Raw genomic sequence first — 53,752 nt, 5'->3', positions numbered from 1 at the left:
CATTGACCTTGTGCGAGCCCATGAAGGCGAGATTGCCCATGCGCACGCGGCGGCCGCCATGCTCGTCGATCAGCGAGACCGTCGCCATCAGGCCGTCATCCAGCGCGGGATTGGCGCGGATGCGTTCGAGCTCGGCGGCGTTGAGCAGGTAGATGATCTGCATGTGGCGCGGCAGAAGCCGCTCCAGCAGCGGCACGGGCCAGCTCTCCAGCGCCTCGGGCAGCAGGGTATGATTTGTGTAGGAGAAGGTATGGCGGGTGATCTCCCAGGCGGCGTCCCAGTCAAGCCGGTGCTCGTCCACGAGGATGCGCATCAACTCGGGCACCGCGATGGCGGGGTGCGTGTCGTTGAGCTGGATCGCCACGTGGTCGGCGAGTGTGCGCACGCTCTTGTGCTGTGTGACGTGGCGGCGGACGAGATCCTGAAGCGAGGCGGAGGCGAAGAAGAACTCCTGGCGCAGGCGCAACTCATGCCCGGCAGGGGTCGAATCCGACGGGTAGAGCACCTTGGAGACCGCCTCCAGGCGCACGCGGTCGGCCAGCGCCCCGACATGATCGCCACGGTTGAAGGCATCGAGCCTGAGCGGATCGGACGCCTTGGCCGACCAGAGCCTGAGCGTGTTGACGTGCTTGCCGCGCCAGCCCACCACGGGCGTGTCATAGGCCACCGCATCGACGCTTTCGGCAGGCCGCCAGAGCTGGCGCGTCTCGCCATCGGCGTCTGTCACCGTTTCGACCGAGCCGCCGAAGCCGACCGGGTAGGCGACCTCGGGCCGCTCAAACTCCCAGGGATTGCCGAAGTCCAGCCAGTTTTCCGGGTATTCGAGCTGCCAGCCGTCCTTGATGCGCTGACGGAAGAGGCCGTGGTCGTAACGGATGCCGTAGCCATAGGCGGCGATGGAGAGCGTTGCCATGCTTTCCATGAAGCAGGCTGCCAGCCGGCCAAGGCCGCCATTGCCCAGGGCGGCATCCGGCTCCAGCGCGCGCAGGCGCTCCAGATCGACGCCGAGGCTCGACAAGGCGGAGCGCGCAGTCGCCGTGAGGCCGAGATTGCCGAGCGCATCGCCCAGCAGGCGCCCAATCAGGAATTCGAGCGAGAGGTAGTAAACGCGCTTGCGGCCATCGGTGTAGACCTTGCGCGTTGTCTCCATCCAGCGGTCGACGATGCGGTCGCGGGTGGCGAGCACGGTCGCGATCAGCCAGTCACGGTCTGCGGCGCTCTCGGGGTCCTTGCCCACCTCGTAGGTCAGCTTGGAGAGGATGGCGACGCGGAAGGCCGCCGCTTCCGCGGCTGGCGCATGCGGATTTGAAGGCGGGGTCTGGAGGCTTGTAGCGGGCATGGCAGTTGACATGTGGGGCAGGGGCCTGGGGCTGGTGCGGCGCAAGAGGAGGTGGATCTTAGCGAAGCACGAGCCTTGCCGCGAGACAAACCGTCATGGCGCGCGCGCTGCCCCGACTGGCAGTTTGCGCCGGCCCAGGTTGCCTTTTACCGCAGAGGCACGGATAAAGCTTCCGCATCGTATCCTCCCGAAGGCATTTTCATGAAAAAACTGGCTCTTGCGATCTTCCTTTCCTTCGCCGCCCTCGTCGGCTCGGCACAGGCCCAGCTGCTGGGCAGCTTCTCCGTGAACGGGTCGAACCCGGACGGGTCGAGCTATCGTGGCAGCGTCACCGTGGAGAAAACCGGCTCCGACACCTTCAGGGTCACCTGGGTGGTCGACGGCACGCGTTTCGTCGGCACGGGCATCGGCACTGAAGAAGTGATCGCCATCACCTATCGCGCCGGAAGCGAGACGGGCGTCGCGCTCGTCGCTGCGACCGGCAACGAGGTCGGCGCTGTCTGGACCTATGCCGGCGGCACCAAGGTCGGCAAGGAACTCTGGGTCCGGCGGTGAAGCGCAGGCGCAGCTTTCGACTTGAAAGCGCGCCTGTCTTGCGGCATACGAACGCCGTGGTGCCTCGCAGCGCCGCGACGCTGGAATAGGGGCTTAGCTCAGTCGGTTAGAGCGACGGTCTCCAAAACCGTAGGTCGAGAGTTCGAATCCCTCAGCCCCTGCCAGCAGCTTATCGATGAGCCCGTGCGAGTGGTCCGGTTACGCGACCATGGATTGACGCCGGGCGATTTTCGGGTAAACGGTCTGCCGCATCCTTGGAATGTTGTGACGGCGCGGCTCTCCCCGCGCCGCCGATGTTTTCGGGAGTCGAATCACGAGTTGAACGAGGCCGCTGCGCGGGCATTGCCCAAGGGCGGGGGAACGATGGCCAAGAGCAATCCGTTCGAGTTTCTCCAGCAGGTGCGCAACGAAGCCTCCAAGGTGACGTGGCCGACCCGCAAGGAAACCATGATCACGACCGCCATGGTGCTGGTGATGATCGTGGTTGCGAGCCTGTTCTTCCTGTTCACCGACACGGTGATCCGCTGGATGCTGGCGCTCGTGCTCGGCATCGGGCGCTGAGAGCCACGCCGGAACGATTGAGGACCCCACAGTCATGGCCAAGCGCTGGTACATCGTCCACGCCTACTCGAACTTCGAGAACAAGGTGCGCGACTCGATCCTCGCCCAGGCGAAGGAGCGGAGCCTCACCTCGCTGTTCGACGAGGTGATGGTGCCGACCGAGAAGGTCATGGAAGTGCGCCGTGGCCGCAAATTCGAGACCGACCGCAAGTTCTTCCCCGGTTATGTGCTGGTGAAGTGCGACCTGACCGACGAAGTCTATCACCTCATCAAGAACACCCCGAAGGTCACGGGTTTCCTGGGCGCCGACAAGGCCAAGCCGCAGCCGATCCCGGATGCCGAGGCGGAACGCATCAAGGGCCAGGTTCAGGATGGCGTGGACCGTCCCAAGCCCACGATCATGTTCGAGGTCGGCGAGCAGGTCCGCGTCGCGGACGGCCCCTTCGCCTCGTTCAACGGCGTGGTCGAGGATGTTGACCACCCCCGCGCCCGGGTCAAGGTCGCGGTTTCGATCTTCGGCCGGGCCACTCCGGTCGAACTGGAATACGCTCAGGTGGAGAAGCTCTGAGCGTCAATGGCAGGCGGAACGGGTCCTTTGTCGTTCGGGAAGCATCCCGGTCTGGCGCAAGGCTCCACTCCTGCTTTCACATCGCGGGAGGCATGCCGGTTCGCCGCCGGGTTTCCATGCCGCACCGCGACCTTTCCATAGGCCCATCCTTCCCGTCTGGCGTCGGGAGGGCGGCCTTATCTGGGAGATGAGCCATGGCGAAGAAGATCACCGGCTACATCAAGCTCCAGGTTCCGGCAGGCGCCGCGAACCCGTCACCGCCGATCGGCCCTGCGCTCGGTCAGCGCGGCCTGAACATCATGGAATTCTGCAAGGCCTTCAATGCGAAGACCGCGCAGATCGACAAGGGCACCCCGATCCCGGTGGTCATCACCGCGTTCCAGGACCGTTCCTTCACCTTCGAGATGCGCCAGCCGCCCGTCTCCTTCTTCCTGAAGAAGGCTGCTGGCCTGAAGATCGGCAAGAAGCCTGCCTCCGGCTCCAAGACGCCAGGCAAGGGCGCTCCGGCCGGCAAGGTGACCGAAGCGCAGCTGGTCGAGATCGCCGAGAAGAAGATGGTCGACCTCAACTGTTCCGACATCGCGTCCGCCGTCTCCATGATCCGTGGCTCCGCCCGGGCCATGGGCCTTGAAATCGTCGCTTGAGGAGCACCCAGCCATGAGCAAGCGCATCAACAAGGCCTATGAAGGCATCAGCCGCACCAAGCTCGTCCCGATCGACGAGGCCGTGAAGCTGGTGAAGGAAAGGGCGACCGCCAAGTTCGACGAGACCATCGAGATTTCGATGAACCTCGGCGTCGATCCGCGCCATGCCGACCAGATGGTCCGCGGCGTGTGCAACCTGCCGAACGGCTCGGGCCGCACGCTGCGCGTCGCCGTTTTCGCCCGCGGCGCGAAGGCCGAAGAGGCCAGCAAGGCAGGCGCCGACATCGTGGGCGCCGAGGATCTGTTCGAGATCGTCAACGGCGGCAAGATCGAGTTCGACCGCTGCATTGCGACGCCGGACATGATGCCGCTCGTCGGTCGCCTGGGCAAGGTTCTGGGCCCGCGCGGCCTGATGCCGAACCCGAAGGTCGGAACGGTTTCGATGGACGTCACCGGCGCGGTGAAGGCCGCAAAGGGCGGCTCGGTCGAGTTCCGTGTAGAGAAGGCGGGCATTGTGCATGCCGCCGTCGGCAAGGCTTCTTTTGATGCCGAGAAGCTGGTGACCAACATCAAGGCTTTCGCCGACGCGGTTTCGAAGGCGAAGCCCGCTGGCGCAAAGGGCACCTATATCCAGCGCGTGGCGATTTCCTCCACCATGGGCCCCGGCGTGAAGGTCGATCCGGCAACCGTCTGATCAGCCGGATCAATCGTCATCAATCCCTGACCCCGCATCGCAACATGCGGGGTTTTTCATGAATTTGTCCCGATTGACTGTTTTGTCTCCCGCATTGACGTACTATCCGCGCACAAACAATTAACCCAGTCTTGTTGTCGGGAGCTGATCTTGGCTGCATCACCACAGGCATCCAACCAGGAGGTGACCGGCGCGTTCGTGCTCATGGCGGCGACGGTCGCAGCCCTGATTTTCGCCAACACCGGTCTGGCCGGCGCCTACAAGACGCTGCTCAACACGCCAATCAGTCTCGATGTGGGTGGGTTCGTGCTGGCCGACTCGTTCAAGAACTGGGTCAAGAACCTGTTGATGGCGATCTTCTTCCTGTTCGTTGGCCTCGAGATCAAGGCCGAGTTCACAGAAGGAGCCCTGTCCGACCGCAAGCGTGCCATCCTGCCTTTCGCCGGAGCCGTTGGCGGCATGGCCGTTCCGGCTGCCGTGTTCCTGCTGATGGCGGGCTCCAACCCTGCCTATGTCAATGGTTGGGCCATTCCCTCCGCGACCGACATAGCCTTTGCGGTCGGGGTCGTGGCGCTGCTTGGCAGCCGCGTTCCGCCGGCATTGAAGGCCTTCCTGCTGGCTGTCGCGGTCATCGACGATCTGGGCGCCATCCTGATCATCGCCGTGTTCTACACAGCGGAAATCAGCTTCGGGGCCCTGGGGCTGGCTGTGCTGGCGATGGGTGCGCTCCTCATCCTGAACCTGCGCGATGTCACGCGGCTCTTGCCCTACATGCTGGTGGGGGTGGCCATGTGGCTGTTCATCCTGAAATCCGGCGTCAACCCGACGCTGGCGGGGGTGATCACGGCGCTGTTCGTGCCGATGCGCAACAATGCTGACACCGTGCATCCGCTTCATGACCTGGTTGGCAAACTGAAATTCAGTGTCGCATTCCTGATCATGCCGATCTTTGCCTTCGCCAATGCCGGCGTGCCGCTGACGGGTCTTGGCCTCAATGACATCATCCATCCCGTGACATCCGGCATCGCGCTTGGCCTGGCCATCGGCAAGCCGGTCGGCATCACGCTGCTGGTGTTCCTCGCGGTCCGGTCGGGGCTGGCCAGCCTCCCGTTGCAGTCGAATTGGACGCAGATCGTGGGCGTGGCCTTCATCGCCGGGATCGGCTTCACGATGAGCCTGTTCATCGGGGTCCTTGCCTTTGGCGATGGCGACCTCATGAATCAGGTTCGTCTTGGCGTGCTGCTTGGCTCCACCGTCGCTGCGCTTGGCGGCATCGTGCTGCTCAGCATGGCCGCGCGCGGGAGGACCACAGCGGCGATGGCCAAACCCTGATTGCGGGCGCTTGCATGCCAGACGGCGCGGATGCTCCTGCTGGCGCCGCTAATTCTGATCTGGAGTTGATGATGCTGGTCGATGTGGTCCTGCCCCTTCCCGGGTGGGGCTCATCCTGCTCTCGCCCGGCAACATCCTCGGTTCGAACATCTACAATACCCTCGGCATCGGCGGCGTCACGGCCCTCATCGCGCCGACCGGCGTGCCGCGCGAGATCGCGACGTTCGACAACTTCGTGGTGGTGGCGATTTCCATCATCCTCCTGGTCATGGCCCGGCCGGGCTGGAGGATCTGGCCCAGCCGATGGTTCGCATAATGAGTCAGGAGGGCAGCCCAAGTCCTTGCAATTCTTCCATGATCAACCCGTTCAGATGCCCTTCTAGCGCAAGGATGGCCTCGACGACGTGGGCGCCATCCATGACCCGATGATCGAAGGCGATGGTCACATCGACGAAGCCATCGGGCTGAAACGGGCCGTAGCTGACAAAGCTCGTGAGCGGTGAAACCGGCGAGACGATTTCGGCGCTGCTCTGCCCGAGCACCGAGATCCCGAAAGTGCCGAAATAGGTCGGCCTCAAGGCGCCGATGTTGAAGGCGATCCACCACAGGAAGCGCCGGATCGGTCCAGGCCAGGCGCAGATCCGGTCGATCACCAGAAAATGACGGATGCTGGGGATGGGAGCGTTGCGGCTGCGTGCGAGATCGGCGGCAAGATCAGTCAGCGTGCGTTCCGCCGGTCGATTGAGCTTTGCCGGAAACAGCGCCCGCTCACCATGCCAGGCGCGCTCGATCATGATCAGCGCCACGCTGGCCTCCGCCTCGGCGAGTTGCGGCCACGGCAACTTGCAGTACGCCTGCCGCAGGACGGGCCGATCACGGGCAGCCAGCGCCCAGGCCTTGCAGAACAGCACGGTCCATGGAACGGGCGCCGCCGCCGCTGCGCGCGCCCTGAGGACATCTCCGATGTTGATCCGCCGCTTGATCACGCCAAGAGGCACGCCGAGCGTGATATGGCAAAGATCGGCCATGAAGCGGCGCGGGCGATTGAGCGGCAGGGAGCGCGTGCGCATGGCAGGGCCTTGAAGAACATTAAGCGTCAACGTGTAGATATCCTGCCATCGGCACCAGAAGATATTTACGAGTTTCAGTGCATCAGGCTGCGTGATCGACAAGACCAAGAGGCCGCGCCTTATAGGCAATGATTGCTGTGCAACCAAGTCTTCGGGCACGGGCCGCAACAGGAAATGGAGCGCAGATGGCGGAGGTAATTCAGGCTCGTCGGGATGTGACGGTGGTGACCGGCGCCTCCTCCGGCATCGGGCGGGAACTGGCTCTGCTGGCCGCGCGGCAGGGCGAGGTGCTGCTGGTTGCGCGCGGCGAGCAAGGGCTGCGGGCGCTGGCCACGCAGATCGTTGCAGAGGGCGGCCGCGCCACCTGGCTGACCTGCGACGGCGAAGAGCGGGATGCCGCGGCGCAGATCACGCGCCATCTGGCAGCCAACGGCATGAGTTGCCTGCAATTGGTGAACAATGCTGGCCACGGCATTGTCGGGCTGGCGCATCGGTCTGATTGCGCGGCTCAGATCGGCAGCATCGATCTCAACGTGCGCTTCCTCACGGATCTTGCGCTGGCGGTCCTGCCGGGCATGGTGGAGCGCGGCAAGGGCGGCATTCTGAATGTCGCGTCGGTGGCGAGCTTTCTGCCCGGACCGGGCATGGCGGTGTATTATGCCGGGAAAGCCTATGTGCAGACCCTCTCGGAATCACTGTGGGAAGAGGTCAGGGGAAGCGGAGTGCGCATCACCTCGCTGTGCCCTGGGCCGGTCGACACCGGCTTTCTGGGGCGCGCGACCGGCGGAGCCAAGCCGCGCGAGACGAGCATTTTCCATGTGCCGGCATCGGAGGTGGCGCGCACCGGATGGGAAGCCTTCCAGCGCGGGCAACGGACCATCATACCAGGGTTTGCCAACAAGATGGCTGCGATTTTGCTGCCGTTTCTGCCACGTCCGATTCTGCTGAAGATGGTGATGCGGCGCCAGAGCGGACGGCAGGACGGCCACTGAAGGCCTTGCGCCGATCACAGAGCCGTGCCGGGCTGACATTATGCGATTAGTCACTTGGCAAAGCGTCGCGACTTCGTTAAGCAGCACCATTCCAATCAGGCGCTCCCATTGTGAGATGGCGTGCCGGATGCGGCCGGGTGACTGGCTGCTGACAGGGTCAACGGGCGAAAGGGTGACCTTTCGAACGGTGGCCTATTGTCCTGTCCGAGACTGCTGGCGCCGCGCAAGCGGCTTAATCGGTCAAGGCCTCCCTGAGGCCCTCTGGCCAGCATAGACGGGTGAGAACAGATTTTTCGGGGTGCTTACCCCTTGTGTCGGTTCGAACCATCGCCTGGGCGCGCATTGCGGGTTCAGGGGGCAGGGCGTTGAGCGTCGTCCGATGCGGGCGTCGCGGTCAATCGCCGCGATGTGTGTATGGGGCGGCTAACTTGAGCCGGCGGGGAGACCCGCCAAACCGGAGAGAGCCCACGTGGATCGTTCGCAAAAACGCGAAGCCGTGGCGGAGCTGAACGAGGTCTTCAAGGCCAACTCAGTTGTCGTCGTGGCCCACTATGCAGGCCTGACCGTTGCCGACATGCAGAAGCTCCGTCGCGAGATGGGCAAGGCTGGCGGCACCGTGAAGGTCGCGAAGAACCGCCTGGCCAAGATCGCTCTCGAAGGCACGGATGCAGCCTCGATCGGCGCCCTTCTCAAGGGCCCCACCTTGCTGGCCTACAGCAAGGACCCGGTCGCTGCGCCGAAGGTCGCCGTCAACTTCGCCAAGACGAATGACAAGCTTGTCATTCTCGGCGGAGCCATGGGCGCGACCTCCCTGAATGCGGACAGTGTCAAGGCGCTTGCCACGATGCCGTCCCTCGACGAACTGCGTGCGAAGCTTCTGGGGCTGCTTGTTGCGCCCGCCACGAAGATCGCCCAGCTCTCGACCGCACCGGCTGCCAAGCTGGCGCGCGTGTTCGGGGCCTATGCCAAACGAGACGAAGCGGCCTGATGGCCACCTGAACCTGAACCCAACGTTCGCACTGACACTGCAAGGAAATGTGACATGGCTGATCTGGCGAAAATCGTCGAAGAGCTGTCGAGCCTTACCGTCCTCGAGGCGGCTGATCTCGCAAAGATGCTGGAAGAAAAGTGGGGCGTGTCCGCCGCTGCGGCCGTCGCCGTGGCTGCCGGTCCCGCCGCTGGCGGCGGCGCGGCCGCTCCGGCTGCCGAAGAACAGACCGAATTCACGGTCATGCTGGCTGCTGCCGGCGACAAGAAGATTGAAGTCATCAAGGAAGTCCGCGCCATCACCGGCCTGGGCCTGAAGGAAGCCAAGGACCTGGTCGAGGCCGCTCCCAAGGCCGTCAAGGAAGCCGTTGGCAAGGACGAGGCCGAGAAGATCAAGAAGACCCTCGAAGCCGTCGGCGCGAAGGTCGAGCTCAAGTGAGCTTGTCCGGCGCGATGCCGGACATCTGACGACATCACAAAACGGCCCTGGGGCGAAACCCCCGGGGCCTTTCGGGCGTCGAGCGTCCCTTTGATCCGTTTCTAGACCACATTACGGCGCGCGGCGCGCCGGGCGACTGACCTGAGAGCTTCGCGGATCGTCGATCCCGCCGGGGCCTTCAGGTCAGCCGTCAGCGAAAAGCGAGGAACCACATGGCCAACACGCTCCAGGGTCGCAGGCGCATCCGCAAGTTCTTCGGCAAGATAAGGGAAGTCATCCAGATGCCGAACCTCATCGAGGTTCAGAAGGCGTCCTATGACCAGTTCCTGCTTGTCGACGAGCCCAAGGGTGGCCGACCCGACGAGGGTCTGCAGTCCGTCTTCAGGTCGGTCTTCCCGATCTCGGATTTCTCCGGCGCCTCGATGCTGGAATTTGTGAAGTACACCTTCGAAGCGCCGAAGTACGATGTCGATGAGTGCCGCCAGCGTGGCATCACCTTCGCGGCCCCGCTGAAGGTGACGCTGCGCCTGATCGTGTTCGACATCGATCCGGACACCCAGGCCAAGTCGATCAAAGACATCAAGGAGCAGGAAGTCTACATGGGCGACATGCCGCTCATGACCGACAACGGCACCTTTATCGTCAACGGCACCGAGCGCGTCATCGTCAGCCAGATGCACCGTTCGCCGGGCGTGTTCTTCGATCACGACAAGGGCAAGACGCACTCCTCGGGCAAGTTGCTTTTCGCCGCCCGCATCATCCCGTATCGTGGCTCCTGGCTCGACATCGAGTTCGACGCCAAGGACATCGTGCACGCCCGCATCGACCGGAAGCGCAAGCTGCCGGTCACGTCGCTGTTCTATGCGCTCGGCATGGACGGCGAGGAGATCCTCAACCGCTTCTATGACCGCATCGTCTTCGAGCGCCACAAGGATGCCTGGCGCATCCCGTTCGAAGCCGAGCGGATGAAGGGCTACAAGGCGACCGTCGACCTGATCAACGCCGACACGGGCGAGGTCATCGTCGAGGTCGGCAAGAAACTCGTCGCGCGTCAGGCCCGCCAACTCGCCGAGAAGGGCCTGAAGTTCCTGCGCGCCACCGATGAGGACCTCATCAGCCAATATGTGGCCGAGGACATGGTCAACGCGCAGACCGGCGAAATCTATGCCGAGGCCGGCGACGAGATTTCCGAGAAGCTGCTCAAGGCGCTGACGGATGCAGGCTTCGACGAGATCTCCGTGCTCGACATCGACCACATGACGATCGGACCGTACATCCGCAACACCCTCAACGTGGACAAGAATTCGTCCCGCGAGGAGGCGCTGTTCGACATCTACCGCGTGATGCGCCCCGGCGAGCCGCCGACGCTCGAATCCGCGCAGAACATGTTCCAGTCGCTGTTCTTCGACTCAGAGCGCTATGACCTGTCTGCGGTCGGCCGTGTGAAGATGAACATGCGCCTTGACCTCGATGCCGAGGACACGGTCCGCATCCTGCGCAAGGAAGACATACTGGCGGTCGCCAAGGCCCTCGTGGACCTGCGCGACGGCAAGGGCGAGATCGACGACATCGACCATCTGGGCAACCGCCGCGTCCGTTCCGTGGGCGAGCTGATGGAGAACCAGTACCGCCTCGGCCTGCTGCGCATGGAGCGCGCCATCAAGGAGCGCATGTCGAGCGTCGACATCGACACCGTGATGCCGCAGGACCTGATCAACGCCAAGCCCGCCGCGGCCGCTGTTCGCGAGTTCTTCGGTTCTTCCCAGCTCTCGCAGTTCATGGATCAGACAAACCCGCTTTCGGAAGTGACGCACAAGCGTCGCCTTTCGGCGCTCGGACCAGGCGGCCTGACGCGCGAACGCGCCGGCTTCGAGGTGCGCGACGTGCACCCGACGCATTATGGCCGCATCTGCCCCATCGAGACGCCCGAAGGCCCGAACATCGGCCTCATCAACAGCCTCGCGACCTTCGCGCGGGTCAACAAATACGGCTTCATCGAGACCCCGTTCCGCAAGGTGCGCGACGGTCAGGTCACCAGCGAGGTCGTGTACCTGTCGGCCATGGAGGAGGCGAAGCACAATGTCGCCCAGGCCGACGCCGACATGGACAAGAACGGCAAGCTGACCGAAGACCTCATCGTCTGCCGCCATGCGGGCGAAGTCATCGTCGTGCCGGTCGACAAGGTCGACCTCATGGAAGTGTCGCCCAAGCAGCTCGTTTCGGTCGCGGCTGCGCTCATCCCGTTCCTTGAGAACGATGACGCGAACCGCGCGCTGATGGGCTCGAACATGCAGCGTCAAGCCGTGCCGCTGGTCCGCGCCGACGCGCCTTTCGTGGGCACCGGCATGGAAAGCGTCGTGGCGCGCGATTCCGGCGCCGCGATCGCGGCCCGCCGCTCGGGCATCATCGACCAGATCGATGCGACCCGCATCGTGGTCCGTGCGACCGAAGAGACCGACCCGACCAAGCCGGGCGTCGACATCTACCGCATGATGAAGTTCCAGCGCTCGAACCAGTCCACCTGCATCAATCAGCGCCCGCTTGTGCGTGTCGGGGACGTGGTCAGGAAGGGCGACATCATCGCGGACGGCCCGTCCACCGATCTGGGCGAGCTCGCGCTCGGCCGGAACGTGCTGGTCGCATTCATGCCGTGGAATGGCTACAACTTCGAAGATTCGATCCTGCTGAGCGAGAAGATCGTCTCGGAAGACGTGTTCACCTCGATACATATCGAGGAATTCGAGGTGATGGCCCGCGACACCAAGCTCGGCCCCGAGGAAATCACGCGGGACATCCCGAACGTCGCCGAGGAGGCGCTCAAGAACCTCGACGAAGCCGGCATCGTCTACATCGGCGCGGAAGTCGCCGCCGGCGACATCCTGGTCGGGAAGATCACACCCAAGGGCGAAAGCCCGATGACGCCGGAAGAAAAGCTCCTGCGCGCCATTTTCGGTGAGAAGGCCTCCGACGTCCGCGACACATCGCTTCGCGTTCCTCCGGGCGTGCAGGGCACGATCGTCGAGGTGCGTGTGTTCAATCGCCATGGCGTCGACAAGGACGAGCGCGCCCAGGCGATCGAGCGCGAAGAGATCGAACGCCTCGCCAAGGACCGCGACGACGAGCAGGCGATCCTCGACCGCAACACCTATGCGCGTCTGGCCGACGTTCTCGACGGCAAGGTCGGGCTTGCGGGACCGAAGGGCTTCAAGAAGGACACGGTGCTCAGCAAGGACGCGATCGCGCAGTATCCGCGCTCGCAGTGGTGGATGTTCGCCGTGGCGGACGATTCGCAGATGTCCGAGATGGAGGCCATGCGCAAGCAGTACGACGAATCCAAGAAGCGCCTTGAACAGCGTTTCCTGGACAAGGTCGAGAAGCTGCAACGCGGCGACGAGCTGCCGCCCGGCGTGATGAAGATGGTCAAGGTCTTCGTTGCGGTGAAGCGCAAGATCCAGCCCGGCGACAAGATGGCTGGCCGCCACGGCAACAAGGGCGTCGTGTCGAAGATCGTTCCGGTCGAGGACATGCCGTTCCTCGCTGACGGCACCCATGCGGACATCGTGCTCAACCCGCTCGGCGTGCCGAGCCGCATGAATGTGGGGCAGATCCTCGAGACCCATCTGGGATGGGCTGCGGCGGGTCTGGGCAAGCAGGTGGCGGCAGCGGTCGATGCCTACATGAAGGCCGGCGAAGCGTCAGGCATGCGCAAGACCTTCGACCAGATCTACGGATCGGACCACGCGGAAATCAGCGCGATGACCGATCATGAACTGGCCGAGATGGGCAACAACCTTCGCCGGGGCGTTCCCATCGCCACGCCGGTGTTCGATGGGGCCAACGAGGCCGACATTGAGCGTCTGCTGGCCGATGCCGGTCTCGACGCCTCGGGTCAGGTGACGCTCTACGACGGGCGCACGGGCGATGCCTTCGATCGCAAGGTCACTGTGGGCTACATCTATATGCTCAAGCTCCACCACCTTGTTGACGACAAGATCCATGCGCGTTCGATCGGCCCCTACAGCCTCGTGACCCAGCAGCCGCTGGGCGGCAAGGCGCAGTTCGGCGGCCAGCGCTTCGGTGAAATGGAGGTCTGGGCGCTTGAGGCTTACGGCGCCGCCTACACGCTGCAGGAAATGCTGACCGTGAAGTCGGACGACGTGGCCGGCCGCACCAAGGTCTATGAGAGCATCGTTCGCGGCGAGGACAACTTCGAGGCCGGCATTCCGGAGAGCTTCAACGTGCTCGTCAAGGAAATGCGTTCGCTGGGCCTCAACGTCGAGCTGCGGAACAACAAGAAGCCGCCGGCGGAACTGCCTCCGTCAGAGGCTGCTGAATAAGCGTACGGGTTCGGCGGCCGCGTTCATGCCGGCCGCCGCACTACCTCACCGCCGGGGGCAGGGCTTCCGGCAACCAGTTTCTAGGAACGGGATTGTGGTCCGCACAGGCAGGCCTCCCCAGTTCAGGAGATGACGATGAATCAAGAGGTCATGAATCTGTTCGGCCAGCCGGCTCAGCCGGTCGGTTTCGACGCGATCCGCATCTCGCTCGCGAGCCCGGAGAAGATTCTGTCCTGGTCGTTCGGCGAGATCAAGAAGCCGGAGACCATCAATTACCGCACGTTCAAGCCCGAGCGTGACGGCCTGTTCTGCGCCCGCATCTTCGGACCCATCAAGGATTACGAGTGTCTGTGCGGCAAGTACAAGCGCATGAAGTACAAGGGCGTCATCTGCGAGAAGTGTGGCGTTGAAGTCACGCTCGCGCGGGTCCGGCGCGAGCGCATGGGCCATATCGAGCTGGCGGCCCCGGTCGCGCACATCTGGTTCCTCAAGTCGCTGCCCAGCCGCATCGGCCTTCTGCTCGACATGCCGCTCAAGGACCTTGAGCGTGTGCTCTATTTTGAGAGCTACATTGTGCTGGAGCCGGGCCTGACCCCGCTCAAGGACCGTCAGATCCTGTCGGAAGACGATTACCTGCGCTGCCAGGACGAGTATGGCGCCGACTCGTTCACCGCCATGATCGGGGCCGAGGCGCTGCGCGAGATGCTGCGCTCGCTCGACCTCGAAAAGGTGCAGATGGACCTGCGCCACGAGATCGCGACGACCACGTCCGAGCTCAAGCCCAAGAAGCTGATGAAGCGCCTCAAGATCATCGAGGCCTTCCAGCAGTCGGGCAACAAGCCCGAGTGGATGGTGATGACGGTGATCCCGGTGATCCCCCCGGACCTGCGCCCGCTCGTGCCGCTCGATGGCGGCCGTTTCGCCACTTCCGACCTCAACGACCTGTATCGCCGCGTCATCAACCGCAACAACCGCCTCAAGCGGCTGATCGAGCTGCGCGCGCCCGACATCATCATCCGCAACGAGAAGCGGATGCTCCAGGAGTCGGTCGACGCCCTGTTCGACAACGGACGCCGCGGCCGCGTCATCACCGGCGCCAACAAGCGCCCGCTGAAGTCGCTCGCCGACATGCTCAAGGGCAAGCAGGGCCGCTTCCGGCAGAACCTGCTTGGCAAGCGCGTCGACTATTCGGGTCGTTCGGTCATCGTGGTCGGCCCCGAACTGAAGCTGCATCAGTGCGGCCTGCCCAAGAAGATGGCGCTCGAGCTTTTCAAGCCGTTCATCTACGCCCGCCTCGACGCCAAGGGTTATTCGGCCACCGTCAAGCAGGCCAAGAAGCTCGTCGAGAAGGAGAAGCCTGAAGTCTGGGACATCCTGGACGAGGTCATCCGCGAGCATCCCGTGCTGCTCAACCGCGCGCCGACGCTGCATCGCCTCGGCATCCAGGCGTTCGAGCCCACGCTGATCGAAGGCAAGGCAATCCAGCTGCACCCGCTGGTCTGCGCGGCCTTCAACGCGGACTTCGACGGCGACCAGATGGCCGTGCACGTCCCGCTGTCGCTGGAAGCGCAGCTGGAAGCGCGCGTGCTGATGATGTCGACCAACAACATCCTGCACCCGGCCAACGGCCACCCGATCATCGTGCCGTCTCAGGACATCGTTCTGGGGCTCTACTACCTGTCGATCATGTCCGACGGCGAACCTGGCCAGTACCTCATGGACGCGAAGAATGGCGTGCTGAAGGGCATCTATTCGGAGCTGGGCGAGCTCGAGCAGGCGCTGGCCAACAAAACCGTGACGTTGCATTCCAAGATCAGGTATCGCTGGGAAGGCATCGGTCCGGGCGGCAAGCCCTACAAGAAGACCTATGACACCACCCCTGGCCGGGTCATCCTGTCCACGGCTCTGCCGCGCAGCGAGCGCGTGAGCTTCGATGTCGTCAACAAGCTGATGACGAAGAAGGAAATCTCGGGAATGATCGACGCCGTCTACCGCATGTGCGGTCAGAAGGACACGGTCATCTTCTGCGACCGCGTCATGCAGCTCGGCTTCATCCACGCGTTCAAGGCGGGCATCTCGTTCGGCAAGGACGACATGGTGATCCCCGAAAACAAGTGGGAGATCGTCGACGCCACCCGCGCGCTGACCAAGGATTACGAGCAGCAGTACCAGGACGGTCTGATCACGCAGGGCGAGAAGTACAACAAGGTCGTCGACGCCTGGTCGAAGTGCTCGGACAAGCTCGCGCAGGAAATGATGCTCCGCATCTCCTCCGTGAAGAAGGACGAGCACGGCCGCGACAAGCCGATCAACTCGATCTACATGATGAGCCACTCCGGGGCGCGCGGTTCGCCGACCCAGATGCGCCAGCTCGCCGCCATGCGCGGCCTGATGGCCAAGCCGTCCGGCGAGATCATCGAGAGCCCCATCATCTCGAACTTCAAGGAAGGGCTGGACGTTCTCGAGTACTTCAACTCGACCCACGGCGCCCGCAAGGGACTGGCGGACACTGCGTTGAAGACCGCGAACTCGGGCTACCTGACGCGTCGTCTCGTGGACGTCGCACAGGACTCGATCATCACCGAGGTCGACTGCGGCACCGCCAACGGCATCCGCATGCGCGCCATCGTGGATGCGGGCCAGATCGTGGCCTCTCTCGGCACGCGCATCCTGGGCCGCACCACGGCCGAGGACATCGTGAACGGAGAGGGCGCCACCATCGTGCCGGCCGGGATCATGCTTGAGGAAAGCCACCTTGAGGAGATCACCAAGGCTGGCATCCAGGAGGTCAAGATCCGCTCGGTGCTCACCTGCGAAACCAAGAACGGCGTCTGCGGCACCTGCTATGGCCGCGACCTGGCTCGCGGCACGCCGGTCAACATGGGCGAGGCTGTCGGCGTCATCGCGGCGCAGTCGATCGGCGAGCCGGGCACCCAGCTCACCATGCGCACCTTCCACATCGGCGGCGCGGCGCAGATCAACGAGCAGTCCGTGATCGACTCGAACTTCGAGGGCGAGATCAAGATGCGCAACCGCAACGTTGCGCGAAACTCGGACAGCGACCTGATCACCATGGGCCGCAACATGAGCATCGTGATCGTGGGTCCGGATGGATCGGAGCGTGCGGTTCACCGCCTCGTGTTCGGCTCCAAGCTCAAGGTGGACGAGGGCGACAAGATCAAGCGCGGCCAGCGCATCGCGGAGTGGGACCCCTACACCCGTCCCATCATCTCCGAGGTGGATGGCGTCGTGGCCTATGAAGACCTGCTCGAGGGCTCATCGCTCTCCGAACAGATCGACGAAGCCACCGGCATCGCCAAGCGCATGGTCACCGACTGGCGCTCCAATGCGCGGTCCGCCGAGCTTCGGCCGGCCATCGTGGTCCAGGGCAAGGACGGCAAGATCCTCAAGGCCGCCCGCGGCTCCGAGGCTCGCTATCTGCTGCCCGTCGACGGAATCCTCTCCGTTGATCCGGGCGTCTCCGTGAAGGCAGGTGACATCCTGGCCCGCATTCCGACGGAAAGCGCCAAGACGCGCGACATCACGGGCGGTCTGCCGCGCGTGGCGGAGCTGTTCGAAGCGCGCCGTCCGAAGGATGCCGCCATCATTGCGGAGAAGGCCGGCACGATCTCGTTCGGGCGTGACTACAAGAACAAGCGCCGGATCACGCTCAACCCGCATGACGGGTCCGAGCCGATCGAACACCTGATCCCGAAGGGCAAGCACATCCACCTGCAGGATGGCGACATGGTCGAACTGGGGGATTACATCCTCGACGGCAACCCCGCGCCGCACGACATCCTGGCGATCAAGGGCGTGGAGGAGCTTGCCGCTTACCTCGTCAATGAAATCCAGGAAGTCTACCGTCTGCAGGGCGTGAGCATCAACGACAAGCACATCGAGGTCATCGTCCGGCAGATGCTGCAGAAGGTCGAGATCACCGATGGCGGCGACACCGAGATCATGACGGGCGACCAGGTTGACCGGCTTGAGTTCGACGAAGCCAATGAAAAGACAATTGCCGAAGGCAGGAAGCCGGCATCCGGGGTCCCTGTGCTGCTCGGCATCACCAAGGCAAGCTTGCAGACCCGCTCCTTCATCTCCGCCGCATCCTTCCAGGAAACGACCCGCGTCCTCACGGAAGCGGCCGTGAACGGGAAGACCGATACGCTGGAAGGGCTCAAGGAGAACGTCATCGTCGGCTCGCTGATCCCGGCCGGCACTGGCGCCATGGTCTCGAAGATCCGGTCTGTGGCCCAGCGCCGCGACGACCTGATCGTCAACCAGAAGGCCGAGACGGCCGCCCAGGCGGCTCAGGCAGCGCTCGCAGCCGCTGCTCCAGCCGCCGAATAAGCGCCGGCTCAACCACGAAAACGACGGGCCGTCCGAAAGGGCGGCCCGTTTGCTTGCGACGGTGGGGTTGGCGCTGATTCCAGGCAAAATCCCGGCTGTCTCGGACGTATGGCGGCCAGAATTGCGCTTCCCCGGCCCCGATTAGGGGTTGACGCGATTCAGCCACCGAGTCATAAGCGCCTCACATCGACGGACGTCGGACACGTTGGTCGCCCAATGCTTCATGCCGGGCGAGAATCGCGACCGAAACGCCGCCGCTTCTAGCGACCTGAGACTGGTCTTGGTAGGCATGATTGCGGGCGACCGTGATCCTCTGCGTGGCAGCAACGCCTGCGGCTTTGAAAAAAGCCGGTGGCGTTGGTTTGCTTTGGCCTTGTGTCATCGCTGGTTGGAATTTGTCTGTATGCGAAGCGCTCCACGAGCGAGAGGTCGTCAATGCCCACGATCAGCCAGCTGATCCGCAAGCCGCGGGAAGCCCAGAAGAGCAGGAACAAGGCCCCCGCGCTCGAGTCCTGCCCCCAAAAGCGTGGCGTATGCACGCGCGTCTACACCACGACTCCGAAGAAGCCGAACTCGGCTCTGCGCAAGGTCGCCAAGGTTCGTCTGACAAATGGTTTCGAGGTCATCGGCTACATCCCGGGCGAGGGCCACAATCTTCAGGAGCACTCCGTGGTGATGATCCGCGGCGGCCGCGTGAAGGATCTTCCGGGCGTTCGCTATCACATCCTGCGCGGCGTTCTCGATACCCAGGGCGTCAAGAACCGCAAGCAGCGTCGTTCGAAGTACGGCGCCAAGCGTCCGAAGTGATTGTCCGGGGAGGGGGTGCAAGCCCTGTCCCGGCGAGGCCATGCCTCGCAACACCGTTGTTAACCGGGCCTTGCCGCCCACTTTCGAGAAACGAAGGGTAGACAGAAATGTCCCGTCGTCACAGTGCCGAAAAGCGTGAAGTCATTCCGGACCCGAAGTTCGGAGACATCGTCGTGACCAAGTTCATGAATTCCATCATGTACGAGGGCAAGAAGTCCGTCGCGGAATCGATCGTCTATGGTGCTTTCGATCAGGTTGAAGCGCGTATGAAGACCGGTCCGCTGGAGGTCTTCAAGCAGGCTCTTGAGAATGTCGCGCCGGCGATCGAGGTCCGCTCCCGCCGCGTTGGCGGCGCTACCTATCAGGTTCCGGTCGAGGTGCGCCTCGAGCGCCGCCAGGCTCTGGCGATCCGCTGGATCATCACGGCCGCCCGCGGCCGCAACGACAAGACGATGGTCGAGCGGCTGTCAGCCGAGCTGATGGACGCTGCCAACAACCGTGGAAACGCTGTGAAGAAGAGGGAAGACACTCACCGCATGGCAGAGGCAAACCGCGCCTTCTCCCATTATCGCTGGTGATCTGGTCCTCACGGGTTCACGGAGTTTCATGACATGGCACGCGTCCATAAGATCGAAGACTACCGAAATTTCGGCATCATGGCGCATATCGACGCCGGCAAGACCACGACGACCGAGCGGATCCTGTATTACACGGGCAAATCCCACAAGATCGGCGAAGTCCATGAAGGCGCGGCCACCATGGATTGGATGGAGCAGGAGCAGGAGCGTGGCATCACGATCACCTCCGCGGCGACGACCTGCTTCTGGCGCGACAAGCGCATGAACATCATCGACACGCCTGGCCACGTCGACTTCACCATCGAAGTCGAGCGGTCCCTGCGCGTGCTCGACGGCGCTGTCTGCGTGCTCGACGGCAACCAGGGCGTGGAGCCCCAGACCGAAACAGTGTGGCGCCAAGCCGACAAGTATGACGTGCCGCGCATCGTGTTCGTCAACAAGATGGACAAGACCGGGGCGGATTTCTTCCGCTGCGTGCAGGACATCATCGATCGCGTGGCCGGAAAGCCCGTCTGCCTGCAACTGCCGATCGGCGCGGAGAACAACTTCACCGGCGTTGTCGATCTCATCAAGATGAAGGCCATCGTCTGGAACGGCGAGGCGCTTGGCGCCACCTTCGTCGAGACCGACATTCCGGCTGACCTCGTTGACCAGGCCAGGGAATACCGTCACAAGCTGCTTGAGGCAGCGGTGGAGATGAACGATGAGGCCATGATGGCCTATCTCGACGGTCAGGAGCCGTCCGAAGACACCCTGCGCTCGCTCATCCGCACGGCTGTGCAGCGCCGTGCCTTTCATCCCGTTCTTTGCGGTTCGGCCTTCAAGAACAAGGGCGTGCAGCCACTTCTTGATGCAGTGGTCGACTTTCTCCCGTCCCCTGTTGGTCGCGGCGACATCAAGGGCATCGATTTCAACACCGAAGAAGAGACCATCCGTCGTCCGCTCGACACGGACCCCTTCTCCATGCTCGCCTTCAAGATCATGGACGACCCGTTTGTCGGCACGATCACTTTCTGTCGCGTCTATTCCGGCAAGATCGACGCTGGCGCGAACGTGCTGAACTCGACCCGCGACAAGAAGGAACGCGTCGGCCGCATGCTGCTGATGCACGCCAACAACCGCGAGGACATCAAGGAAGCCTATGCCGGCGACATCGTCGCGCTGGCCGGCCTCAAGGATGTTCGCACCGGCGACACGCTGTGCGATCCGGTCAAACCTGTGATCCTCGAGCGCATGGAGTTCCCTGAGCCCGTCATCGAGATCGCGATCGAGCCCAAGACCAAGGCCGACCAGGAAAAGCTGGGCGTTGCACTGGCCAAGCTGGCCAATGAGGATCCTTCCTTCCGGGTTTCCACCGATCAGGAAAGCGGCCAGACGATCCTTCGCGGGATGGGCGAACTGCACCTCGACATCAAGGTCGACATCCTGCGCCGCACCTACAAGGTGGACGCGAACATCGGCGCGCCGCAGGTTGCCTATCGCGAGAAGGTATCCCGCGCGGTCGAGCACGAATACACCCACAAGAAGCAGTCTGGCGGTTCGGGCCAGTTTGCCAAGATCAAGTTCAACCTCATTCCCGGGGAGCCGGGTTCGGGCTTCGTGTTTGACTCCAAGATCGTTGGTGGCGCGGTGCCGAAGGAGTATATTCCCGGCGTTGAGAAGGGCCTCACGAGCGTCATCGGCTCGGGCATCCTCGCCGGCTTTCCGGTCGTTGACATCCGCGTCGAACTGATCGATGGCGGCTACCACGAAGTCGACTCGTCGGCGCTGGCCTTCGAAATCGCCTCCCGCGCCGGGCTGCGCGAAGCGCTGCAGAAGGCAGGTTGCGTGCTGCTCGAGCCGGTCATGAAGGTCGAGGTCGTGACCCCGGAAGACTACACCGGTTCGGTCATCGGCGACCTCAACTCCCGCCGCGGCCAGATCCAGGGCCAGGACATGCGCGGCAACGCTGTTGTCGTGAATGCCATGGTGCCGCTGGCCAACATGTTCGGCTATGTCAACACGCTGCGGTCCTTCTCCCAGGGGCGCGCCAACTACACGATGCAATTCGATCATTACGAAGAGGTTCCGCGCAACGAGGCGGAGAAGGTCGTTGCCAAGTACACTTGACGCCACGCCCACCGCTCTGACGCGAGACTTCAACCAAGCAACCCTGAACTGCAACTTCCCACTGGCGGAGACTGACCATGGCCAAGGAAAAATTCCAGCGGAACAAGCCGCACTGCAACATAGGAACCATCGGTCACGTCGACCATGGCAAGACCTCGCTGACGGCCGCCATCACGAAGATCCTGGCGGAAACCGGTGGCGCCACCTTCACCGCCTACGACCAGATCGACAAGGCGCCTGAAGAAAAGGCCCGCGGCATCACGATCTCGACCGCCCACGTCGAGTACGAGACCAAGAACCGGCATTACGCCCACGTGGATTGCCCCGGCCACGCCGACTATGTGAAGAACATGATCACAGGCGCCGCGCAGATGGACGGCGCGATCCTGGTCGTGTCATCCGCCGACGGCCCGATGCCGCAGACCCGTGAGCACATCCTGCTCGCCCGTCAGGTCGGCGTTCCCGCCCTGGTGGTGTTCATGAACAAGGTTGACCTTGTCGACGACGCCGAGCTCATCGAACTGGTCGAAATGGAAGTGCGCGAGCTGCTTTCCAAGTACGACTTCCCCGGCGACGACATTCCGATCACCAAGGGTTCGGCCAAGGCCGCGCTTGACGACGTCAATCCCGAGATTGGCCGCAACGCCATCCTCAAGCTGATGGAAACCGTCGACGCCTACATCCCGCAGCCCGAGCGCCCGATCGACCAGCCTTTCCTGATGCCGGTCGAAGACGTGTTCTCGATTTCCGGCCGCGGCACCGTGGTGACCGGCCGCGTCGAACGCGGCATCGTCAAGGTCGGCGAGGAAATCGAGATCGTCGGCCTCAAGGATACCGTGAAGACCACCGTCACGGGCGTCGAAATGTTCCGCAAGCTGCTCGATCAGGGCCAGGCTGGCGACAACATCGGCGCGCTGCTGCGCGGCACCAAGCGCGAGGACGTCGAGCGCGGCCAGGTGCTGTGCAAGCCCGGCTCCGTGAAGCCGCACACGAAGTTCAAGGCCGAAGCCTATATCCTCACCAAGGATGAAGGCGGTCGCCACACCCCGTTCTTCACGAACTATCGCCCGCAGTTCTACTTCCGCACCACGGACGTGACCGGTGTCGTGACACTTCCCGAAGGTGTCGAGATGGTCATGCCCGGTGACAACATCGCCATGGAAGTGACGCTGATCGTGCCGATCGCCATGGAAGAGAAGCTCCGTTTCGCGATCCGCGAGGGTGGCCGCACTGTCGGCGCCGGCGTCGTCGCAAGCATCATCGCCTAAGCACCTTCACGGGCGCGGCCGCCTCGGTGGCAGGCCGCGCCTTTTGAGTCACGGAGATCAAGACCATGTCTGGTCAGAACATCCGCATTCGCCTGAAGGCGTTTGACCATCGCATCCTGGATGCCTCGACGCGGGAGATCGTGTCGACGGCAAAGCGGACCGGTGCTCAGGTACGCGGGCCCATCCCGCTGCCGACGCTGATCGAGCGTTTCACGGTGAACCGTTCGCCGCACGTCGACAAGAAGTCGCGCGAGCAGTTCGAAATGCGCACGCACAAGCGGGTGCTTGATATCGTCGACCCCACTCCGCAGACCGTGGACGCGCTGATGAAGCTCGACCTCGCCGCCGGCGTGGACGTCGAGATCAAGCTCTGATCGTTGACCTCCTCTGGAAAAGGATAAGCAGCCATGAGGTCTGGTGTTATTGCCCAGAAGGTCGGGATGACCCGCGTCTATAACGACGCCGGCGAGAACATTCCCGTCACGGTTCTGAAAGTCGACAATTGCCAGGTTGTCGCTCACCGCACGGTGGAAACCAACGGTTACGTCGCGCTGCAGATCGGCGTCGGCAAGGCCAGGGTCAAGAACGTGTCCAAGGCCGAACGTGCGCGCTTCGCTGTTGCGCAGGTTGAGCCGAAGAAGAAGCTTGCCGAGTTTCGCGTCGATGATGCGGGCCTCATCCCGGTCGGCGCCGAAATCACGGCCGATCACTTCGTTCCGGGCCAGTTCGTGGACGTGACCGGGACGACGACCGGCAAGGGCTTCGCTGGCGGCATGAAACGCTGGAACTTCGGCGGTCTTCGCGCCACCCACGGCGTGTCTGTGTCGCACCGCTCGATTGGTTCAACCGGTGGTCGTCAGGACCCCGGCAAGACGTTCAAGAACAAGAAGATGCCCGGCCACATGGGCGCCGAAACCGTCACCACGCAGAACCTCAAGGTGGTGTCGACTGACGCCGGTCGGGGCCTGATTCTGGTGCAGGGCGCGGTGCCTGGCGTGAATGGCGGTTGGATCCGGGTGCGTGACGCCGTGAAGCGCGCGCTTCCGAAGGATGCTCCGGTTCCTGGCAAGTTCAAGATCAACGACGGCGCTCCGGCGGCCGAAGCGGTGGAGGGTCAGTGATGAAACTTGATGTGACGACTCTCGACGGCGCTTCTGCCGGTTCGGTTGATCTGTCCGATGCGATCTTCGGTCTCGAGCCGCGCGTCGATCTGATCCACCGCGTGGTGCGCTATCAGCTCGCCAAGCGGCAGGCCGGAACGCACGCCACCCTTCTACGCAGCGAGATCAATCGCACCAAGAAGAAGCTGTACAAGCAGAAGGGCACTGGCGGCGCACGTCATGGCGCGGCTTCGGCTCCGCAGTTCCGCGGCGGCGGCCGGGCGTTCGGCCCTGTGCAGCGTTCCCACGCTCATGACCTGCAGAAGAAGGTTCGCGCTCTCGGGCTCAAGCATGCGCTCTCGGCCAAGGCGAGGGATGCCTCGATCATCGTCGTCGACGATGTGAAGCTGTCCGAGCCCAAGACCAAGGCGCTGCGCGGCCAGTTCGAGAAGCTCGGCCTCGCCAACGTGCTGATCATCGGCGGCGCCGAGATCGACCGCAATTTCGGCCTGGCCGCCCGTTCCATCGCGAACGTGGACGTCCTGCCGGTGCAGGGCATCAACGTGTATGACATCATGCGCCGCGAGAAGCTCGTCCTGACCAAATCGGCCGTCGATGCGCTGGAGGCGCGCTTCAAATGAGCATGGACCCGCGCCATTACGACGTGATCGTCGCTCCGGTGATCACGGAAAAGGCAACCATTCTGTCCGAACAGAACAAGGTCGTCTTCAAGGTTCGCAAGGACGCGACGAAGCCGCAGATCAAGGCTGCGGTCGAGAAGCTGTTCGATGTCAAGGTGAGGGCCGTGAACACGATCCTGACCGAAGGCAAAATGAAGGTGTTCAAAGGCCGGCTCGGCCAGCGCTCCGACGTCAAGAAAGCGATCGTCACCCTCGAAGAGGGCCAGAAGATCGACGTGACGACGGGTCTCTGAGACGACGAAGGGACCTGGAAAAATGGCACTCAAGCTTTACAAGCCGACAACGCCCAGCATGCGCCAGCTCGTGCTGGTGGACCGCAGCGAGCTCTACAAGGGCAAGCCGGTGAAGACGCTGACCGAGGGCAAGTCGTCCTCGGGCGGGCGCAACAACCTCGGCCGCGTCACGGTGCGGTTCCGCGGTGGCGGCCACAAGCGCTCGCTGCGCCTTGTGGACTTCAAGCGTCGGTCGCATCTGGGCATGTCGGCCGTGGTTGACAGGATCGAATACGATCCGAACCGCACAGCCTTCATCGCGCTGATCAGGTATGAGGACGGCACGCTGTCCTACATCCTGGCGCCGCAGCGCCTGGCGGTCGGCGACACGGTTGTCGCTGCCGACAGCGCCGACGTGAAGCCCGGCAATGCGATGCCGATCGGCAGCATCCCTGTTGGCACGATCGTGCACAATGTGGAGCTGAAGATCGGGAAGGGCGGTGCGATCGCTCGCTCGGCCGGCAACTATGCTCAGATCGTGGGCCGCGACAGCGGCAATGTCATCCTGCGTCTCAATTCGGGGGAGCAGCGTTTGGTCAACGGCCTGTGCTTCGCCACCGTCGGTGCGGTGTCCAACCCGGACCACATGAATATCTCGCTCGGCAAGGCTGGCCGCAATCGCTGGCTCGGCAAGCGTCCGCACAATCGTGGCGTTGCGATGAACCCGGTCGACCACCCGCACGGCGGCGGCGAAGGCCGCACCTCGGGCGGTCGTCACCCGGTCACGCCGTGGGGCAAGCCGACCAAGGGCAAGAAGACGCGCGTCAACAAGCGCACCGACACATTCATCGTGGCGTCCCGCCACGCCCGCAAGAAGAAGGGCTGAGGCTCATGGCTCGTTCTGTTTGGAAAGGTCCGTTCGTAGACGGATACCTTCTGAAGAAGGCCGAAGCTGCTCGCAATTCGAGCCGCTCGGAAGTCGTCAAGATCTGGAGCCGTCGCTCCACGATCCTGCCGCAGTTCGTCGGACTTACGTTCGGCGTCTACAACGGCCAGAAGCACATCCCGGTTACGGTGACCGAAGAAATGGTGGGGCAGAAGTTCGGCGAGTACTCGCCGACCCGCACCTTCTACGGCCATGCCGCGGACAAAAAAGCGAAGAGGAAGTGAGCCATGAGTAAGGCTGCCACTCCACGCGCGCTGAGCGACAAGGAAGCACAGGCCGTTGCGCGCAATCTGCGCATCAGCCCACAGAAGCTCAATCTTGTTGCCGGTCTCATCCGCGGAAAAAGGGTCTCGACCGCGTTGGCCGACCTTGAGTTCTCGCGCAAGCGCATTGCTCTCGATGTCCGCAAGTGCCTGCAGAGCGCGATCGCCAATGCAGAGAACAACCATTCGCTGGACGTAGACGACCTGGTCGTCGCCCACGCCCATGTCGGCAAGGGCCTCGTGATGAAGCGTTTCCATGCCCGCGCCCGCGGTCGTGGCGCTCGTATCCTGAAGCCTTTCGCTCACATCACGATTGTTGTGCGCGAAACGTCCGAAGCGAAGGCCTGAGGAGAGAACGATGGGTCAGAAAGTCAATCCGATCGGTCTGCGCCTCGGCATCAACCGCACCTGGGACTCGCGCTGGTTCGCGCAGGGCGCCGAGTACGGCAAGCTTCTGCACGAGGATTTCGCGATCCGTGCCGAGCTGATGAAGGTCCTCAAACAGGCCGCCGTTTCCAAGATCATAATCGAGCGCCCGCACAAGAAATGCCGGGTCACCATCCTCTCGGCTCGTCCGGGCGTTGTCATCGGCAAGAAGGGCGCCGACATCGAGAAGTTGCGCAAGGTCGTGTTGAAGATGACCAGGGCGGACGTCTCGATCAACATCGTCGAGGTGCGCAAGCCTGAAGTCGACTCCACGCTTGTGGCCGATTCGATCGCCCAGCAACTCGAACGCCGCGTTGCGTTCCGCCGCGCCATGAAGCGCGCTGTGCAGTCCGCCATGCGTCTTGGCGCCGAAGGAATCCGCATCAACTGTGCGGGCCGTCTCGGCGGTGCTGAAATCGCGCGGCAGGAGTGGTATCGCGAAGGCCGGGTGCCGCTGCACACGATGCGCGCCGACATCGACTATGGCGTCGCGACCGCGTTCACGACTTATGGCACGTGCGGCATCAAGGTCTGGATCTTCAAGGGCGAGGTCCTTGAGCACGATCCGATGGCGCAGGACAAGCGCATGAATGAAGAGGCTTCCCGTCCGTCGAGCGGTGGCGATCGTCGCCGCGAACGCGAACAGGCCTGAGGTTGATCGAGGACCGTCATGCTTCAACCTAAGAAAACGAATTTCCGCAAGCAGTTCAAGGGGCGTATTTCCGGCGTCGCCAAGGGCGGCACGGAACTCAACTTTGGCCAGTTCGGGCTCAAGGCCCTCGAGCCGGAGCGCGTCACCGCTCGGCAGATCGAGGCGGCTCGCCGTGCTATCACACGCGCCATGAAGCGCGCGGGCCGTGTCTGGATCCGCGTGTTCCCGGACGTGCCGGTTTCGAAGAAGCCCACTGAGGTGCGCATGGGCAAGGGCAAGGGGGCTCCCGAATTCTGGGCCTGCCGCGTCAAGCCTGGCCGCATCATGTTCGAGGTGGAAGGCGTGAACGAGGAAACGGCGCGCGAAGCGTTCCGCCTCGGCGCCGCCAAGCTTCCGATCAAGACGCGCTTCATTCAGCGCATCGCCGAGTAAGGAGAGGGACGATGAAGAGCACTCAGCGCCTGTCCGACCTCAAGGTGATGTCGGCCGACCAGTTGCAGGACGAACTCCTGAAGCTGAAGAAGGAACAGTTCAACCTGCGCTTCCAGAAGGCCACCGGCCAGATGGAGAACACGTCGCGCGTCACCGAGGTCCGCAGGGACATCGCCCGCGTGAAGACGCTGGCCCGTCAGAAGGCCGGCTCCGCGCCTGCCGCTGCCAAGGCCTGAAGGAGATCATCATGCCAAAGCGTATCCTCCAGGGCGTCGTCGTCAGCGACAAGCAGGAAAAGACCTTGGTCGTTAAGGTCGAGCGCCGATTCACCCATCCTCTTCTGAAGAAGACGGTGCGGCGCACGAAGAACTACCATGCGCACGATGAAACCAACCGCTTCAAGGCGGGCGATCTGGTCTGGATTGAGGAATCCGCACCGATCTCCAAGCTGAAGCGCTGGGTCGTGCTGGAGAACGCGCCGTAAGGCGCACTCTCTTTCGTTTGGCTGGGGGCCTTCAGGCGCGCGGTGCATCCACGCGCCATTCCATGAAGCTCCCGACAGTCGTAGTCCGGATGCAAGTCCGGAAACCGGTCTGAAGACATCAGAAAGGATCACGGCCATGATCCAGGTGCAAACCAATCTCGAGGTCGCCGACAATTCGGGCGCCCGTCGGGTTATGTGCATCAAGGTCCTCGGCGGCTCCAAGCGTCGTTACGCTGGCGTCGGCGACATTATCGTCGTTTCCATCAAGGAAGCGATTCCGCGTGGACGCGTTAAGAAGGGCGACGTCATGAAGGCGGTGGTCGTTCGCACCGCCAAGGACGTTCAACGCGTGGATGGCTCTGTCATCCGCTTCGACAAGAATGCCGCCGTTCTGATCAACAATCAGAAGGAGCCGATCGGCACCCGCATCTTCGGGCCCGTTCCGCGCGAGCTCCGCGGCAAGAACCACATGAAGATCATCTCGCTGGCGCCGGAGGTGCTCTGATGGCCGCGAAAATCAAGAAGGGCGACAAGGTTGTCGTCATCACCGGCCGTGACAAGGGCAAGTCGGGCGAAGTCCTGAGCGTCAGCCCGACCGAGGGCCGCGCCGTCGTTCGCGGCGTCAACCTTGTCAAGCGTCACACCAAAGCCACCATGCAGTCTGAAGGCGGCATCATCTCGAAGGAGGCGGCTATCCAGCTGTCAAACCTTCAGATCGCCGACCCGAAGGACGGAAAGCCGTCCCGCGTGGGCTTCAAGATTCTGGACGACGGCCGCAAGGTCCGGTTCGCCAAGCGTTCGGGAGATCTGATCGATGGCTGAGGCTGCCTACACTCCGCGGATGCGGAAGCACTACGAGGACGTGGTGCGTCCCGCCATGATCGAGCAGTTCGGTTACAAGAACGCGCTCGAAGTGCCGATGATCACCAAGGTCGTGCTCAACATGGGCGTGGGCGAGGGCACTGCCGACCGCAAGAAGGTCGACACTGCCGCTGCGGACCTTGCACTCATCGCCGGCCAGCGTCCTGTCGTGACCAAGGCCCGCAACGCGATCGCCGGCTTCAAGCTGCGCGAGAACCTTGCGATCGGCGCCAAGGTCACGCTGCGCAAGCAGCGCATGTACGAGTTCGTGGACCGTCTGGTCACCATTGCGCTCCCGCGCGTGCGTGACTTCCGTGGCCTGAACCCGAAGTCTTTTGATGGCGCGGGCAACTTCGCCCTCGGCATCAAGGAGCACATCGTTTTTCCCGAGATCGCCTATGACAAGGTCGATCAGGTGTGGGGCATGGATGTGATCGTTTGCACGACCGCCAAGACGGATGACGAGGCGCGCGCGCTTCTGAAGCTGTTCAACTTCCCGTTCCGGCAGTGAGCTGAAGGCTCAGACGCGGCAACCAGGAGATCACGATGGCCAAAAAGAGCTCCATCGAAACCAACAAGCGTCGTCAGAAGCTTGTCAAGAAATTCGCCGGCCGGCGTGAGCGTCTGCTCAACGTCGCCAATGATGAAGGCAAGCCCATGGACGAGCGCTTCGAAGCTCGCCTCAAGCTCGCGGCGCTGCCGCGCAATGGCTCCAAGACCCGCGTGCGCAATCGCTGCGAGGTGTCGGGCCGTCCGCGCGCGGTCTATCGCAAGCTCAAGATGAGCCGCATCGCCATGCGCGAACTGGGCAACAAGGGCCTGGTTCCCGGCCTGGTCAAGTCGAGCTGGTGAGGAGATAAGGCCATGACGATCATTGATCCGTTGGGCGACATGCTCACCCGCATCCGTAACGCGCAGATGCGCCGCAAGTCCCGTGTCTCAACGCCGGGCTCCAAGCTGCGGGCGCGCGTTCTCGACGTGCTTAAGTCCGAAGGTTACATCCGCGGCTATGCCTCCACGGAGCATAGCGACGGACGCTCGGAGTTCGACATCGAGCTCAAGTATTACGAAGGGCAGCCGGTCATCCGCTCCATCGAGCGCGTGTCCAAGCCCGGCCGCCGCGTTTATGCGTCGGTCGACACCATGCCGCGCGTGGCTGATGGCCTCGGCGTGACGATCATCTCCACGCCGAAGGGCGTGATGGCGGATCATGCCGCCCGCGAGATGAACGTCGGCGGCGAAGTGCTCTGCAAGATCTTCTGACGGGAGAGGGGAAAACCATGTCTCGCGTAGGAAAGAAGCCCGTCGCGGTGCCCACAGGCGTCACTGCCTCGGTCAGCGGCCAGAACGTCAAGGTCAGGGGCGCGAAGGGTGAGCTGTCTTTCAGCGCGCCCGAGGAGGTCGCCGTGGCCATGGAGAACAACGTCATCACTGTGACGCCGAAGGGCAACGACAATCGCTCCCGCGCCATGTGGGGCATGTCGCGCGCCCAGGTGCAGAACCTGATGGTCGGCGTATCCCAGGGCTTTGAGAAGAAGCTCGAGATCACCGGCGTGGGCTACAGGGCGGCTGTGCAGGGCAAGGTGCTCAAACTGTCGCTCGGCTATTCTCATGACATCGACTACGAAATTCCGGCCGGCATCGCCATTGCGACGCCCAAACCGACTGAAATCGTGGTGACCGGCATCGACAAGCAGGTTGTCGGCCAGACCGCAGCCGAAATTCGCGACTATCGCGGCCCCGAGCCCTACAAGGGCAAGGGCGTCAAGTATGCCGGCGAATTCATCTTCCGCAAGGAAGGCAAGAAGAAGTAAGGACGCGGCAGATGACGAAACTCACACCCACAGAGCGCCGCAAGGCGCGCGTCCGCCGCGCTCTCAAGGCAGCTGCGAACGGCCGTCCCCGCCTGTCCGTGCACCGCACGAACAAGCAGATCTATGCGCAGATCATCGACGACGAGAAGGGCGTGACGCTGGCGTCCGCTTGCTCGCTCGAGGGCGATCTCAAGGCCGCGATCAAGTCGGGCGCCAATGTCGAGGCCGCTGCCGCCATCGGCAAGGTGATCGCCGAGCGCGCCGCGAAGGCTGGCGTGACCGAGGTCGTGTTCGACCGCGGCGCCTATCTCTATCATGGCCGCGTCAAGGCGCTGGCCGAGGCCGCCCGTGAAGGCGGTTTGAGCTTCTGATCGATCCGCCAGGCGCGCAGGCGCCCGGCTCCTGGCTTTTCGGATGCTTTCAGGTTGACAGGACCTGGAAGCATCTGTCTTTAGGCGACTGCTCAAGCGAGCGGGCACAGTTTCGTGGCCCGCGCAAGTAAGAGGACAACATGGCAAGAGAACCCCGCTCTGAACGCGGCGAAAAGGTCGATAGCGAATTCGTCGATCGCCTCGTTCACATCAACCGTGTCGCCAAGACAGTGAAGGGTGGCCGCCGCATGGCGTTCGCGGCCCTCGTTGTGGTCGGCGACCAGAAGGGCCGCGTGGGCTTCGGCCACGGCAAGGCCCGCGAAGTTCCCGAGGCGATCCGAAAGGCTACCGAATCGGCCAAGCGGTCTCTGGTGCGCGTGCCGCTCAAGGAAGGCCGCACCCTGCATCATGATGTGATCGGCCGCCACGGCGCCGGCCGCGTCGTGCTTCGTGCTGCTCCTGCCGGTACGGGCATCATTGCCGGCGGCCCGATGCGCGCCGTGTTCGAGACGGTTGGCATTCAGGACGTCGTGTCGAAGTCGCTCGGCTCGTCCAACCCCTACAACCTTGTGCGCGCCACCTTCTCGGCGCTCAAGAACGAGGACAGCCCGCGCGGCGTCGCGAACCGCCGCAACCTCAAGGTCTCACAGTTGCAGACCCGTCGTCGTGACGCCGATGCCGCCGCTGTCGAGATGGAGGGCTGATCCATGACCGGAAAGACCATTGTGGTTGAACAGATCGGCTCGCCGATCCGCCGCGTGCACCAGCAGCGCGAGACGCTTGTGGGCCTCGGCCTGAACAAGATCCGCCGCCGCTCCACCCTCGAGGACACGCCTGCGATCCGCGGGATGATCGAGCGCGTGAAGCACCTCGTGCGCATTGTCGACGTGAAGTGAGGGGACTGCGATGAAGCTCACAGATCTTCGGGACAATCCCGGCGCCACCAAGGAGCGCATGCGCGTCGGTCGCGGCATCGGTTCGGGCAAGGGCAAGACCGCTGGCCGCGGCGTGAAGGGTCAGAAGGCCCGCACCGGCGTGTCGGTCAAGGGTTTCGAGGGCGGCCAGATGCCTCTGCATCGTCGCCTTCCCAAGCGCGGCTTCTCCAATGCCGTGTTCGCGCGTGACCTCAACGAGGTCAATCTCGGGCGCGTGCAGCAGGCGGTCGACGCAGGCAGGCTCGCGGTTGGCTCCACCGTGACGATCGAGGCGCTGGTGGCGGCGGGCGTTTGCTCGAAGCCGCGCGACGGCGTCAAGATCCTGGGCGTGGGCGATCTTACCGCCAATCTGGCCTTCGAGGTCTTTGGCGCGTCGAAGTCGGCAGTCGAGGCGATCGAGAAGGCCGGCGGCTCGGTGAAAATCCTGTCTGCTGCTTCACAGGCGTGAACGCAGCGCCTGGATGATATGACGGGACGGCGGCCCCGGGCTCACCAGAGCCCTTAAGGCCGCCGTTTTGCTGTGACACTCCCGGTTGCGCGGGTGTCGGGTCGGCGCCGCGTTGGCGCAAGACGGCTGCCGCGCCTGTTTCCTTCGCTTGCCCGTCAAGCGACATGATTGCTGAGGAACGCGCGATGGCATCGGCCGCAGAACAGCTTGCTTCGAGGATGAATTTCGGGGCTCTCGCGAAGGCTGAAGAGCTCAAGAAGCGCATCTGGTTCACGCTCGCGGCGCTGGTGGTTTACCGGCTCGGGACCTACATCCCGCTGCCGGGCATCAACCCCGATGCGGTGGCCGACCTGTTCCGGCAGGCGCAGAGCGGCATTCTCGGGCTGTTCAACATGTTTTCCGGCGGCGCGGTCGGCCGGCTCGCGATCTTCGCGCTGAACATCATGCCGTATATCTCGGCCTCGATCATCATCCAGTTGCTGACCTCCGTGGTGCCCACGCTGGAAGCCCTCAAGAAGGAGGGTGAATCGGGCCGGAAGGTAATCAACCAGTACACCCGCTATCTCACGCTGGTGCTGGCGCTGTTCCAGGCCTGGGGCATCGCCATTGGGCTTCAGGGCTCGGGCAATCTCGTGCAGAACCCAGGTCCGTTCTTCATCGTTTCGACGGTCATCACCCTTGTGGGCGGCACGATGTTCCTGCTCTGGATGGGCGAGCAGATCACCAGCCGCGGCATCGGCAATGGCCCATCCATGATCATCTTCGCCGGCATCATCGCCGAATTCCCGGCGCAACTGATGCAGACCCTCGAGCTTGGCCGGCAGGGCGCGCTGTCCACGCCGCTGCTGCTTGGCGTGCTGGTCATGGCCGTCTGCGTCATCGCCTTCTGTGTGTTCATGGAGCGGGCGCAGCGCCGCCTCCTGATCCAGTATCCGAAGCGACAGGAGGGCAATCGTGTCTATCAGGGCCAGACATCGTTCCTGCCGCTGAAGCTCAACACGGCCGGCGTGATTCCGCCGATCTTCGCCTCATCACTGCTGCTGCTGCCCGCCACAATCGCGAGCTTCCAGCAGACCTCCGGCGCGACCGGCTGGCTCGCCACCGTTTCGACCCTTCTGGGCCATGGCCGGCCTCTGTTCATGATCCTTTACGCGGCCTTGATCATCTTCTTCTGCTTCTTCTACACGGCCATCGTCTTCAACCCGACCGAGACGGCCGACAACCTGAAGAAGCAGGGCGGCTTCATTCCCGGCATCCGGCCCGGCGAGCGCACGGCCGAGCACATCGACTACACGCTGACCCGGATCACGGTGATCGGCGCCGGGTATTTGACTATTGTTTGCTTGATCCCCGAGTTCATGATCTCGTATGCGCAGATACCGATCATTCTGCTGGGCGGCACATCCCTTCTGATCGTGGTCACGACCACGATGGATACGGTCGCCCAGGTGCATGGTCACCTGCTGGCCCATCAGTATGAAGGGCTGGTCAAGAAAGCAAAACTCAAGGGTGCGAGGCGCTAATGAGACTGATCCTGCTGGGTCCGCCGGGGGCGGGTAAGGGCACGCAGGCCGCACGTCTGGTCGAAAGGCATGGCATTCCGCAGCTCTCCACCGGAGATATGCTGCGGGCTGCGGTTGCGGCCGGAACGCCGGTCGGATTGAAGGCGAAGGCGGTGATGGAGGCGGGCGGGCTCGTCTCCGACGAGATCGTCATCGGCATCATCGCGGACCGCATAAACGAGCCGGACGCAAAGAAGGGCTTCATTCTTGACGGCTTCCCGCGCACAGTGGCGCAGGCCGTGGCGCTGGACACGATGCTCGGCGAGAGGGGCATGAAGCTGCGCGCCGTGCTCGAGCTGCGCGTGGACCAGACCAGGCTGGTGGACCGCATCATGAAGCGCGCGGAGGAGGCGAGGGCGGCCGGTCAGCCTGTGCGCAAGGATGACGACCCGGACGTCTTCAAGACGCGCCTTGATGCCTATAATCGCGACACCGCCGTGGTCGCTCCCCACTATGCCAATCGCGGGCAGCTCACCGTCATCGACGGCATGCAAAACGTCGATGACGTCACTGCGGCGATCGAATCCGCGCTGGTCGGCTGACTGTCTGCGCGGGTGTATGCCAGCCGGCCGCAGGCGCAAGGTGTGCGGCGACAGCGCAGGCAAAGCGCTTGACATCATGCGTGCGCGGCATTAACGCCAAGAAACTTCCTGACGATCCGGCCTGATCGCCTTTCCAGGCATCGGGCGGGTTTTGTTCTGGAGGGCTCCGCAAGGGCCGGTCTCCACCGGACGCGGAGATGTTTTCATCGGCGGCTTCGCGCCTGCCCAATATGGAGATGAGCAGTGGCTCGTATTGCGGGTGTCAACATCCCAACCAACAAGCGCGTCGTGATCGCGCTCCAGTATATCCACGGCATCGGCGCCAAATTCGCGTCCGAGATCTGCGCCAAGGTGAACATCCCGGCCGAGCGCCGCGTCAACCAGCTTTCCGACGCCGAAGTGCTTCAGATCCGTGAGACGATCGATCGCGACTATCAGGTCGAGGGCGACCTGCGCCGCGAAGTGTCGATGAACATCAAGCGCCTCATGGATCTGGGTTCGTATCGTGGGCTGCGCCACCGCAAGGGCCTGCCGGTCCGCGGCCAGCGCACGCACACCAACGCCCGCACCCGCAAGGGCAAGCCCAAGGCGATCGCCGGCAAGAAGAAGTGATGACGCTATAGCGTCGCCATCCCCGGGCTTGCCGGGGATACCGTCCCTCGCAGGGATGGCCGGGTCAGGCCCGGCCGTGACAGGCGAGGGGGAACACCTCAATCCCCAGCGCCTGGCATCACGGGCGCGCTCAAAGGACCCGACGAATGGCCAAGGAAACCACGCGCGTCAAGCGCCGCGAACGCAAGAACATCGCCTCTGGCGTCGTGCACGTGAACGCCTCGTTCAACAACACCATGATCACCATCGCCGACGCGCAGGGCAACACGATCTCGTGGTCGTCTGCCGGCACGATGGGCTTCAAGGGTTCGCGCAAGTCGACTCCCTATGCCGCGCAGGTCGCCGCCGAGGATGCGGCGCGCAAGGCCGCCGAGCATGGCATGCGAACCGTCGAGGTCGAGGTTCTGGGTCCCGGTTCGGGGCGCGAATCGGCCCTGCGCGCGCTGCAGGCCGCGGGCTTCACGGTGACGTCGATCCGTGACGTGACGCCGATCCCGCACAATGGCTGCCGGCCGCGCAAACGTCGCCGCGTCTGATTGTCGTTCACACCGGCGCGGTGCCTCCGGGGAGGGGCCGCGACGTTCTCGCGAGGGCCGCTGGCCCGGCGCAGCAATGACCCCTCAAGGAAAGGTGCGGTCGTGATTAGCAAAAACTGGCAGGATCTGACGAAGCCCGGCAAGCTGGACATCAAGCCTGGCGACGATCCGAAGCGCGTTGCGACCGTGGTCGCCAAGCCGCTCGAGCGTGGCTTTGGCCAGACCCTCGGCAACTCCCTGCGTCGTGTGCTGCTTTCCTCGCTCCAGGGCGCAGCCGTGACGGCCATCCAGATTGATGGCGTGCTGCACGAGTTCTCGTCGATTCCGGGCGTCCGCGAGGACGTGACCGACATCGTGCTGAACGTGAAGGCCGTGGCGATCAAGATGCAGGGCGACACCGCCAAGCGCATGACCCTCCGCAAGCAGGGGCCGGGCACGGTGACGGCCGGTGACATCAACACTGTCGGCGATGTTTCTATCCTGAACCCGGACCATGTGATCTGCACGCTCGACGAGGGTGCCGAGATCCGCATGGAATTCACGGTCGCGACCGGCAAGGGCTATGTGCCTGCTGAGCACAACCGTCCTGAAGATGCGCCGATCGGGCTTATTCCGATCGATGCGCTCTATTCGCCTGTGCGCAAGGTCTCCTACCGCGTCGAGAACACCCGCGAGGGGCAGAACCTTGACCGCGACATGCTGACCATGACGGTCGAAACCGATGGTTCGATCACGCCCGAGGACGCGCTGGCCTATTCCGCCCGCATCCTGCAGGACCAGCTTGCCGTCTTCATCACCTTTGAAGAGCCGCGCAAGGAAGAGGTCGTGTCGAGTGCGCCGCAGCTGCCGTTCAATCCAGCGCTTCTCAAGAAGGTGGACGAGCTCGAGCTTTCGGTCCGCTCTGCAAACTGCCTGAAGAACGACAACATCGTCTATATCGGCGACCTGATCCAGAAGACCGAAGCCGAGATGCTGCGCACGCCGAACTTCGGCCGCAAGTCTCTCAACGAGATCAAGGAAGTGCTCGCCGGCATGGGGCTGCACCTGGGCATGGAAGTGTCCGGCTGGCCGCCCGAAGACATCGAGTCGCTCGCCAAGCGCTTTGAAGAGCATTACTGAGCGGCAATCGGCATCGGGCCGTGGTCCTGCTTGATCGGCTGACGATTGCCCACTGCCAACTGCCCATAAAGAGCGCCCGTACCTTGGCACGGCGGGCGCATAACGAAGGAGAGCCACAATGCGTCACGGATTTCGCGGCCGTCGTTTCAACCGCACCACCGAACACCGCAAGGCCATGTTCTCGAACATGTGCAATGCCCTGATCAAGCACGAGCAGATCGTGACCACGCTGCCCAAGGCGAAGGATCTTCGCCCCGTGATCGAGAAGCTGATCACGCTCGGCAAGCGCGGCGACCTGCATGCCCGCCGGCAGCTGATCGCCCAGCTCAAGGACGCCGACATGGCGAAGAAGCTGATCGACGTGATCGGCCCGCGCTACAAGGACCGCAATGGCGGCTACACCCGCGTGCTCAAGGCCGGCTTCCGCTTCGGCGACAACGCTCCGCTCGCCGTCATCGAGATGGTGGACCGTGACGTGACCGCCCGCGGCAAGGATTCGGGCCCCACGATGAAGGAAGAGGGCGCCGAGGCGGCCTGAGGCTCGCTCTGGTTGCTCCCAACCTCGCATGTTTCAAAAGGCGGCCTTTTCGGCCGCCTTTTCGCATTATGGCATTGTCGATTGCGCAGCGTCGTGAATTGCGCCCCGTCGCCAGAGGCACCATCTGCGTCTAGAGTCCTTGTTCTTGCCTGAGGAGCCATTCATGCGGTCATCCGTGCGTAACACCCTCGCCATCGGCGCCATCGCCCTGGCTGTGGGGCTTGGTTCCGGCCTGGGAGCCGCTTCGGCACAGGCGCAACTCCCACGCCAGACTCCTGAATCGCGGCAGCAGGTCATGCTGTCCTTCGCCCCTGTGGTGCAACGCGCGACGCCGGCCGTGGTGAACGTCTACGGGCTTCGCCAGGAGCGCCGCGCCGCCAACCCCTTCATGGATGATCCGTTCTTCCGCCGGTTCTTTGGCGATGGCGGCTTTGGAGTGCCCCGCGAGCGCGCACAGCAATCGCTGGGCTCCGGCGTGATCGTGGATGCGGGCGCAGGGCTTGTCGTCACCAACCACCATGTCATCGAGGGGATGACCGAGGTGAAGGTGGCGCTGGCGGACCGGCGCGAGGTTGAAGCCGACATCATCCTGCGTGATCCGCGCACGGATCTGGCGGTGCTCAGGCTCAAGCGGGCTGACGGGCTCTCCTCCGCGCTTGAGATCGGCAATTCGGACGATCTTCAGGTGGGCGACATCGTACTGGCGATCGGCAACCCGTTCGGCGTCGGCCAGACGGTGACGCAAGGCATAGTCTCGGCGCTCGCCCGCACGCAGGTCGGCATCGCGGATTTCCAGTCCTTCATCCAGACCGATGCGGCGATCAACCCGGGCAACTCGGGCGGAGCGCTGATTGACATGCAAGGCCGGCTGATCGGCATCAATACGGCGATCTTCTCCAAGACGGGCGCGAGCCACGGCATCGGCTTTGCCATTCCCGCGACCATGGTGCGGATCGTGGTCGAATCGGCGCGGGCTGGCAGCGGGATGGTTCGCAGGCCCTGGTTCGGCGCGCGCATGCAGGGTGTGACGGCGGACATCGCCGAGGGGCTGGGCCTCGACCGTCCGACCGGCGTGGTTGTGGCGGCGGTGTTCGACAAGAGCCCGGCCGCGGAGGCCGGGCTTAGGCGCGGCGATGTCATCCTTCAGCTTGACGGGCAGCAGATCGACGATCCCGACAGCTTTGGCTACCGTCTGGCGACGCGGCAGCTGGGATCGACCGCGCAGGTTTCGGTGATGCGCGGGCGCAGCCGCCTGGTGCTGCCCGTGAAGATGGCGGTGGCGCCTGAGACCCGTCCGCGCGATCCGGTCACGATCACCGGCCGCGTGCCGCTGAGCGGGCTGACGGTCGTCAACATCTCGCCGGCCGTGGCGGAGGAGCTCTCCATCGATGTGACGGCGGAGGGCGTGGCGATTTCGGATGTGCAAGCGGATAGCGCCGCCGCGCAGATCGGCTTCCAGAAAGGCGACCTCATCCTGGCGGTGAACCGCGACCGGGTGTCGAATTCGCGCGATCTCGACAGGCTGATGCGCGAGCGGGCGCGGGGCTGGGAAATCACGCTCAACCGCAAGGGACAGGTGTTCACCACCTATGTGCGAGGATGAGCGACCTGTTCGCCGCAGCCGGCATGGACCGGGCCGGGCCGCGCCCGCTCGCGGACCGGATGCGGCCAACGGCACTGAATGAGGTCGCGGGACAGGATCACCTGGTCGGGGCCGATGGCGCGCTGACGCGGCTGCTCCAGTCCGGTTCGATCGGGAGCGCAATCTTCTGGGGCCCGCCGGGCACCGGCAAGACCACTGTGGCGCGGCTGCTGGCCGGGCGAACGGATCTCGTCTTCGAGCAGATCAGCGCCATCTTCTCCGGCGTGGCTGAGCTCAAGAAGATGTTCGACGCCGCACGCGCCCGCCGGCTGCAGGGCCGGGGCACCTTGCTGTTCGTGGATGAGATCCATCGCTTCAACAAGACCCAGCAGGATGCCTTCCTGCCAGTGATGGAAGACGGCACGATCACGCTGATCGGAGCCACAACCGAGAATCCGTCCTTCGCGCTCAATGCTGCGCTGCTTTCGCGGGCGCGGGTGCTTGTCTTCAGGCCGCTCGACGATGAGGCCATCGCCGCGCTTCTGGCGCGGGCGGAAGAGGCGGAGGGCCGCGCGCTGCCGCTGACGTCGGGCGCCCGCAGCGCCTTCATCCGCTTTGCCGATGGCGATGGCCGCGCCGCGCTCACTCTCACGGAGGAGCTTTGGCGGGCCGCGCGGCCGGGCGAGACGATGGATGAGGCTGCGCTGGGCGAGGTGGTGCAGCGCCGCGCGCCGATCTACGACAAGGCCGAGGATGCGCACTACAACCTGATCTCGGCCCTCCACAAGACGGTGCGCGGCTCGGACCCGGATGCTGCCCTGTATTATTTCGCGCGCATGCTCGACGCGGGGGAGGATCCGCGGTTCCTCGCCCGCCGGCTGGTTCGCATGGCGGTGGAGGATATCGGGCTCGCCGACCCGCAGGCGCTGACCCATGCCCGCGCCGCAGCCGAAACCTATGAGCAGCTTGGCTCGCCCGAAGGCGAACTGGCGCTGGCCAATTGCGTGATCTACCTCGCCACGGCACCGAAATCGAACGCGGCCTATGTGGCCTGGAAGGCCGCCATGCGCGTGGCGAAAGAGGCCGGATCTCTCGCCCCGCCCAAGACGATCCTCAACGCCCCGACCGGGTTGATGCGGCAGGAAGGCTATGGCGAGGGCTATGCCTACGACCATGACGCGCCGGATGCCTTCTCCGGGCAGGATTACTGGCCCGAGAAGCTCGGCCGGCAAGTGTTCTACGAGCCTGTGGATCGCGGCTTCGAGCGCGAGATCAGGAAGCGGCTCGAGTGGTGGGCAAGACGGCGAGGAGAGCGGCAAGGCTCCTAGCGCCATTCATGCCGGAAGCGCCTCCGGCTGTGGCGCGGCTTTCAGGAGGTTTCGGGCAGTTTGGCCTGAAGCGGCGCTGGCGCGGCGGGTATGGGCGGAAGCTGGCGCTCCGCCGGCGCTGCGACCGAGGGCTGCGGCTTGCGCCTATTCTGGGGACGACTTGGGCTGTCGACCGGCTGCAAGGTGGCGGAGACCGGATTGGGCACATGCTCGAGCGTGGCGCCCGTGGCCGCATCGGCGGCCATGCCGACCAACCCGCCAGCGATGATGTTGCCAGCGAAGCCGGCCGCGCCGGTGCCGGCAACCTGCGTGCGGACCGGAACCTCGACCGGTTTGTATCCGGGCTTCGACATGCTCACGGTGAACTCCTGCTTGCGGTCGATCGTCAGCGTGCAGGGAGTCGTGCAGCGAAAGCCGGTCGAAGTCGCCACGTCCGCGCCTGAGGGTTCTGAAAAGATCTGCACCTGGCTGGTCGTGCCCCGCGTGACCGTGGCGCAGTTGGCGCAAAGCAGCCCGAGGGCCGCCACACATAAAAGTTTCAGAATTGACATCAATGCCCCCGTAGATAGACCCGGAGCGGGAGTAGGTGGCGGTGAACGAAAGGTAAATACGTAGTTTTCCGGCGTCAGCCGTGACAAGGCGCGCGCCACGTTCTAAGAGAGCCAATGAAATCCGTCCTTCTCGTCTTTCTTGGAGCTGGTCTGGGCGGGGTGCTGCGCCATGGCGTGAACATGGCGTGCCTGCGCTGGTTCGGGCCGGGCTTTCCTTGGAGCACGCTGGGGGTCAATGTCGCGGGTTCGCTCGCCATGGGCTTTCTGGCTGGCTGGTTCCTGCTGCGCGGGGACGCTGCCTGGGCGCAGGATGCGCGCCTTCTGGCGGCAACCGGATTTCTCGGTGGGTTCACGACGTTTTCCGCGTTTTCCCTGGATGCCGTCTCGCTTATGCAGCGCGGCGAAGTCTTGCAGGCTGGCGCTTATGTGGCCGCTTCTGTGGCGCTGTCGATTGCCGCGCTGGTCGCTGGCCTCGGCCTGGTGAGGGCAGTATCGTGAGAAAAGGCATCAAGGCTGGCGGGCGTGGCGCAGGCGGAGCAGGCCGTGGCGCTGGAAAGGGTGTCGGCAGGGGAGGCAGCGGCGGGCCTTCGCGTGGCCAGGACGCGCCCGCAGGCGGGCGAGATCGACGCGGGCGCGGTGAGGATCGCGATGCCCGCAAGGAGGCCGGCCGCAAGACCGCGCTTGGCCGCGCCGCTGCGGCCCGCGGCGCGCGCCCAGCCTATGCGGACGAACCGCGCAAGGGCGGCAAGCCCACCGGCAACCGCTCGACCGGGCCGCGTGTCCGGCCGGAGCAGGCATCGGGTGGAGCCGATGCGGCGCCCGGGACGCAGCGTCCGCACATCGCGGACGAATCGCCGCTGCGCACGAAGCGCGAAGCCAAGGCCGAGGCGTCCGAAACCATCGCCACGGGCGTCCAGACCCTGATCGTGACTGATGACGAGGCGGGCATGCGGGTGGACCGCTTCCTGATCGCGCGTTTCCCGCAGCTGCCCTTCAGCCATATCCAGCGGATCGCCCGGAAGGGCGAATTGCGCGTGGACATGAAGCGGGTCGACACCAATGACCGCATCGAGGCGGGCCAGAAGGTGCGCGTGCCGCCGCTGAAGCTCGCCGCTGACGGGCAGCGCCCGCGCGGCCAGCAGTTCAAGGAGGGCGACGTGCGCGCCTTCCTCAAATCCATCACCCTTTATGAGGATGCCGACGTGCTGGTCATCGACAAGCCCGCCGGTCTGGCGGTGCAGGGCGGCTCGGGCACGACGCGCCATGTCGACGGCATGCTGATGGCGCTGGCCGAGGATGAGGCGCAGCGCCCCCGCCTGGTGCATCGCCTCGACAAGGACACGGCCGGTTGCCTCGTGATCGCCAAGACCCGCTTCGCCGCCTCCACGCTGGCCAAGACCTTCCGGTCCCGGGCGGCGCGCAAGATCTACTGGGCGCTGGTCTATCTGGTGCCGCGCGTCAAGCAGGGGCGCATCTCGACCTATCTCGCGCGAGAAGCGCAGGTCGATGGCGACAGCCGCATGAAGGTGGCGCAGCATGGCGACGAGGGCGCGCAACACGCCGTGACCTATTACGCCACCGTGGAGACGGCGGCGCAGAAGGTGGCCTGGCTCTCGCTCAAGCCCGTGACCGGGCGCACGCACCAGCTGCGGGCCCATGCCGCCCACATCGGGCACCCGATCATCGGCGATCCGAAATATTTTGACCGGCACAATGCCGAGATTCCGGGCGGCGTCCAGAACCGGCTGCATCTGCTGGCGCGGCGCATCGTGCTGCCGCATCCGCGCGGTCAGGGCGTGATCGACGTCACCGCGCCGCTGCCGGACCACATGAAGCAGAGCTGGAACCTGCTCGGCTTCGATTCCTCCCCCTATGATCCCATCGTGGAAGCGCCTGACGAATGAGCACCGACCTTGTCCTGTTCGACCTGGACGGCACGCTGCTCGACTCGGGCCGCATCATCATCGGGGCGCAGGAGCTGACCGCGCAGGCTCACGGCCTTGTCCATCCCGGCCTCGACAAGGGCTTCGCCATCGTCGGGCTCTCGCTCGACATCGCGCTGGCGGAGCTGTTCGGCGATGTCGTGCCGCGCGAGGAACTGGCCGCAACCTACAAGCGGATATTCAACGACATGCGCGGGAGCGAGGGCTTCGAGGAGCCCTTGTTCGAGGGCATCGCGGGCGTGCTGGCCAGCCTTTCGAGCCGGCCCGCAACCACTCTGGGCATCGCCACGGGGAAGACGCTGCGCGGCGTCCATTATGTGGTCGATCTGCATGGCTGGGACGGGCTGTTCGCCACGATCCAGACGGCCGACAGCGCGCCGTCCAAACCCGATCCCGGCATGGTCCTTCAGGCCATGGCAGCGACCGGCGCGCAGCCCGCCCGCACCGTCATGATCGGGGACAGCGTGCACGACATGCGGATGGCGAAGGCGGCCGGCGTGGCGGCCATCGCGGTGTCCTGGGGCTTCCAGCCGGCCTCGATGCTGGTGGAGGCCGGCGCCGACCTGGTGGCGAAGCATGCCGACGAATTGCCGCGCCTGATAGCCGAAGCGCTCAGCCTGCGGGCGGCGTGAGCCAGTCCCGCACCGCCTCGACATCGCCGCGATCGAGGCTGTGTCCGGGCGCAGTGATGCGCTGATCGACGCTTGCGCCGGCGGCCTGCAGACTGCCTACAAGGATGGCCCGGCTTGCCTCGGGCGCGAGCGGGTCATGTCGCCCGCTGAGCAGCAGCACCCGCTTGCCGCCGAGGTCGAGGCCAGGGGTGGGCGACAGCCCATTCATGGCGCGCATCAGGACCGCGCCGGCAAGCGCTTCGGGGTGACGCATGAGCAGGGCCGCAGCGATGTTGGCGCCGTTGGAATAGCCGATCGCGATGGGCGGGCCGCTGAAGCCGAAGCGCCGCCCCGCGCTGCCGATCACCGCGGCAAGCTCCGCGGCCCGCGCCTCAAGGTCAGGCAGGTCAAACACGCCCTCGCCGTGACGGCGGAACCAGCGGTTGACCTGGCCTTCGGGCGAGCGGCCGCGCAGCCCCAGCAGGGCGGCGTCTGGCGCGGCCGTTTGACCAAACGCGACAAGATCATTCTCGTCGCCGCCCGTGCCATGGAGCAGCAGCACAGGCACGCACGGCTCCGCGCCTGCGTGATAGCTGAGATGAAAGCCATCGAGCATGTCGTTCATGCACGCCTGATCTCACGTTCGGCCGCTCCTCGCAAGGCCACCTGCCCGACCCGTCAGTGAGGGCCGGCTCGCGCTTCAGCGAGGGCTGGCAAGAGACGGTTTGCGCAGCAGCAAGGTTTAGATGTGATGAATCTCATGTTTCAGAAACCATTTATTGTTCCTAGTACTTAAGGTGAATAATTTTTACGTTTTGCCAATTAACCACTTAACTACTTCCGGTTGTCAAGATCGATTTCATCAGGAAGGACAAGCAGCGGGATATAATGCTGCGGAGGATCAAACAATGATTTCAAATCATCTTCATGAATTTGTTGATCATATTCTAGAACGACGCTGTATAACTGACGGAGACGTCAACAGGCTCTCGCGAGAGCTTCTTGCCGACGCCGTACTGACGCCCGACGTGATCGATGTGCTCATCGCTCTGGACTGCAACGTCGAGGCTGCTTCAGCCAACTGGAGCGAATACCTCGTGGCGACCGTGGTCGATTACGTGGTCTGGACCTCGCGTCCGACCGGCATCGTCAACCGCGAGTCGGCGCACTGGCTGGTGGCGAGCCTTTCAGCCGGGGAGGGGCCGACCGCCAACGCCATGCGCATCGCCTTCGAAGTGGTGCGCGAGGCGGAGCGCTGCGACGAGATGCTGATCGGCTTTGCGCTCAACAAGGCCAATTCCAAGCTGCGGCAGGACCTGACGCGCTCGGACAGCGCGCTTCTCGTCGCCTGATTGCCAAAGGGCCCCGCCAGGGCCTTGCACCAGATATACGGTTGGGGCCGCCCGTGCCGCAATACGCAGGCGGCCCCTGCTTTCCAGACCTTTGGCGAAGTGGACGATCGCTCCGGCCTGTCCTACATCGCGCTTGTCGATCTCCCGCTTTCCAAGACAAGCCAGGCCAAGCGCATGTTCTCGAAAATCCTGATCGCCAACCGCGGCGAGATCGCGTGCCGCGTCATCAAGACAGCGCGCCGCATGGGCATAAGGACGGTCGCCGTCTATTCGGACGCCGACAAGGACGCACTGCATGTCGAGATGGCGGATGAGGCGGTGCATCTCGGCCCTGCGCCCGCTTCCCAGAGCTATCTCGTCATCGAGCGCATCATTGCGGCCTGCAAGCAGACCGGCGCCGAAGCCGTCCATCCCGGATACGGGTTTTTGTCCGAGCGCGAGGCTTTCGCGCAGGCGCTGAAGGACAATGGCATCACCTTCATCGGCCCCAACCCCGGCGCTATCGCGGCGATGGGCGACAAGATCGAGAGCAAGAAGGCGGCGGCAGCTGCCGGCGTCTCCACCGTGCCGGGGTATCTGGGCGTGATCGAGGATGCGGTCCACGCCACCAAGATCGCCGACGAGATCGGCTATCCGGTCATGCTCAAGGCCTCGGCCGGCGGCGGCGGCAAGGGCATGCGAATCGCCTGGAATGCCGACGAGGTGCAGGAGGGCTTCGATCGCTCCCGCTCGGAGGCTGCATCCTCGTTCGGCGACGACCGCATGTTCGTGGAAAAGTTCATCGTCAACCCGCGTCACATCGAGATCCAGGTGCTGGGCGACAAGCATGGCAATGTGATCTACCTCGGCGAGCGCGAGTGCTCGGTTCAGCGCCGCAACCAGAAGGTGGTCGAGGAAGCCCCGTCGCCGCTGCTGGACGAGGCCACCCGCCGCAGGATGGGCGAGCAGGCCGTGGCGCTGGCGAAGGCGGTGAACTACGACTCCGCCGGCACTGTCGAGTTCGTCGCCGGGCAGGACCGCAGCTTCTTCTTCCTCGAAATGAACACCCGGCTGCAGGTCGAGCATCCGGTGACGGAAATGATCACCGGCGTCGATCTCGTCGAGGAGATGATCCGCGTCGCCTGTGGCGAGCCGCTGCGCATGAAGCAGCGCGATGTGCGGCTTGATGGCTGGGCTGTCGAGAGCCGCATCTATGCGGAGGACCCCACGCGCAACTTCCTGCCGTCGACCGGCCGGCTCGTGACCTACCGCCCCCCGGTGGAGGGACCCGATGGCGAGGCGGTGGTGCGCAATGACACCGGGGTGTTCGAGGGCGGCGAAATCTCGATCCATTACGATCCGATGATCGCCAAGCTGGTCACCCATGCGCCGACGCGCCTCGCTGCGATCGAGGCGCAGGCCCGGGCGCTGGATGCGTTCGCGATCGAGGGCATCCGGCACAACATCCCCTTCCTTGCCACGCTGATGGGGCAGGAGCGCTGGCGTTCGGGCGCGCTCTCGACGGGCTACATCGCGGAGGAGTTTCCCGAGGGCTTCGCCCTGCGCGCGCCATCCGGGGCGGCGGCTCGGCGCATGGCCGCCGTGGCCTTCTGCATCGATCATGTCCAGAACCTGCGCAAGCGCGCGATTTCGCAGCAGATGGAAGGCTGGCGGTCTGTCGCCTTCGAGAGCGAGCGCGTGGTGACGCTCGGGACGGCCTTGTTCTCGGCGAAGGTTTCGGGCGCGATCGAGGCTGTGAACGTGGCCTTTGATGGTGGCGACGCGGTGCAGGTCACGCATGAATGGCGGCCCGGCCTGCCGGTATGGCGCGGGGCCGTCGATGGCGAGCGCATCGCGGTGCAGGTGCGCGCGATCCCCAATGGCGTGACGCTGGCCCATGCAGGCGCCCATGTCGCGGCCCGGGTCTACACCCGCCGCGAGGCAGAACTGGCCGCCACAATGCCGCAGAAGCAGGCGGCGGACACCTCGCGGGTCCTGCTTTGCCCCATGCCGGGCCTTGTGAAAGCCATCGCCGTCAAGGAAGGTCAGGAGATCAAGGCCGGCGAAATGCTGTGCATCGTGGAGGCCATGAAGATGGAGAACGTGCTGCGCGCGGAGCGTGACGTCACCGTGAAGCGCGTGAATGCCCGCGAGGGCGACACGCTGGCGGTGGATGCCGTCATCATGGAGTTTGCCTGATGCCGGGCGGGCGGCCTGTCCTGAGCCGGCAGGAGGGCCTGCCAGAGGCGTTGGTCGCTGGCTACGAGGCGTTCGTGGACGGGCGCCTGCCCGAAGAGCAGCAGCGCTTCGCCGACCTCGCCTCGAGCGGCCAATCGCCCCGGATCATGCTGGTCGGGTGCTGCGACAGCCGCGTGCCGCCCGAGGTCATCTTCAATGCACGGCCGGGCGAGCTGTTCGTGGTGCGCAACGTCGCCAATCTGGTTCCGCCTTACAAGCCTGATGGCGAACTTCATGGCACGAGCGCGGCTCTCGAATACGCCGTGCAGGCGCTCAAGGTCGAGCATATCGTGGTGATGGGCCATGGCCGGTGCGGCGGCGTCCGGGCCTTTGCGGAGCGTGACCGCCAGGCCCTTTCGCCGGGGGATTTCGTGGGCCGCTGGATGTCGCTGCTCGAACCTGCCGCCGCCTGCATAGCCGCTGAGGAGCAGACGAGCCTTGACCGCTTCGCCGCGCTTCTCGAAGTGGCGTCGCTGATTCAGAGCCTGCGCAACCTCAGGACATTTCCTTGCGTGAGCATCCTTGAGGAGCGCGGCACGCTCAAGCTGCATGGCGCGCATTTCGACGTGCGGACAGGCGCCTTGTCCTGGCTGCGCGAGGCCGATGGCACGCTCTCGCCGGTGAGGACGGTGCGTGCGCCGCGCCGCATCATCGCCTGTAGCGAAGCTGCTGACTGAGGACTCGCCGGTGCCGCTCTATTTCGCCTATGGCGCCAACATGGACCGTGAGGCGATGGCCGTGCGCTGCCCCGGCGGGCGCCCGTTGGGGCCCGCCCGGCTGGCCCGCCACCGCTTCATCATCACGCGCGATGGCTACGCCTCGGTGCTGCGCGATCCGCGCTCCACGGTTCATGGCGTGCTGTGGCGGCTGGCGCTTTCGGACATCGCCGCGCTCGACAAATTCGAGGAAGTGGACCGCGGGCTTTACGCCAAGATCGGGCAGCCGGTGATCGGCGAAGGCGGGCCGCGACGGGCGCTTGTCTATGTCGGCACGACCGCGCAAGCCGGCGCGCCGCGCCCGGGCTATCTTGAAGGCGTCCTCGCCAGCGCCGAAAGCTGGAATCTTCCCGTGGCTTACCGGCAGGAGATCGCGCGATTCCTTCGCGCTGGGCCAGGGCAGAGTGCCGCGCCGGTCGCAATGAAAAAGGCCGTGCAGCCACGCGCCGCAGCCCCGAGCACAACCGTCGGGGCTGCTGACCGCGCCTCCGATGCCTGGAGCTGGAAGCCGTGACGAAGCCGGTCCGGGTGGTGGTGCGTGGGCGCGTGCAGGGCGTCGGCTACCGCATGTGGGCTGTGTCGCGCGCCAGCGGCCACGGGCTCACGGGCTGGGCGCGCAATCTGGGCGATGGAGCCGTCGAGATGATGCTGTGCGGCGATGGCGCTTCGATCGCGGCCATGCTCGCCGATTGCTGGACAGGTCCGCCGATGGCCGAGGTCGCGAGCGTCTCCTCGCAGGATGCATCGCCCGAGCAACTCGCGCCCGGCGCAGGGCAGGGCGGCTTCATCGTGCTGCCGAACGGCTGAGCCCTCACTCAGCTTGGCATATAGCGCGCCACGAGCCGCACGGTGGCGGTGATCGCGAAGGCGATGATGATGAAGCTCAGCACCCGGTGGCGGCTTTGCCGGTCGGGGAGATAAGGCGTCAACATCCGCGCGAGCCTCTTGCGGAAGAGCCAGAGCGCAAGCGCCGTGCCGGTCAGAAACCATGTCATCGGCGGAGGCCCCGACGGCGCGCTGCGCGAGACGGCACGGTCAGGCCCTTGCGGGGCGCGGCGCCGGCGGCTCGACCGGCTGTCCGGCCGTCTTCCACGCGCCAAAGCCGCCTGCGATATGGGCGACGGGCTTGAGGCCCATCTCCTGCGCCGCCTTGGCAGCCAGAGCCGAGCGCCAGCCGCCTGCGCAGAAGAAGACAAATCGCTTGTCTTCCTGGAACACGGGTTTGGCGTAGGGGCTTTCGGGGTCGATCCAGAATTCGAGCATGCCGCGGGGGCAGTGGAAGGCGCCTGGCAGCTTGCCCTCGCGCTCCAGCTCGCGCGGGTCACGCAGGTCCACGAACACCACGTCATCTCGGCCGTGCAACGCTGCGGCTGCGGCGATGTCGAGCGTCTCCACCGTGCCTGCGGCTTCAGCGAGCAGGGCCTTGTAGCCCCTGTTGATGGTCTGCGGCATGCTGGCGGCGCTCCTTCCGCCCGGACAGTGCCGCCCCGAAGCGGCGAGGTCAACGGTTGCGCGCGGCCTGTCCGTCGCGCATTGCTGAACCAGGGAGAGCGTCGTGAACGGATTCGAAGGCCAAGATCTCGTGGCGCTGATCAGCTTCATCGGAGCCTGGGTCGGCTACCATCTCGCGGTCGAGCGCGGGCCGCATGCCGGGCGCAGCCTCAATGCCCGGATGAACCTGCGCCGACGCCGATGGTTCGAGCAGAGTTTGGCGCGCGACAACCGGATCATCGACACCCAGGTGATGAATGGACTGCAGAACGGCACGGCCTTTTTTGCCTCAACCTCGCTGATCGCGGTGGGTGGCGCAGCAACGATGCTGGGCGCGACCGACTCGATCATGACCCTGACCAGGGACCTGCCGCTTGCGGGCGTCACGAGCCGCTTTGTCTGGGAGGTCAAGGTGATCGGGCTGGCGGCGATCTTCGCCTATGCATTCTTCAAGTTCGCGTGGAGCTACCGGCTCATGAACTACAGCGCGATCCTGCTCGGCGCGTTGCCGCCCGCGGCGGCGCGCGAGAGCGCAGAGGCGAAGCAGGCGCTTGAGGCCTGCATCGCCATGAACATCGCGGCTGGCCGGCATTTCAACCGGGGGCAGCGCGCTTTCTTCTTCGTGCTGGCCTATCTGGGCTGGTTCATCGGGCCGGTGGCCCTGGGCGTGCTCACGGCGGCGGTGATGGTGGTGATGTGGAACAGGCAGTTCGGCAAGGGCGCGTCCGAAGCGCTGGCCGAGACAGGAGCGAACCCGTGAGCAGAACGGAAGTGCCACGGCGCAAGATCAGCAACGAGATGCTCGAACAGACCATTCTCGAATTGGTCGAACATCGCGGGGCGGGCAAGACGATCTGCCCCTCGGAGGTGGCGCGCGCGCTGGGCGGCCCCCAGCCCGAAGCCTGGGGACGGCTGATGCAGCCGGTGCGACAGGCGGCGATCAGGCTTGCGCGTCAGGACAGGCTGTCGATCCTGCGCAAGGGGCGGGTGGTGGACCCCGGCGACTTCAAGGGCGTCTATCGCCTCGGCGCGCCGCAAGCCTCTCAGGGCGCCGAGGATGAACCGGGCGATGGCGAGGGCAAAATCGCGTCGGTGTAGCCCACCAAACGATAGGCCAGCAGCCCTACCCATTCACGTACGGCGTTATCGGTGCGCTTTAAGCCATCCACGAATTCCCGGTTGACGCCGATGAAGTCGCGCAGCGTGCCCGAGGTGGTGAAATCTACAGGGTACGGAATGACCTCAATGCCCGCCTTGCGGAAGATGCCGACAGAGCGCGGCATATGGGAAGCGGAGGTGACGAGCAGCCAGCGTTCGCCGGGCTTCTGCCTCAGAAGGGGCTTGAGCAGGATGGCGTTCTGGCGGGTGTTGCGGGATTTGTCCTCGAGGATCAGGCGTTCGGCGGCGATGCCCTGCGAGAGATAGAAGCGGCGCGCGGCCTCGGCCTCGCTCATGTCGGCCCGCCCGATCAGGGCCGCGCTGCCGCCAGTGAAGGCGATCCTGGCACCGGGGAAGCGGTGCGCCAGCTCTATGCTGGCGGTCATGCGTGTCGCTGCCTCGTTGAAGACCACCTCTCCACGCGCCGTGCCGATGGCGCCGCCGAGCACAATCATGCCCGTGATGCCCGAGGCGACATCGGGCCGCGGGAAGCGATCCTCCAGCGGGCGGGTCAGCATGCGGCCCACAGGCGTTGCGCCGATGATCAGCAGGCCCGCAACGCCGGCCAGCGCCAGCAGGCGGCCCTGGCGCATGAAACGGGTGAAAAGGAGCAGGATTCCGAGCGCCGCGACCAGAACCAGAAGGTGGGTGGGGGCGGCAACGAGCCAGAAAATCTTGCTGAGGTAGAAGAACATGACGGGCTCCAATGGAGGCCATTCAATAAACCGTCAGCGATAACCGCGCTGTTAAGGCCAGGAAGGCCGTTGCGCCCCGCCGCGCGAACCGTTAGCCCCAGGGTGACGCTGGAGCAAGGAAACCGCCATGGGCTTGACCATCTGGGGCCGGATGAACTCGATCAATGTCCAGAAGGTGGTCTGGGCGGCAGAGGAAATGGAGCTCGGCTATGAGCGGCATGATGCCGGCATGGCCTTCGGCATCGTGAACACGCCGGAATATCGCGCCATGAACCCGAACGGGCTTGTGCCTGTCATCGACGATGGCGGCTTCGTGCTGTGGGAATCCAACACCATCGTGCGCTATCTGGCCTCAGCCCATGGCACGGACACGCTCTGGCCGGAAGATCCGGTGGAGCGCGCGGATGGCGAGCGCTGGATGGACTGGCAGGCGACGAGCTTCTATCCGGCCTATGCGCCCGCCTTCATGGGCCTTGTCAGGACGGCGCCGGACAAGCGCGACATGGCTGCGATCGAGGCCTCGCGCGCCAAGGCTGAAACGCTGCTGGCCGTGCTCGATGCTCATCTTGCCGGGCGGGACTATCTGGGCGCGCGCTTCGGCGTGGCGGAACTGGCGCTGGGTCCGACGGTTCACCGCTGGCTCAACATGCCGGTCGCGCGCCTGCCGCGGCCCCATGTCGAGGCCTGGCACCGGCGCATCCTGTCGCGGCCGAGCGCAGCCTGCTTCAGCGCGCTGCCGGTGACCTGAAAGCGATCAGCGCTTGCCAAGCTTGCGCGCCAGCAGGCCGCCCAGGAAGCGGCCCGCCGGGCCGCGCGCCACGTTGACGGCCCTGCCGAGCGGATGGCGCGACAACACGTAAGGCGCCGCAGTGGAGGCAGCCTTCACGGCGACGCCGGCGGTGCGGGCGCGCGTCTCGCTGGAGGTCAGAAGGCGCTTCACGAACCACAGCGCTATGACGCCGGCAAGCCAGATCAGGCCGACGCCCCACTGGACCACGTCTCCGGTGAGGTCGATGAGTCCGGACAGGCCCGCGCCCTGGCCGACGGCCGCGCCGGCCATGTCGGCGCCGACTTCAAGCAGCGCCTCGCCAAAAGCGATCACGCCGTAGAGCCCAAGGCAGATGAGGCTCCAGATGCCGATGAGGGCGATCAGCTTCAGCCTGATGAGAAAGCGCATTCTTGTCTCCGACCTTCGGGACGGAGATGACCGCTGGCACCGGATATTCAAGGCGCTGCGCGGATCGGACGCAGCCGTCAGCCTCGTCCGACGAACGGCATGGCGCTGGCCATCACCGTCATGAACAGCACGTTGGCGGATAGCGGCAGGCCGGCCATGTGCAGCACGGCATCGGCGACATGGCGCACATCCATCACCGGCTCGATGCGAACCGAGCCGTCCGCCTGGGGGACCCCCTTCGTCATCGCCGCCGCCATCTCGGTGAGCGCATTGCCGATGTCGATCTGGCCGCACGCGATGTCATATTTGCGGCCGTCCAGCGAGGTGGATTTGGTGAGGCCGGTGATCGCGTGCTTGGTCGCGGCATAGGGCGCGGAGTTGGGACGCGGCGCGTGGGCTGAGACAGAGCCGTTGTTGATGATGCGGCCGCCGCGCGGCTCCTGCGCCTTCATCATGCGGAAGGCTTCCTGCGTGCACAGGAAGGGGCCTGTCAGGTTGGTGTCTACGCAGGCCTTCCATTGCTCATATGTCAGATCCTCGAGCAGGACGCCGCCGGGTGCGTTGACTCCGGCATTGTTGAACAGCACGTCGAGGCGGCCAAAGCGGGCACGGCAGGCCGCGAACAGGCCTGCGACAGAGGCCGGTTCGGTGATGTCGCAGGCATGGGCCAGAACCTTTTCGGGCGCCGCGCCAGCGAGCCGTGCGGTCTCCTCAAGGGCGTCGTGACGGCGTGCGGTCAGAACCACGCTGTAGCCGGCGTTGAGGAAGGCGGTGGCGACCGCACGGCCGATGCCGGCGCTGGCTCCGGTGACGAGCGCCACCTTCTGATGCTGGGACATGGATGACGGCTCCGCTGAGTCGGGATCGGGACTTTAGCAGCGTAGGCGGAGTTGGCGAGGCCCTGCCGTTCCCGGCCATGTGTCATGTCCTGCGTCGGATGCTCTGTTTCCGTGCAGGGCATGGCAACGGCGGCATGTTGGCGGGCATCAGCCCCGACCGGCCACGAAACGGCAGCATGACTGCGCAGACAATAAACAACGTTGTTTGCATGTTATTTAATTATACACAGAATGCACGTGAAATGGCGTATTTTTTTCTCACGCAATCTTGACTGATCGCCGACATGCGTAAATTACATGCCGCGCATAACCGCCCATCATGGCGGACTATCGAGAAAGGGATTGCTGCTATGGAGCGTCGTCAGTTTCTGAAAGGGGCGGCTGTCGCGGGCACCGCCACCGCCGTGGCCATGCCCGCCATCGCCCAGTCAATGCCAAGCTTCAAATGGCGTCTGACCTCGGGCTTCCCGAAGTCGCTCGACACCATCTATGGCGCCTCCGAAACCATCGCGAAGTATGTGCGCGAGATGACGGATGGCCGCTTCGAAATCCAGACCTTCGGCGCCGGCGAAATCGTGGGCGGCCTTCAGTCGGTCGATGCCGTCTCCGCCGGCACGGTGGAAATGTCCAACACCGCCATCTACTACAATTACGGCAAGGACCCCGCCTTCGGCCTCGCCACGGCTGTGCCGTTCATGATGTCCAAGCGCGCGCAGGATGCGTGGATGCTCGACGGTGGCGGCGAGAAGCTGCTCAACGAGTTCCTGGCCAAGCACAACATCGTGGCCTTCGAAGGCGGCAACACCGGCACCCAGATGGGCGGCTGGTGGCGCAAGGAAATCCGCAACCTTGAAGACCTCAAGGGCGTGAAGATGCGCATCGGCGGCTCGGGCGGCGCGGTGATC

The 53,752-nt window shown here is 64.3% G+C and carries 66 protein-coding genes and 1 tRNA gene (2 of these 67 only partly in view); 58 read left to right on the top strand and 9 right to left on the bottom strand.

Annotation, left to right across the window (positions count from 1 at the left end):
* Window positions 1–1,351, bottom strand: the 5' portion of a protein-coding gene (locus tag HEQ16_12575; protein MCO4054858.1) for a glycogen/starch/alpha-glucan phosphorylase. It extends 1,145 nt beyond the left edge of the window; only the first 1,351 of its 2,496 coding nucleotides appear in the window; its start codon is at window positions 1,349–1,351; its stop codon lies off the left edge, out of view.
* Between the two features lie 189 nt (window positions 1,352–1,540).
* On the opposite strand from HEQ16_12575, the gene HEQ16_12570 reads away from it, so the two are divergent.
* The 8 genes from HEQ16_12570 to HEQ16_12535 all read left to right on the top strand — a co-directional run bounded on the left by HEQ16_12570 (window position 1,541) and on the right by HEQ16_12535 (window position 6,009).
* Window positions 1,541–1,894 carry a hypothetical protein gene (locus tag HEQ16_12570; protein MCO4054857.1) on the top strand — a complete coding sequence of 118 codons (354 nt, stop codon included), beginning with the start codon at window positions 1,541–1,543 and terminating at the stop codon, window positions 1,892–1,894.
* A gap of 87 nt (window positions 1,895–1,981) precedes the next feature.
* A tRNA-Trp gene (locus tag HEQ16_12565) sits at window positions 1,982–2,058 on the top strand.
* 199 nt (window positions 2,059–2,257) lie between these two features.
* Window positions 2,258–2,455: a preprotein translocase subunit SecE gene (gene secE, locus HEQ16_12560; protein MCO4054856.1), complete on the top strand. Its 198-nt coding sequence runs from the start codon at window positions 2,258–2,260 to the stop codon at window positions 2,453–2,455.
* 34 nt (window positions 2,456–2,489) lie between these two features.
* Complete coding sequence (nusG, locus tag HEQ16_12555) at window positions 2,490–3,023, top strand: transcription termination/antitermination protein NusG (GenBank protein ID MCO4054855.1); 534 nt, start codon at window positions 2,490–2,492, stop codon at window positions 3,021–3,023.
* Window positions 3,024–3,217: 194 nt separating this feature from the next.
* Window positions 3,218–3,667 (top strand): 50S ribosomal protein L11, encoded by a 450-nt coding sequence (gene rplK, locus HEQ16_12550; protein ID MCO4054854.1) that lies wholly within the window; start codon window positions 3,218–3,220, stop codon window positions 3,665–3,667.
* A gap of 13 nt (window positions 3,668–3,680) precedes the next feature.
* Complete coding sequence (rplA, locus tag HEQ16_12545) at window positions 3,681–4,361, top strand: 50S ribosomal protein L1 (GenBank protein MCO4054853.1); 681 nt, start codon at window positions 3,681–3,683, stop codon at window positions 4,359–4,361.
* A 144-nt stretch (window positions 4,362–4,505) separates the two neighbouring features.
* The gene (gene nhaA / locus HEQ16_12540) at window positions 4,506–5,693 is read left to right on the top strand and encodes a Na+/H+ antiporter NhaA (protein ID MCO4054852.1); all 1,188 of its coding nucleotides are present in this window, start codon (window positions 4,506–4,508) and stop codon (window positions 5,691–5,693) included.
* Between the two features lie 103 nt (window positions 5,694–5,796).
* Window positions 5,797–6,009, top strand: coding sequence for a hypothetical protein (locus HEQ16_12535; protein MCO4054851.1), 213 nt, complete (start codon window positions 5,797–5,799; stop codon window positions 6,007–6,009).
* A gap of 4 nt (window positions 6,010–6,013) precedes the next feature.
* On the opposite strand, the gene HEQ16_12530 is transcribed toward HEQ16_12535, so the two are convergent.
* Entirely contained in the window at window positions 6,014–6,763 is a 750-nt protein-coding gene (locus tag HEQ16_12530; GenBank protein MCO4054850.1) for a hypothetical protein, read from the bottom strand.
* Window positions 6,764–6,948: 185 nt separating this feature from the next.
* Here HEQ16_12530 and HEQ16_12525 point away from each other — a divergent pair, with 185 nt between their 5' ends.
* The 38 genes from HEQ16_12525 to HEQ16_12340 all read left to right on the top strand — a co-directional run bounded on the left by HEQ16_12525 (window position 6,949) and on the right by HEQ16_12340 (window position 40,097).
* Complete coding sequence (locus tag HEQ16_12525; GenBank protein MCO4054849.1) at window positions 6,949–7,755, top strand: SDR family NAD(P)-dependent oxidoreductase; 807 nt, start codon at window positions 6,949–6,951, stop codon at window positions 7,753–7,755.
* Window positions 7,756–8,224: 469 nt separating this feature from the next.
* Window positions 8,225–8,743: a 50S ribosomal protein L10 gene (rplJ, locus tag HEQ16_12520; GenBank protein ID MCO4054848.1), complete on the top strand. Its 519-nt coding sequence runs from the start codon at window positions 8,225–8,227 to the stop codon at window positions 8,741–8,743.
* Between the two features lie 54 nt (window positions 8,744–8,797).
* Window positions 8,798–9,181 (top strand): 50S ribosomal protein L7/L12, encoded by a 384-nt coding sequence (rplL, locus tag HEQ16_12515; protein MCO4054847.1) that lies wholly within the window; start codon window positions 8,798–8,800, stop codon window positions 9,179–9,181.
* Between the two features lie 212 nt (window positions 9,182–9,393).
* Complete coding sequence (gene rpoB, locus HEQ16_12510) at window positions 9,394–13,518, top strand: DNA-directed RNA polymerase subunit beta (protein MCO4054846.1); 4,125 nt, start codon at window positions 9,394–9,396, stop codon at window positions 13,516–13,518.
* Window positions 13,519–13,653: 135 nt separating this feature from the next.
* Window positions 13,654–17,871, top strand: coding sequence for a DNA-directed RNA polymerase subunit beta' (gene rpoC / locus HEQ16_12505; protein MCO4054845.1), 4,218 nt, complete (start codon window positions 13,654–13,656; stop codon window positions 17,869–17,871).
* A gap of 435 nt (window positions 17,872–18,306) precedes the next feature.
* Window positions 18,307–18,678, top strand: coding sequence for a 30S ribosomal protein S12 (locus HEQ16_12500; GenBank protein MCO4054844.1), 372 nt, complete (start codon window positions 18,307–18,309; stop codon window positions 18,676–18,678).
* A 107-nt stretch (window positions 18,679–18,785) separates the two neighbouring features.
* A complete protein-coding gene (rpsG, locus tag HEQ16_12495; GenBank protein MCO4054843.1) occupies window positions 18,786–19,256 on the top strand; it encodes a 30S ribosomal protein S7 in 471 nt (156 codons plus the stop codon).
* A gap of 33 nt (window positions 19,257–19,289) precedes the next feature.
* Window positions 19,290–21,365: an elongation factor G gene (fusA, locus tag HEQ16_12490; protein MCO4054842.1), complete on the top strand. Its 2,076-nt coding sequence runs from the start codon at window positions 19,290–19,292 to the stop codon at window positions 21,363–21,365.
* Window positions 21,366–21,442: 77 nt separating this feature from the next.
* Complete coding sequence (tuf, locus tag HEQ16_12485; protein MCO4054841.1) at window positions 21,443–22,633, top strand: elongation factor Tu; 1,191 nt, start codon at window positions 21,443–21,445, stop codon at window positions 22,631–22,633.
* A 65-nt stretch (window positions 22,634–22,698) separates the two neighbouring features.
* Window positions 22,699–23,007, top strand: coding sequence for a 30S ribosomal protein S10 (gene rpsJ, locus HEQ16_12480; GenBank protein ID MCO4054840.1), 309 nt, complete (start codon window positions 22,699–22,701; stop codon window positions 23,005–23,007).
* A 33-nt stretch (window positions 23,008–23,040) separates the two neighbouring features.
* Window positions 23,041–23,754: a 50S ribosomal protein L3 gene (gene rplC, locus HEQ16_12475; GenBank protein ID MCO4054839.1), complete on the top strand. Its 714-nt coding sequence runs from the start codon at window positions 23,041–23,043 to the stop codon at window positions 23,752–23,754.
* On the top strand, window positions 23,754–24,374 hold the full coding sequence (gene rplD, locus HEQ16_12470; protein ID MCO4054838.1) for a 50S ribosomal protein L4: 621 nt from the start codon (window positions 23,754–23,756) through the stop codon (window positions 24,372–24,374). Before rplC ends, rplD begins: the two co-directional genes overlap by 1 nt.
* Window positions 24,371–24,667: a 50S ribosomal protein L23 gene (locus tag HEQ16_12465; GenBank protein MCO4054837.1), complete on the top strand. Its 297-nt coding sequence runs from the start codon at window positions 24,371–24,373 to the stop codon at window positions 24,665–24,667. The genes rplD and HEQ16_12465 overlap by 4 nt, the downstream gene beginning before the upstream one ends.
* A 22-nt stretch (window positions 24,668–24,689) precedes the next feature.
* A complete protein-coding gene (gene rplB / locus HEQ16_12460; protein MCO4054836.1) occupies window positions 24,690–25,532 on the top strand; it encodes a 50S ribosomal protein L2 in 843 nt (280 codons plus the stop codon).
* Between the two features lie 5 nt (window positions 25,533–25,537).
* Window positions 25,538–25,816, top strand: coding sequence for a 30S ribosomal protein S19 (gene rpsS / locus HEQ16_12455; GenBank protein MCO4054835.1), 279 nt, complete (start codon window positions 25,538–25,540; stop codon window positions 25,814–25,816).
* A gap of 3 nt (window positions 25,817–25,819) precedes the next feature.
* Window positions 25,820–26,203 carry a 50S ribosomal protein L22 gene (gene rplV, locus HEQ16_12450; GenBank protein MCO4054834.1) on the top strand — a complete coding sequence of 128 codons (384 nt, stop codon included), beginning with the start codon at window positions 25,820–25,822 and terminating at the stop codon, window positions 26,201–26,203.
* Window positions 26,204–26,213: 10 nt separating this feature from the next.
* On the top strand, window positions 26,214–26,933 hold the full coding sequence (rpsC, locus tag HEQ16_12445; protein ID MCO4054833.1) for a 30S ribosomal protein S3: 720 nt from the start codon (window positions 26,214–26,216) through the stop codon (window positions 26,931–26,933).
* An 18-nt stretch (window positions 26,934–26,951) separates the two neighbouring features.
* A complete protein-coding gene (gene rplP / locus HEQ16_12440) occupies window positions 26,952–27,365 on the top strand; it encodes a 50S ribosomal protein L16 (protein ID MCO4054832.1) in 414 nt (137 codons plus the stop codon).
* Between the two features lie 11 nt (window positions 27,366–27,376).
* Window positions 27,377–27,601 carry a 50S ribosomal protein L29 gene (gene rpmC, locus HEQ16_12435; protein MCO4054831.1) on the top strand — a complete coding sequence of 75 codons (225 nt, stop codon included), beginning with the start codon at window positions 27,377–27,379 and terminating at the stop codon, window positions 27,599–27,601.
* An 11-nt stretch (window positions 27,602–27,612) separates the two neighbouring features.
* The gene (rpsQ, locus tag HEQ16_12430; protein MCO4054830.1) at window positions 27,613–27,849 is read left to right on the top strand and encodes a 30S ribosomal protein S17; all 237 of its coding nucleotides are present in this window, start codon (window positions 27,613–27,615) and stop codon (window positions 27,847–27,849) included.
* A 136-nt stretch (window positions 27,850–27,985) separates the two neighbouring features.
* Entirely contained in the window at window positions 27,986–28,354 is a 369-nt protein-coding gene (rplN, locus tag HEQ16_12425) for a 50S ribosomal protein L14 (protein MCO4054829.1), read from the top strand.
* The gene (gene rplX / locus HEQ16_12420) at window positions 28,354–28,671 is read left to right on the top strand and encodes a 50S ribosomal protein L24 (GenBank protein ID MCO4054828.1); all 318 of its coding nucleotides are present in this window, start codon (window positions 28,354–28,356) and stop codon (window positions 28,669–28,671) included. Before rplN ends, rplX begins: the two co-directional genes overlap by 1 nt.
* Complete coding sequence (rplE, locus tag HEQ16_12415; protein MCO4054827.1) at window positions 28,664–29,221, top strand: 50S ribosomal protein L5; 558 nt, start codon at window positions 28,664–28,666, stop codon at window positions 29,219–29,221. The genes rplX and rplE overlap by 8 nt, the downstream gene beginning before the upstream one ends.
* A 35-nt stretch (window positions 29,222–29,256) precedes the next feature.
* A complete protein-coding gene (gene rpsN, locus HEQ16_12410; GenBank protein MCO4054826.1) occupies window positions 29,257–29,562 on the top strand; it encodes a 30S ribosomal protein S14 in 306 nt (101 codons plus the stop codon).
* A 12-nt stretch (window positions 29,563–29,574) separates the two neighbouring features.
* Window positions 29,575–29,973, top strand: a complete 399-nt coding sequence (rpsH, locus tag HEQ16_12405; protein ID MCO4054825.1) for a 30S ribosomal protein S8 — start codon at window positions 29,575–29,577, stop codon at window positions 29,971–29,973.
* Between the two features lie 17 nt (window positions 29,974–29,990).
* Complete coding sequence (gene rplF / locus HEQ16_12400; GenBank protein ID MCO4054824.1) at window positions 29,991–30,524, top strand: 50S ribosomal protein L6; 534 nt, start codon at window positions 29,991–29,993, stop codon at window positions 30,522–30,524.
* Between the two features lie 11 nt (window positions 30,525–30,535).
* Window positions 30,536–30,895, top strand: a complete 360-nt coding sequence (gene rplR / locus HEQ16_12395) for a 50S ribosomal protein L18 (GenBank protein ID MCO4054823.1) — start codon at window positions 30,536–30,538, stop codon at window positions 30,893–30,895.
* A 140-nt stretch (window positions 30,896–31,035) separates the two neighbouring features.
* Window positions 31,036–31,599, top strand: coding sequence for a 30S ribosomal protein S5 (gene rpsE, locus HEQ16_12390; GenBank protein ID MCO4054822.1), 564 nt, complete (start codon window positions 31,036–31,038; stop codon window positions 31,597–31,599).
* Window positions 31,600–31,602: 3 nt separating this feature from the next.
* The gene (gene rpmD, locus HEQ16_12385) at window positions 31,603–31,791 is read left to right on the top strand and encodes a 50S ribosomal protein L30 (GenBank protein MCO4054821.1); all 189 of its coding nucleotides are present in this window, start codon (window positions 31,603–31,605) and stop codon (window positions 31,789–31,791) included.
* A 10-nt stretch (window positions 31,792–31,801) separates the two neighbouring features.
* Window positions 31,802–32,278 carry a 50S ribosomal protein L15 gene (locus HEQ16_12380; GenBank protein MCO4054820.1) on the top strand — a complete coding sequence of 159 codons (477 nt, stop codon included), beginning with the start codon at window positions 31,802–31,804 and terminating at the stop codon, window positions 32,276–32,278.
* Window positions 32,279–32,463: 185 nt separating this feature from the next.
* Window positions 32,464–33,801 carry a preprotein translocase subunit SecY gene (secY, locus tag HEQ16_12375; GenBank protein ID MCO4054819.1) on the top strand — a complete coding sequence of 446 codons (1,338 nt, stop codon included), beginning with the start codon at window positions 32,464–32,466 and terminating at the stop codon, window positions 33,799–33,801.
* The gene (locus HEQ16_12370; GenBank protein MCO4054818.1) at window positions 33,801–34,382 is read left to right on the top strand and encodes an adenylate kinase; all 582 of its coding nucleotides are present in this window, start codon (window positions 33,801–33,803) and stop codon (window positions 34,380–34,382) included. Before secY ends, HEQ16_12370 begins: the two co-directional genes overlap by 1 nt.
* A 243-nt stretch (window positions 34,383–34,625) precedes the next feature.
* Window positions 34,626–34,994 (top strand): 30S ribosomal protein S13, encoded by a 369-nt coding sequence (rpsM, locus tag HEQ16_12365; GenBank protein MCO4054817.1) that lies wholly within the window; start codon window positions 34,626–34,628, stop codon window positions 34,992–34,994.
* A gap of 146 nt (window positions 34,995–35,140) precedes the next feature.
* Window positions 35,141–35,530, top strand: a complete 390-nt coding sequence (rpsK, locus tag HEQ16_12360) for a 30S ribosomal protein S11 (GenBank protein ID MCO4054816.1) — start codon at window positions 35,141–35,143, stop codon at window positions 35,528–35,530.
* A gap of 102 nt (window positions 35,531–35,632) precedes the next feature.
* On the top strand, window positions 35,633–36,649 hold the full coding sequence (locus HEQ16_12355; protein MCO4054815.1) for a DNA-directed RNA polymerase subunit alpha: 1,017 nt from the start codon (window positions 35,633–35,635) through the stop codon (window positions 36,647–36,649).
* 118 nt (window positions 36,650–36,767) lie between these two features.
* Complete coding sequence (rplQ, locus tag HEQ16_12350) at window positions 36,768–37,187, top strand: 50S ribosomal protein L17 (protein ID MCO4054814.1); 420 nt, start codon at window positions 36,768–36,770, stop codon at window positions 37,185–37,187.
* A gap of 163 nt (window positions 37,188–37,350) precedes the next feature.
* A complete protein-coding gene (locus tag HEQ16_12345; protein MCO4054813.1) occupies window positions 37,351–38,790 on the top strand; it encodes a Do family serine endopeptidase in 1,440 nt (479 codons plus the stop codon).
* Window positions 38,787–40,097 carry a replication-associated recombination protein A gene (locus HEQ16_12340; protein ID MCO4054812.1) on the top strand — a complete coding sequence of 437 codons (1,311 nt, stop codon included), beginning with the start codon at window positions 38,787–38,789 and terminating at the stop codon, window positions 40,095–40,097. The genes HEQ16_12345 and HEQ16_12340 overlap by 4 nt, the downstream gene beginning before the upstream one ends.
* Window positions 40,098–40,138: 41 nt before the next feature.
* Here the strand turns inward: HEQ16_12340 and HEQ16_12335 are convergent, their stop codons facing one another.
* Entirely contained in the window at window positions 40,139–40,648 is a 510-nt protein-coding gene (locus HEQ16_12335; protein ID MCO4054811.1) for a PEGA domain-containing protein, read from the bottom strand.
* A 114-nt stretch (window positions 40,649–40,762) separates the two neighbouring features.
* Here HEQ16_12335 and crcB point away from each other — a divergent pair, with 114 nt between their 5' ends.
* The 3 genes from crcB (at window position 40,763) to HEQ16_12320 (ending at window position 43,223) form a co-directional block, all read left to right on the top strand.
* Complete coding sequence (crcB, locus tag HEQ16_12330) at window positions 40,763–41,146, top strand: fluoride efflux transporter CrcB (protein MCO4054810.1); 384 nt, start codon at window positions 40,763–40,765, stop codon at window positions 41,144–41,146.
* Window positions 41,147–41,595: 449 nt separating this feature from the next.
* The gene (locus HEQ16_12325) at window positions 41,596–42,552 is read left to right on the top strand and encodes an RluA family pseudouridine synthase (protein ID MCO4054809.1); all 957 of its coding nucleotides are present in this window, start codon (window positions 41,596–41,598) and stop codon (window positions 42,550–42,552) included.
* Window positions 42,549–43,223 carry an HAD-IA family hydrolase gene (locus tag HEQ16_12320; protein ID MCO4054808.1) on the top strand — a complete coding sequence of 225 codons (675 nt, stop codon included), beginning with the start codon at window positions 42,549–42,551 and terminating at the stop codon, window positions 43,221–43,223. The genes HEQ16_12325 and HEQ16_12320 overlap by 4 nt, the downstream gene beginning before the upstream one ends.
* Here HEQ16_12320 and HEQ16_12315 read toward each other — a convergent pair.
* Entirely contained in the window at window positions 43,204–43,818 is a 615-nt protein-coding gene (locus tag HEQ16_12315) for an alpha/beta hydrolase (protein MCO4054807.1), read from the bottom strand. The genes HEQ16_12320 and HEQ16_12315 overlap by 20 nt on opposite strands.
* Window positions 43,819–44,230: 412 nt before the next feature.
* Between HEQ16_12315 and HEQ16_12310 the strand changes: the two genes are divergently transcribed.
* From HEQ16_12310 to HEQ16_12290, 5 genes are all read left to right on the top strand, one after another.
* Window positions 44,231–44,554: a hypothetical protein gene (locus tag HEQ16_12310; GenBank protein ID MCO4054806.1), complete on the top strand. Its 324-nt coding sequence runs from the start codon at window positions 44,231–44,233 to the stop codon at window positions 44,552–44,554.
* A gap of 174 nt (window positions 44,555–44,728) precedes the next feature.
* Entirely contained in the window at window positions 44,729–46,732 is a 2,004-nt protein-coding gene (locus tag HEQ16_12305) for an acetyl/propionyl/methylcrotonyl-CoA carboxylase subunit alpha (GenBank protein ID MCO4054805.1), read from the top strand.
* Window positions 46,732–47,448: a carbonic anhydrase gene (locus tag HEQ16_12300; protein ID MCO4054804.1), complete on the top strand. Its 717-nt coding sequence runs from the start codon at window positions 46,732–46,734 to the stop codon at window positions 47,446–47,448. Before HEQ16_12305 ends, HEQ16_12300 begins: the two co-directional genes overlap by 1 nt.
* Window positions 47,449–47,458: 10 nt before the next feature.
* A complete protein-coding gene (locus tag HEQ16_12295; GenBank protein ID MCO4054803.1) occupies window positions 47,459–48,001 on the top strand; it encodes a gamma-glutamylcyclotransferase in 543 nt (180 codons plus the stop codon).
* 53 nt (window positions 48,002–48,054) lie between these two features.
* Complete coding sequence (locus HEQ16_12290; GenBank protein ID MCO4054802.1) at window positions 48,055–48,294, top strand: acylphosphatase; 240 nt, start codon at window positions 48,055–48,057, stop codon at window positions 48,292–48,294.
* An 8-nt stretch (window positions 48,295–48,302) separates the two neighbouring features.
* On the opposite strand, the gene HEQ16_12285 is transcribed toward HEQ16_12290, so the two are convergent.
* The gene (locus HEQ16_12285) at window positions 48,303–48,482 is read right to left on the bottom strand and encodes a hypothetical protein (protein ID MCO4054801.1); all 180 of its coding nucleotides are present in this window, start codon (window positions 48,480–48,482) and stop codon (window positions 48,303–48,305) included.
* A gap of 40 nt (window positions 48,483–48,522) precedes the next feature.
* A complete protein-coding gene (locus HEQ16_12280; protein ID MCO4054800.1) occupies window positions 48,523–48,939 on the bottom strand; it encodes a rhodanese-like domain-containing protein in 417 nt (138 codons plus the stop codon).
* 103 nt (window positions 48,940–49,042) lie between these two features.
* On the opposite strand from HEQ16_12280, the gene HEQ16_12275 reads away from it, so the two are divergent.
* Window positions 49,043–49,738 (top strand): DUF599 family protein, encoded by a 696-nt coding sequence (locus HEQ16_12275; GenBank protein ID MCO4054799.1) that lies wholly within the window; start codon window positions 49,043–49,045, stop codon window positions 49,736–49,738.
* A gap of 38 nt (window positions 49,739–49,776) precedes the next feature.
* Window positions 49,777–50,076: a DUF3253 domain-containing protein gene (locus HEQ16_12270; GenBank protein ID MCO4054798.1), complete on the top strand. Its 300-nt coding sequence runs from the start codon at window positions 49,777–49,779 to the stop codon at window positions 50,074–50,076.
* Here the strand turns inward: HEQ16_12270 and HEQ16_12265 are convergent.
* Window positions 50,022–50,831, bottom strand: coding sequence for a DUF218 domain-containing protein (locus tag HEQ16_12265; GenBank protein ID MCO4054797.1), 810 nt, complete (start codon window positions 50,829–50,831; stop codon window positions 50,022–50,024). The genes HEQ16_12270 and HEQ16_12265 overlap by 55 nt on opposite strands.
* Before the next feature lie 127 nt (window positions 50,832–50,958).
* On the opposite strand from HEQ16_12265, the gene HEQ16_12260 reads away from it, so the two are divergent.
* Window positions 50,959–51,579: a glutathione S-transferase family protein gene (locus HEQ16_12260; GenBank protein ID MCO4054796.1), complete on the top strand. Its 621-nt coding sequence runs from the start codon at window positions 50,959–50,961 to the stop codon at window positions 51,577–51,579.
* 6 nt (window positions 51,580–51,585) lie between these two features.
* Here the strand turns inward: HEQ16_12260 and HEQ16_12255 are convergent, their stop codons facing one another.
* Both HEQ16_12255 and HEQ16_12250 read right to left on the bottom strand, forming a co-directional pair.
* Window positions 51,586–52,008, bottom strand: coding sequence for a hypothetical protein (locus HEQ16_12255; GenBank protein ID MCO4054795.1), 423 nt, complete (start codon window positions 52,006–52,008; stop codon window positions 51,586–51,588).
* 77 nt (window positions 52,009–52,085) lie between these two features.
* Window positions 52,086–52,847 carry an SDR family oxidoreductase gene (locus tag HEQ16_12250; protein ID MCO4054794.1) on the bottom strand — a complete coding sequence of 254 codons (762 nt, stop codon included), beginning with the start codon at window positions 52,845–52,847 and terminating at the stop codon, window positions 52,086–52,088.
* Between the two features lie 350 nt (window positions 52,848–53,197).
* On the opposite strand from HEQ16_12250, the gene dctP reads away from it, so the two are divergent.
* Window positions 53,198–53,752 carry the 5' portion of a TRAP transporter substrate-binding protein DctP gene (gene dctP / locus HEQ16_12245; protein MCO4054793.1) on the top strand. It continues 534 nt past the right edge of the window, so the window shows 555 of its 1,089 coding nt (coding positions 1–555); the start codon lies at window positions 53,198–53,200; its stop codon lies off the right edge, out of view.

The organism is Bosea sp. (in: a-proteobacteria) (genome assembly GCA_023910605.1).
Lineage (GTDB): Bacteria > Pseudomonadota > Alphaproteobacteria > Rhizobiales > Beijerinckiaceae > Allobosea.
This window is presented reverse-complemented; position numbering and strand designations above follow the sequence as displayed.

Bases quoted from the DNA above. Each gene is read 5' to 3' on its own strand.
- HEQ16_12570 (MCO4054857.1), top strand. From the start codon at position 1,541: ATGAAAAAACTGGCTCTTGCGATCTTCCTTTCCTTCGCCGCCCTCGTC.
- secE (MCO4054856.1), top strand. From the start codon at position 2,258: ATGGCCAAGAGCAATCCGTTCGAGTTTCTCCAGCAGGTGCGCAACGAA.
- nusG (MCO4054855.1), top strand. From the start codon at position 2,490: ATGGCCAAGCGCTGGTACATCGTCCACGCCTACTCGAACTTCGAGAAC.
- rplK (MCO4054854.1), top strand. From the start codon at position 3,218: ATGGCGAAGAAGATCACCGGCTACATCAAGCTCCAGGTTCCGGCAGGC.
- rplA (MCO4054853.1), top strand. From the start codon at position 3,681: ATGAGCAAGCGCATCAACAAGGCCTATGAAGGCATCAGCCGCACCAAG.
- HEQ16_12530 (MCO4054850.1), bottom strand. From the start codon at position 6,763: ATGCGCACGCGCTCCCTGCCGCTCAATCGCCCGCGCCGCTTCATGGCC.
- HEQ16_12525 (MCO4054849.1), top strand. From the start codon at position 6,949: ATGGCGGAGGTAATTCAGGCTCGTCGGGATGTGACGGTGGTGACCGGC.
- rplL (MCO4054847.1), top strand. From the start codon at position 8,798: ATGGCTGATCTGGCGAAAATCGTCGAAGAGCTGTCGAGCCTTACCGTC.
- rpoB (MCO4054846.1), top strand. From the start codon at position 9,394: ATGGCCAACACGCTCCAGGGTCGCAGGCGCATCCGCAAGTTCTTCGGC.
- rpoC (MCO4054845.1), top strand. From the start codon at position 13,654: ATGAATCAAGAGGTCATGAATCTGTTCGGCCAGCCGGCTCAGCCGGTC.
- HEQ16_12500 (MCO4054844.1), top strand. From the start codon at position 18,307: ATGCCCACGATCAGCCAGCTGATCCGCAAGCCGCGGGAAGCCCAGAAG.
- rpsG (MCO4054843.1), top strand. From the start codon at position 18,786: ATGTCCCGTCGTCACAGTGCCGAAAAGCGTGAAGTCATTCCGGACCCG.
- fusA (MCO4054842.1), top strand. From the start codon at position 19,290: ATGGCACGCGTCCATAAGATCGAAGACTACCGAAATTTCGGCATCATG.
- tuf (MCO4054841.1), top strand. From the start codon at position 21,443: ATGGCCAAGGAAAAATTCCAGCGGAACAAGCCGCACTGCAACATAGGA.
- rpsJ (MCO4054840.1), top strand. From the start codon at position 22,699: ATGTCTGGTCAGAACATCCGCATTCGCCTGAAGGCGTTTGACCATCGC.
- rplC (MCO4054839.1), top strand. From the start codon at position 23,041: ATGAGGTCTGGTGTTATTGCCCAGAAGGTCGGGATGACCCGCGTCTAT.
- rplD (MCO4054838.1), top strand. From the start codon at position 23,754: ATGAAACTTGATGTGACGACTCTCGACGGCGCTTCTGCCGGTTCGGTT.
- HEQ16_12465 (MCO4054837.1), top strand. From the start codon at position 24,371: ATGAGCATGGACCCGCGCCATTACGACGTGATCGTCGCTCCGGTGATC.
- rplB (MCO4054836.1), top strand. From the start codon at position 24,690: ATGGCACTCAAGCTTTACAAGCCGACAACGCCCAGCATGCGCCAGCTC.
- rpsS (MCO4054835.1), top strand. From the start codon at position 25,538: ATGGCTCGTTCTGTTTGGAAAGGTCCGTTCGTAGACGGATACCTTCTG.
- rplV (MCO4054834.1), top strand. From the start codon at position 25,820: ATGAGTAAGGCTGCCACTCCACGCGCGCTGAGCGACAAGGAAGCACAG.
- rpsC (MCO4054833.1), top strand. From the start codon at position 26,214: ATGGGTCAGAAAGTCAATCCGATCGGTCTGCGCCTCGGCATCAACCGC.
- rplP (MCO4054832.1), top strand. From the start codon at position 26,952: ATGCTTCAACCTAAGAAAACGAATTTCCGCAAGCAGTTCAAGGGGCGT.
- rpmC (MCO4054831.1), top strand. From the start codon at position 27,377: ATGAAGAGCACTCAGCGCCTGTCCGACCTCAAGGTGATGTCGGCCGAC.
- rpsQ (MCO4054830.1), top strand. From the start codon at position 27,613: ATGCCAAAGCGTATCCTCCAGGGCGTCGTCGTCAGCGACAAGCAGGAA.
- rplN (MCO4054829.1), top strand. From the start codon at position 27,986: ATGATCCAGGTGCAAACCAATCTCGAGGTCGCCGACAATTCGGGCGCC.
- rplX (MCO4054828.1), top strand. From the start codon at position 28,354: ATGGCCGCGAAAATCAAGAAGGGCGACAAGGTTGTCGTCATCACCGGC.
- rplE (MCO4054827.1), top strand. From the start codon at position 28,664: ATGGCTGAGGCTGCCTACACTCCGCGGATGCGGAAGCACTACGAGGAC.
- rpsN (MCO4054826.1), top strand. From the start codon at position 29,257: ATGGCCAAAAAGAGCTCCATCGAAACCAACAAGCGTCGTCAGAAGCTT.
- rpsH (MCO4054825.1), top strand. From the start codon at position 29,575: ATGACGATCATTGATCCGTTGGGCGACATGCTCACCCGCATCCGTAAC.
- rplF (MCO4054824.1), top strand. From the start codon at position 29,991: ATGTCTCGCGTAGGAAAGAAGCCCGTCGCGGTGCCCACAGGCGTCACT.
- rplR (MCO4054823.1), top strand. From the start codon at position 30,536: ATGACGAAACTCACACCCACAGAGCGCCGCAAGGCGCGCGTCCGCCGC.
- rpsE (MCO4054822.1), top strand. From the start codon at position 31,036: ATGGCAAGAGAACCCCGCTCTGAACGCGGCGAAAAGGTCGATAGCGAA.
- rpmD (MCO4054821.1), top strand. From the start codon at position 31,603: ATGACCGGAAAGACCATTGTGGTTGAACAGATCGGCTCGCCGATCCGC.
- HEQ16_12380 (MCO4054820.1), top strand. From the start codon at position 31,802: ATGAAGCTCACAGATCTTCGGGACAATCCCGGCGCCACCAAGGAGCGC.
- secY (MCO4054819.1), top strand. From the start codon at position 32,464: ATGGCATCGGCCGCAGAACAGCTTGCTTCGAGGATGAATTTCGGGGCT.
- HEQ16_12370 (MCO4054818.1), top strand. From the start codon at position 33,801: ATGAGACTGATCCTGCTGGGTCCGCCGGGGGCGGGTAAGGGCACGCAG.
- rpsK (MCO4054816.1), top strand. From the start codon at position 35,141: ATGGCCAAGGAAACCACGCGCGTCAAGCGCCGCGAACGCAAGAACATC.
- rplQ (MCO4054814.1), top strand. From the start codon at position 36,768: ATGCGTCACGGATTTCGCGGCCGTCGTTTCAACCGCACCACCGAACAC.
- HEQ16_12345 (MCO4054813.1), top strand. From the start codon at position 37,351: ATGCGGTCATCCGTGCGTAACACCCTCGCCATCGGCGCCATCGCCCTG.
- HEQ16_12340 (MCO4054812.1), top strand. From the start codon at position 38,787: ATGAGCGACCTGTTCGCCGCAGCCGGCATGGACCGGGCCGGGCCGCGC.
- HEQ16_12335 (MCO4054811.1), bottom strand. From the start codon at position 40,648: ATGTCAATTCTGAAACTTTTATGTGTGGCGGCCCTCGGGCTGCTTTGC.
- crcB (MCO4054810.1), top strand. From the start codon at position 40,763: ATGAAATCCGTCCTTCTCGTCTTTCTTGGAGCTGGTCTGGGCGGGGTG.
- HEQ16_12325 (MCO4054809.1), top strand. From the start codon at position 41,596: ATGCGGGTGGACCGCTTCCTGATCGCGCGTTTCCCGCAGCTGCCCTTC.
- HEQ16_12320 (MCO4054808.1), top strand. From the start codon at position 42,549: ATGAGCACCGACCTTGTCCTGTTCGACCTGGACGGCACGCTGCTCGAC.
- HEQ16_12315 (MCO4054807.1), bottom strand. From the start codon at position 43,818: ATGCTCGATGGCTTTCATCTCAGCTATCACGCAGGCGCGGAGCCGTGC.
- HEQ16_12305 (MCO4054805.1), top strand. From the start codon at position 44,729: ATGTTCTCGAAAATCCTGATCGCCAACCGCGGCGAGATCGCGTGCCGC.
- HEQ16_12300 (MCO4054804.1), top strand. From the start codon at position 46,732: ATGCCGGGCGGGCGGCCTGTCCTGAGCCGGCAGGAGGGCCTGCCAGAG.
- HEQ16_12290 (MCO4054802.1), top strand. From the start codon at position 48,055: ATGTGGGCTGTGTCGCGCGCCAGCGGCCACGGGCTCACGGGCTGGGCG.
- HEQ16_12285 (MCO4054801.1), bottom strand. From the start codon at position 48,482: ATGACATGGTTTCTGACCGGCACGGCGCTTGCGCTCTGGCTCTTCCGC.
- HEQ16_12280 (MCO4054800.1), bottom strand. From the start codon at position 48,939: ATGCCGCAGACCATCAACAGGGGCTACAAGGCCCTGCTCGCTGAAGCC.
- HEQ16_12270 (MCO4054798.1), top strand. From the start codon at position 49,777: ATGCTCGAACAGACCATTCTCGAATTGGTCGAACATCGCGGGGCGGGC.
- HEQ16_12265 (MCO4054797.1), bottom strand. From the start codon at position 50,831: ATGTTCTTCTACCTCAGCAAGATTTTCTGGCTCGTTGCCGCCCCCACC.
- HEQ16_12260 (MCO4054796.1), top strand. From the start codon at position 50,959: ATGGGCTTGACCATCTGGGGCCGGATGAACTCGATCAATGTCCAGAAG.
- HEQ16_12255 (MCO4054795.1), bottom strand. From the start codon at position 52,008: ATGCGCTTTCTCATCAGGCTGAAGCTGATCGCCCTCATCGGCATCTGG.
- HEQ16_12250 (MCO4054794.1), bottom strand. From the start codon at position 52,847: ATGTCCCAGCATCAGAAGGTGGCGCTCGTCACCGGAGCCAGCGCCGGC.